This is a genomic window from Actinoallomurus vinaceus (assembly GCF_039542055.1).
GTDB classification, from domain to species: domain Bacteria; phylum Actinomycetota; class Actinomycetes; order Streptosporangiales; family Streptosporangiaceae; genus Actinoallomurus; species Actinoallomurus vinaceus.
In genome coordinates this window covers 169,284-226,702 of sequence record NZ_BAABHK010000012.1, presented here as the reverse complement: position 1 = coordinate 226,702, position 57,419 = coordinate 169,284, and the positions used below count along the sequence as shown (strand labels likewise).

Here is a 57,419-nt window from a genome sequence, read left to right as displayed (position 1 = left end):
ACGTTGGCCAGCCCGAGGTCCTCGTCGGTCAGCTGGGAGGGGTCGGCGACCTCCCGTGCGAGGTCGAAGCCGCGAGCGTCGCGGAGGGGGTTCTCCTCCTCGAAGTCCCACCGCGCCCGCCTGGCCTTCGCCGCCGATGCCGCGAGGTACGCGTTGACGACCTGTGAGGAGGTCACCATCGCGTTGGCCCCTGGCTGACCGGGCACGGAAATGCCGTACTCGGTCTCGATACCCATCACCCGCCGCACGCTCATAGCTCCGAGCCTAGTGCGCGATGGCGGTGGTCCAGCGCGGCGCGGCGGGATCGTGATGCGAAACGCGTCGTGAGAGCGGGGTGGGGGTGCCCGCATGCGGTCATCACGGGCCCGCTGGGGCGGCGGGCGGACCGGGACGGGGAAGGTGTCCGGGGCAGCCGTCGCGGCGGCGTACGGGGGCTGTGGGCGCGCCTGACGCGGCCGGGTGCGGCATTACCCGGCAGACTCCGCCGAAGCGCTGCCGGACGCGGTCTCGTGCGCGAGGCGGCCCGGCTGCGGCCATAGGAGTCCGGCGCGGCGCTGTCCGCGGCCGTACGGGTGCCGGAAATGCCGCGTGGCGGCCGGAACGGGTGTTCCGGCCGCCACGGGGTGGTGCTGGGTCAGAGGTACTGCCCGGTGTTCGCGACGGTGTCGATCGAACGCCCGGCCTCCGTGCCCTGCTTTCCGGAGACGAGGGTGCGGATGTACACGATCCGCTCGCCCTTCTTCCCGGAGATGCGGGCCCAGTCGTCGGGGTTGGTGGTGTTGGGCAGGTCCTCGTTCTCGCTGAACTCGTCGACGCAGGCGGCGAGAAGGTGGGTGACTCTCAGGCCCTTCTGCCCGCTGTCGAGGAAGTCCTTGATGGCCATCTTCTTGGCCCGGTCGACGATGTTCTGGATCATCGCTCCGGAGTTGAAGTCCTTGAAGTACAGGACCTCCTTGTCACCGTTTGCGTAGGTGACCTCCAGGAAGCGGTTCTCCTCGGTCTCGCTGTACATCCGCTCGACGACCCGCTGGATCATCGCGTCGACGGTGGCGTCGATCGAGCTGCCGTGCTCCTTGAGGTCGTCGGGGTGGAACGGCAGGCCCGGAAGGATGTACTTGGAGAAGATGTCCTTGGCCGCTTCGGCGTCCGGACGCTCGATCTTGATCTTCACGTCGAGGCGGCCGGGCCGGAGGATCGCCGGGTCGATCATGTCCTCCCGGTTGGAGGCACCGATGACGATGACGTTCTCCAGGCCCTCGACGCCGTCGATCTCCGACAACAGCTGAGGGACGATGGTGTTCTCGACGTCGGATGAGACACCGGATCCGCGGGTGCGGAAGATGGAGTCCATCTCGTCGAAGAACACGATCACGGGGGTACCCGCGGAGGCCTTCTCGCGGGCCCGCTGGAACACGAGGCGGATGTGCCGCTCGGTCTCGCCGACGTACTTGTTGAGCAGCTCGGGGCCCTTGATGTTGAGGAAGAAGCTCTTCCCCTCGGCTCCGGTCTTCTCGGCGACCTGCTTGGCGAGGGAGTTGGCGACCGCCTTGGCGATGAGGGTCTTGCCACAGCCGGGCGGGCCGTAGAGCAGGACTCCCTTCGGGGGACGGAGCTGGTGCTCGCGGAACAGGTCGGCGTGGAGGTAGGGCAGCTCGACGGCGTCGCGGATCTGCTCGATCTGCGGCCCGAGCCCGCCGATCTCCTGGTAGGAGATGTCGGGGACCTCTTCGAGGACGAGCTCCTCGACCTCCGCCTTGTGGATCTTCTCGTAGGCGTATCCGGATCGGGTGTCGAGCATGAGCGAGTCGCCGGCGCGCAGGGCTACTCCGCGCAGGGGCTCGGCCAGCTTGACGACGCGTTCTTCGTCGGCGTGCGCGATCACGAGGGCGCGTTCGCCGTCTTCGAAGGCCTCCTTCAGCATGACGACCTCGCCCTGCGTCTCGAACTCGAGCGCGGCGACGACATTGAGCGCCTCGTTGAGCATGACCTCCTGGCCACGCTGCAACTCGTCGACCTCAATGCCCGGACTGACGTTCACCCGCAGCTTGCGGCCACCGGTGAAGATGTCGACCGTGCCGTCCTCGCGCGCGGCGAGGAAGGTCCCGAAGGCCGACGGTGGCTGCGCGAGCCGGTCGACCTCCTCCTTCAGAGCGATGATCTGCTCTCGGGCTTCCTTGAGAGTCGCCACGAGACGTTCGTTCTGGCCCGTTACGGCGGCCAGACTTGCCTGCGCCTCGTGAAGGCGCTCTTCGAGTACACGAACTTGTCGGGGGGACTCCGCGAGCTTGCGGCGCAGCACGGAGATCTCCTCCTCCAGGAAGGAGACCTGCGTCTGGAGGTCGCGGACCTCCTTTTCGTGCTGCGCCTTACGCGCCCCGGCATCGTCACGAGCGGCCACGCTCGTCACCTCCTCAGGCAGAGACGACGACCTACCTGAAACCCTACCTATCCCGAGCGCCTCCGTAACCTGGCCGGTGGGTACTCGTGTCGTGACGTGGGAACCATGTTCTGGATGAAGTGGCAGGTCTGTGGGGTGGAGGACCTGCGGTGGAAGCCCCCGGTCTCGGACAAAAAGATCGCTTCGCGGGCCGAACGGCGCAAGTCCTCGCGTTCGGACAGGGCCGTTCGGGGTGGAGAGATTCTCGTCACTCTCCGGACAGATCGGGTTCGGTGGAGGGTTCCCGGGGCGTCGTCTCGGTTTCGGCATGGGCGCCCTTGGCGGGGCGCCGGCGGCGCGCCGGGGGGCGTACGCCGTCGGCGAGGCGCCGCGCGGTGGCGAGGAATCCGGTGTGGCCGACCATGCGGTGGTCGGGGCGTACGGCGAGGCCTTCGACGTGCCAGGAGCGGACGAGGGTCTCGAAGGCGTACGGCTCGGCGAAGGTGCCGTGCTCGCGGAGTGCCTCGACGACGCGGGACAACTGGGTGGTGGTGGCGACGTAGGCGCAGACCATGCCGCCGGGGACGAGGGCCTTGGCGACGGCGTCGAGGCATTCCCAGGGGGCGAGCATGTCGAGGACGACGCGGTCGACGTCGGTGTCGGCGAGGACGTCCTCGAGGGAGCCGACGGTGAGGGTCCAGGCGGGGTGCGGGGCGCCGAAGTAGCCCTCGACGTTGGCGCGGGCGATCTCGGCGAAGTCCGCGCGGCGCTCGTAGGAGGAGACGTGGCCGTGTTCGCCGACGGCGCGCAGGAGCCAGCAGGTGAGGGCGCCGGAGCCGACGCCGGCCTCGACGACGCGGGCGCCGGGGAAGATGTCGGCGGCGGCGAGGATCTGGGCGGCGTCCTTGGGGTAGACGACGGCGGCGCCCCGCGGCATGCGCAGCGTGTGGTCCGAGAGGAGGGGGCGGAAGGCGAGGTACTCGGTGCCGCCGGAGGAGCGGAAGACGCTGCCTTCGGGGCTGCCGATGATCTCGTCGTGCGGGATGGAGCCCTTGTGGCTGTGGTAGAGCTTGCCGGGCTGGAGGGTGATGGTGTTGATGCGGCCCTTGGGGTCGGTGAGCTGAACCCGGTCGCCGGGACGGAACGGCCCGTGCGGGACCTTGGGCATGCGGGAACCGGCGGTGGAGGGTTCGGTCATGTTCTAAGGCTACGGCTTCGCGACGGTACGGCTGACGTCCTCGGTGGCGAGCACGCCGTACATCTCCCCGGTGGGTTCGACGAGGAGGTATTCGGTGGCGGGGGCGCGCTGGATCGCGGCGAGGAGGTCCTCGCCGGCGATGTCGGCGGGGAGGATGAGCCCGGGGTCGAGGGTGCGGGTGAGGGTGGCGGCGTCGACCCAGGGGCGGCGGTGCTCGGGGGTGGCGTTGACGGCGCTCTCATTGACGATGCCGATCGGGGCGCCGTCCGGTTCGATGACGACGATGGCGCCGGCGCGGGCCTCGCGGGCGCGGCGGATGGCCTCGGCGAGGGGCGTGTCCTGGGGGACGCGGACGGCGCGGCGGGCGAGGGTGCGGGCGTTGAGGAGGGGGATGCGCTCGCGCAGCTCGGCGACGCGGATGGCCTCGCCGGCGCCCATCCAGATGAAGGAGGCGACGAGGGCGCCCCACAGCACGGTGAGCCAGTGGTTGCCGCCGGTGACGGACATGGCGGCGCTGAAGGCGAGGACGGCGATGGCGACGCCCCGGCCGATCCAGCCGGCCGTGACGGTGGCGGTGCGCTGCCGTCCGGTGATCTTCCACACGCCGGCGCGGACGATGCGGCCTCCGTCGAGGGGCAGCCCGGGCAGGAGGTTGAAGACGCCGACGATGAGGTTGGCGACGGTGAGCGCCTCGAGGAGCAGCTCGCCGACCGGGGGCAGGGTGACGAGGTGGAGGACGGCGAAGCCGCCGGCGCCGAGGGCGAGGGACAGGACCGGGCCGGCGGCCGCGACGGCGAACTCGCGGCCGGGGGTGCGGGGCTCGCGTTCGATCTCGGAGACGCCGCCGAGGATGTGCAGGGTGATGGCGCGCACGGGGAGGCCGAATCCGCGGGCGACGACGGAGTGGCTGAGCTCGTGCACGAGCACGGACGCGTACAGCAGCACGGCGTAGGTGAAGGCGACGAGGAAGCTCTCCGGCCGGTTGACGATGCGCAGCGCGGTGGGCTCGAACATCACCGTGATGATGATCGCGACGATGAACCAGGTCGGCGAGACGTACACCGGGATGCCGAACGGCCGCCCCATGAGGATTCCCGGGCGTGTGGGGCGTTCGCCGTCGCGGGGGGTGCTGTCTGCCACGTTCGGAATGCTACGCGGCGGGTCGTCAAGGCGGCCTAAGGGCGCGAGGCGCGGTTGCGGCGATTCTGTCGCAGGTCTCCCCTAGGGTTGCGGGCATGACGGCCATCGAGACCGGCGCGGCCCGTTCGGGCGGCGACGCCAGCGTGATCGGCACGTTGTCCCCGTCGCGGGCGGGCGATTTCATGACGTGCCCGTTGCTGTACCGCTTCCGGGTGATCGACCGGATCCCCGAGCGGCCGAGTCCGGCGGCCGTGCGCGGCACGCTCGTGCACGCGGTGCTCGAGCGGCTGTACGACATCCCGGCGGCGGAGCGGACGCCGGCGGCGGCGCTGGAGCTGCTGGGGCCGGAGTGGGATCGGCTGCTGGCCGAGGAGCCGGAGCTGGCGACGCTCTTCGACGGCACGGACGACGGTGCGGACGACGAGGCGGCCCGCGCGGAGTGGCTGGCGGAGGCGCGGGCGATGGTCGAGCGCTATTTCGCGCTGGAGGATCCGCGGCGGCTGGAGCCGGCGAGCCGCGAGCTGTACGTGGAGACGGTGCTGGATTCGGGGCTGCAGCTGCGGGGCTACATCGACCGGCTCGACGTCGCTCCGACCGGTGAGGTGCGGGTCGTCGACTACAAGACGGGCCGGGCGCCGAGCGCGGACTTCGAGGCGCGGGCGCTGTTCCAGATGAAGTTCTACGCGCTGGTGCTGTGGCGGCTGCGGGGCACGGTGCCGCGGCTGTTGCAGCTGATGTATCTCGGCAACGGCGAGGTCCTGCGCTACTCCCCGGACGAGGCCGACCTGCGGGCGACCGAGCGGAAGGTCGACGCGCTGTGGCAGGCGATCCGGCGGGCGATGGACTCCGGTGAGTGGCGGCCGCGCAAGAGCCGGCTGTGCGACTGGTGCGACCATCAGCAGCGCTGCCCGTCGTTCGGGGGCGAGCCGCCGCCGCTGCCGGCCGGGGCCGCCGGAGCGGCCGCGCTGCGGGACGAGGTGTCCCCGCGGGATCCGCGCGACGACGTGTGAGGGCGCGGCGGCGCCGGAAAATCGGGTGACCGGGCAGCCGGTGACCGGCATGATCGGGCGGTATGAGCCGGAACGAGACACTGCGATCGCTCAGCCGGCCTGCTCCGGACGTGTACATCTCCGCCGACGTCGAGGCGGACGGTCCGATCCCCGGCCCGTACTCGATGATCAGTTTCGGGCTGGCGGTGGCGGCGACGTACGACGGCAGGACGTTGGCGCGCCGGGATCCGGAGGCCACGACGTTCTACGCCGAGTTGCGGCCGATCAGTGACGAGTACGACGCGGATGCGCTGGCCGTCAGCGGGCTGGACCGCGATCGTCTGCTGCGGGAGGGCCGTGATCCGGCGGAGGCGATGACGGCGGCGGCCGGATGGGTGCGGTCGGTCGCCGATGCGGAGGGCGGCAAGCCGGTGTTCGTGGCCTATCCGCTCGGCTTCGACTGGATGTTCCTCTACTGGTACTTCGTGAGGTTCTCCGCGACGGGGTCGCCGTTCGGGCACTCGCGTTTCCTGGACCTCAAGACGCTGTACGCCGCCAGGTCCGGGGAGACGGTGGCCCGGTCGGTCAAGGGGAGGATGCCGCGTCATCTGCTGTCCCGGCGGCCGCACACGCACAACGCGCTCGACGACGCGGTGGAGCAGGCCGAGCTGTTGCAGAATCTGATGGCCTGGAAGGGCCCGGAGGACGGGTGACCTCATCCCGCAGGAGGAGGCGGGATCCGCGCGCAGGAGGGGGCCACATCCGGCCACACGCCCTAACGTGTGGGTGTGTCCGAGCTCATCCGTGGTCGCCGCGCGTGGTTGGAGGCGCATCCGATCATGGCGGATGCGCTGATGTCCGTTCTACTGGCGGCGACCTTCCTGGCCGCGGTCGTGCTTCAGGGAGACGGCGGCGCGTCGGGGAAGCGGCCGGACGTCTTCAGCCTCCTGCTGAGCACCATGGCCCTGCTGACCCTCACGGTGCGGCGGCGGATCCCGGTCGTGGTGCTGGGGCTCGCGACGGGCGTGTGCGTGGTGCTGTCGGCGACGGGGTACGACATCTCGGCGCCCGCGGTGGCCCTGCTGATCGCCACGTACACGGTCGCGGCGCATCGCGGGCTGGCGACGAGCCTTCCGGCCGGTACGGCGACGCTGGCGGCGCTGATCGCGATGCTGGTCTCGATGGGCGCCGGCTTCTGGCCGACGGTGACCAACTCGATCCTGTTCATCGGCATCTGGTGGCTGGGGCGGAGCCTGCGGCTGCGCCGTGCGTACCTCGACGAGTTGGAGGCACGGGCGCGGCGTCTGGAGCGGGCGCGGGAGGCCGACGCGCGGGCGGCGCGCACGGAGGAGCGTTCGCGCATCGCGCGGGAACTGCACGACGTGGTGGCCCACCACGTCAGCGTGATGACCGTGCAGGCGGGTGCGGCGCGGCGGATCCTCGAACGGGATCCGGACGCCGTGCGGGACGCGCTGACGACGATCGAGCAGATGGGGCGTACGGCGCTGGGCGAGATGCGGCGGCTGGTGGGGGTGCTGCGGACGGAGGCCGAGCCGGTGCGCGGGGAGCTGTCGCCGCAACCGGGGGTGAGCGACGTCGGCGAGCTGGTGGATCACCTGCGGGAGACGGGGCTGCAGGTGCAGCTGTGGATCGAGGGGGAGAGCCGGTCGCTGTCGCCGGGCGTCGACCTCGCGGCGTTCCGGCTGATCCAGGAGGCGCTGACCAATACGCTGAAGCACGCGGGCCCGCAGGCGCGCGCGTGGGTGCGCATTCACTTCACCGACCGCCACCTGACGGTGGAGGTCGAGGACGACGGCCGGGGGCTGGCGGCCGGACTCGGGCAGTCCAACGGCAGCCGTGGGCATGGGCTGGTGGGCATGCGCGAACGTGTCGCCCTTTATGGTGGCGATCTGCGGATCGGGCCGCGTTCCGGCGGTGGTTTCGAGGTCCGCGCCCGTTTCCCGTTGGAGGTCTAGGTGACGATCAGGGTGCTCCTCGTCGACGATCAGCCGCTGCTGCGCACCGGCTTCCGGCTCATCCTCGAGGGGGAGCCGGATATCGCGGTGGTGGGCGAGGCCGGTGACGGCGCGCAGGCGGTGGAGCTCACCCGGACGCTCCTGCCGGAGGTGGTCCTGATGGACATCCGGATGCCGGGCGTCGACGGGATCGAGGCGACGCGGCGGATCGTCCGGGAGGGTGCGGCGACGCACGATCCGCGGGTGCTGATCCTGACGACGTTCGACCTGGACGAGTACGTCGTCGAGGCGGTACGGGCGGGGGCCAGCGGGTTCCTGCTCAAGGACGCGCCGCCGGAGGATCTGGTGACCGCGATCCGGATCGTGGCGGCCGGTGACGCGATCGTCGCGCCGAGCGTGACGCGGCGGCTGCTGGACAAGTTCGCGACGCGGCTGCCGGCGGTGCGGGAGACGGCGCCACCGCGGGGGCTGCGGATGCTCACCGAGCGGGAGCTGGAGGTGCTGCGGCACGTCGCCCGGGGACTGTCGAACGCGGAGATCGCGGCGGAGCTGGTGGTCAGCGAGACGACGGTGAAGACCCACGTGGGCAACCTCCTCGCCAAGCTCGGGCTGCGGGACCGTGTGCAGGCCGTCGTGTTCGCCTACGAGACGGGTCTCACCCAGCCGGGTCAGGGCTGAGCTCCTCCGAGCGGGTCTCCTCCTGCGGGAGGAGACCGCCGCACCGCTCCGTCTGGGGGTGGAAACATGCTCCGTTCGCTGGGCCGACGAAACCATTCGCGCCGCGCCCTAGTCTCATCTGCGACACCCCCCGACATGCGAGCAGGGAGCCTTTCCCGTGACCGATTTCCCCTCCCCCGTGACCGGCGGTCCGCCCGGTCCCGCCGTCGCCGCGCCGGCCGCGCGCGCCGAGCGGATCACCAAGGAGTACGGCCGGGGTGACGCGAAGGTCGTCGCGCTGAACGAAGTGTCGGTGGATCTGCCCGCAGGCCGGTTCACCGCGATCATGGGGCCGTCCGGCTCGGGAAAGTCGACCCTCATGCACTGCATGGCGGGCCTGGACTCGGTGAACGCCGGGCGGGTGGTCATCGGCGACGTCGACCTGACCCGGCTGGACGACAAGCGCCTGACGCGGCTGCGGCGGGACCGGATCGGGTTCATCTTCCAGGCGTTCAACCTGGTGCCGACGCTGACGGCGCTGGAGAACATCACGCTGCCGCTGGACATCGCCGGCCGTAAGCCGGACCAGGCGTGGCTGGACACCATCATCGACACGATCGGGCTGCGTGACCGGCTGAAGCACCGGCCGAGCGAGCTGTCCGGCGGCCAGCAGCAGCGGGTGGCGTGCGCCCGTGCCCTGGTCGGCCGCCCGGAGATCATCTTCGCGGACGAGCCGACCGGCAACCTGGACTCCCGTTCGGGCGCGGAGGTCCTGTCGTTCCTGCGCAACGCGGTGCGGGAGATGGGCCAGACGGTCGTCATGGTGACGCACGACCCGGTGGCGGCGGCCTATTCGGACCTGGTGCTGTTCCTCGCTGACGGGCGCCTCGTCGACCAGATGGCGGATCCGACGGCGGAGAAGGTCCTGGAGCGCATGAAGGGCTTCGAGCTGCCGGGGGTCGGCTCCCGGTGATACTCAAGGTCACCGTGCGCAACCTGGTCGCGCACAAGCTTCGCCTGGCGCTGACGGCGTTCGCGGTCGTGCTCGGGGTGGCGTTCGTCGCCGGGACCCTGGTGTTCACCGACACGATGAGCCGCCAGTTCGACCAGCTGTTCTCCAAGACGGGCAAGGGCGTCGCGGTGCAGGTCCGGCCGAAGAAGGTCGTCGACGGCGGGGACGGCCAGAACGGCGCCGAGGCGCCGACGCTCCCCGCATCCCTGGCCGCGACCGTCGCCAAGGTGCCGGGCGTGGGACGGGTGCACGGCTCGGTGAACGGCTTCGCCGCCGTGGTCGGCAAGAACGGCAAGGTGGTCGGCGGATCCGGGGCGCCGCAGCTGGGCACCGACTGGGACCCGGACAACAGGGACTTCCCGATGAAGGCGGGGCGCGGCCCGACCGGGCCGGGCGAGGTCGCCATCGACGCCAAGGCGGCCGCCAAGGCCGGCCTGAAGGTCGGGGATCAGACCCGCGTCATCATCCAGGGACCGCCGCAGACGGTCACGGTCGTCGGGATCGTCGACTCCGGCAACCTCATGGGCGCCACGGTCACGGCGTTCGACCAGCGCACCGCGCAGCGGCTGCTGCTGAAGCCGGGACGGTTCAGCGACATCACCGTGACCGCGCAGGGCGGCGTCTCCGAGACGGCGCTGCGCGACCGGATCCAGCGGGTGCTGCCGTCGCCGGACTACGAGGCGATCACCGGCACGAAGATGCGCGACGAGAACAAGAGCGAAGTCGGGCGCATCTTGTCGTTCATCCGGACGTTCCTGCTGGTGTTCGCGGTGATCTCGATCTTCGTCGGCGCGTTCATCATCTTCAACACCTTCTCGATGCTGGTGGCCCAGCGCTCCCGCGAGCTGGCGCTGCTGCGCGCGGTGGGCGCCTCGCGCCGGCAGGTCACCCGCGCGGTGCTCGGCGAGGCGATCGGCGTCGGATTCGTCGGCTCGACGATCGGCCTGGCCGCCGGCGTGGGCCTCGCGCTGCTGCTGCGGCAGCTGTTCAACGCGATCGGCGCCGAGTTCGGGGGCGGGCTGACCTTCACGTACAAGCCGGTGCTCTGGTCGTACGCGGTCGGCATGGTGGTCACGGTCGTGGCGGCCTACTTCCCCGCCCGGCGGGCGGCGAAGATCCCGCCGGTCGCCGCGATGCGCGACGACGTCGCCATGCCCCAGCGGTCGCTGCGGATCCGCGTGCTGGTCGGGTCGCTGGTGACCGTGGCCGGCGCGGTGCTGGCCGGGCTCGGGCTCGGCGGGTCGGGGCTGGCGCTGCTGGGCGTGGGCCTGGGGCTGGTCTTCCTCGGCGTGGCGATGCTCGCGCCGGTGATCGCGCGTCCGGTCGTGAAGGTGATCGGCTCGGTCTACCCGCGGGTGTTCCGCACTCCGGGCCGCCTGGCGAGGCAGAACGCCCTGCGCAACCCACGCCGTACGGCGGCGACCGCGTCGGCGTTGATGATCGGGCTGGCGCTGGTCAGCGGGATCAACGTGATGAGCGCGTCGGCGAAGGCGTCGATCTCCCGGCAGGTCGACAAGAGCTTCGCCGCCGACTACTTCGTCTCCGCGACGGCGCGGGCGTTCAGCCCGGCGGAGCCCGCGCAGGCGGTACGGTCCGTGCCCGGGGTCGAGCTGGTCACGGCGCTGTACGCGGGCCGGTTCGCGGCGGGGAAGAAGGCCGAGTCGTTCCTGGCCACCGACCGCCCCGAGGACCTGAAGCGGGCGGCCCGGCTGTCGCTGGTGTCCGGCTCGGCGGAGCTCGGCGACGACGGTCTGCTGGTGGACGAGCCGACCGCCACCTCCGACCATCTTCAGGTGGGGTCGACGATCCCCGCCCGTTTCCCCGACGGTAAGACCGCCTCGGTGCGGGTCGCCGGCGTGTACGCCAAGAACCCGCTCCTGGGTTCGCGGGTGCTGGCGCTGCCGGCCTACCTGGCGCACACGGACCGCCCGACCGGCAACGGCCTGATGATCAAGACGGCGAAGGCCGACGCCGCCACGAAGAAGGGCATCGAGCGGGCGCTGAGCGCCTTCCCCGACCTGCAGGTGCAGGATCAGTCGGACGTGAAGAAGAGCGTCCAGAAGAGCGTCGACCAGTTCGTGACGCTGCTGACGGTGCTGCTGGCGCTGTCGATCATCATCGCCGGGCTCGGGATCATCAACACCCTGGCGCTGTCGGTGATCGAGCGGACGCGGGAGATCGGGCTGCTGCGGGCCATCGGCACCAGCCGCCGGCAGACCCGCCGGATGATCCGTCTGGAGTCGGTTCTGATCGCGCTGTTCGGCGCGGTGCTCGGCATCGGCATCGGGGTGGTCTTCGGGGTCGGCGTGCAGCGGGCGGTCAGCGATCAGGGTGTGAACGTCCTGAGCGTGCCGGTCTCCACTCTCGTCGGCTACGTGGTGCTGGCGGCGGTCATCGGCGTCCTCGCGGCGCTCTGGCCGGCCTGGCGGGCCTCCCGCATGGACGTGCTGAGGGCGATCGCCTTCGAGTAGCGGTCCACGAGCGGGTCCCGGCCGGTCCTCCGGCCGGGACCCGCCGTGTTCGCGGGGCGTTCAGTAGACGGACGGCACCACGGTGTACGGCCCGCTGGCCTTCTCGGCGAACGTGCGCGCGACGTTCGACGTCTCACGGCCGATCGGGCAGCGCGTGGACCCAATGAGGTTCCTCATCGACGGCCGGCCGCTGGACCTCGCCAGGTCCTACCGCGTCGCCGGGCTCGGGTACACGCTCATCGGCGCGGACGGCTACGCCGCCCTGGCCTCCTTCACCGACCCGTACCGCAACGGGCGTGACCATGAGGAGTTCATCGCCTACCTGCGCGAGAAGGTGACGGTCGGCCCGTCGGGCCAGGATCGGGTCACTCTGGTCCGCTGACCCGGCGCGGAGCTGCGGTCAGCGGCGGGTGACGCCCAGGGCCGCGTAGTCGTACATGCCGTAGGCCGGATGCACGTAGGCGTTGGTGAGGGTCGCGGGGCGGTAGAGCAGGCTCTCGTCGTCGATGAGGGGCACGAACGCCGCGGACTCCATCACCGCGCGGTCCGCGTCGCCCCACAACCGTGCCCGCCGCGCCGCGTCGGTGGTCCGGGCCCCCTCGTCGAGCAGCCGGTCGACGGCCGGGTCCCGCAGCTCGGCGAGGTCGGGATTGTTGACCTTCGCGGCCGGGCCGGTGATGGGGCGCAGGAACCCGTACCCGGTGGGGCGGTCGGCCGCCCAGGCGTCGATGAGGACGCCCAGGCCCTGCCGGTGGACGTAGGCGGGCGAGCCGGCCCTGCTCCCCCACTGGAACGCCGACAGGGTCGTGACCTGGGCGTTGATCCCGATGTCGGCGAGGGAGCGGCGGAGCGCCTGGGCGGCGGCGACGTCGCCCGGCCGGTCGCCTCGCACGGCGATGCCGGTGGTGAAGCCGGTCGGCCGGCCGCAGGCCCGCAGTTCCCGCCGGGCCGCGGTCAGGTCGTGCGGATAGGGGTTCGCCGGTCGGTGGCCGGTGACCGTGGGCGGCAGCATGGTCGTGGCCGGTGTGCCGGTGGCCGGGCCGCCGTAGGCGCGCTGGATCGCGGAGCGGTCGACGGCGTACTGCACCGCGCGGCGGCAGTGGACGTCGCCGAACGGCGGGACGCCGGTCGAGAGCGCGGCGTAGTGCAGGAGTCCCGTCGGCGGCGCGTCGGCGTTCGCGGCCCTCGCGGGGCTGCCGAGGATCGTGGCGCGGGTCTTGGGCTGGACGCCCGCGCCGGCCAGGTCGGCGTCGAGGTCGCCGGCCAGCAGCCGGGCGTCGAGGTCGGCGGCGGCGACCCTCTCGGTCACCTCGATACGGTCGGGCAGGGCCGCGCGGTTCGGGTCGTCGCGCCAGTGCGGGTTGCGCACGAGCGTGAAACCCGTGCCGACGTCGTGCCGCGCGAAACGGTACGGCCCGGTCGACAGCGGGTGCCTCTCGTAGTCGAGCCGGGTGTCCTTCGCCGGGGGCACGGGCGCGGTCTGCGGGCTCGCCGCGAGGTGGTCGAAGTCGGTGTCGGGCTTCTTCAGGTGGAACACGACCGTACGGTCGTCCGGGGTGGTGACACCGGTGAAGTGGTCCAGGTCGCGGTCGAGGTAGGGCCCCCAGTAGGTGCCGGTGAGCGCCTCGCGCAGGTCGCGGGGCCCGTGGGTGAGCTGGGCGGTGTAGCCGCTGCGGGCGACGGCGTACTTGACGTCGCGGGCCCGGACGGGGGTGCCGTCCTCGTACGTGAGCCCGCGGCGAAGCCGGTACGTCCAGGTCCGGCCGCCGTCGCCCGGCCGCCCCAGGCTCTCGGCCAGGTCCGGGACGAGGCGCAGGCCCGCCGCTCTGGGCGCCGGCGCGTAGGTGACGAGGGAGCGCGCGTACAGGCGGGCGAGGTCCGCCTCGTAGGCCAGGCCGATGTCGCCGGGGTCGAGGGAGACCGGGGCGTCGGTGACGGCGAGGCGCAGGGTGCCGCCGCGGGCCGTCGACGGGCGCACGACCCGGGACGACGCCTGGTCGTACGACGTGCCGGGACGCGCCGTGGTCCGCCCGCCGCCGCAGGCGGCGGCGCCGAGCACGAGGAGGACGGCGCAGGCCGCGAGTCTGCCTCTCACGGGTAAATCATTGCAACGAGTGCATGTTTGCACCAAGCGCATGCCATGAGAGCTTCGCCACCTTGGCGCCCTGGAGGCGACCGGGCACCCCGTACCGCCGCCTGACGACCGCGCGCCGCGTACGCCCACCTGACGTCCGGGCGCCGTGTGCCGGTGCCCAACAGCCCGGCGACGTGCCGGTGCCTGACGGCCGGGCGCGGAAACGCCCGCCCCCGCGCCGTCGGCGGCGCGGGGGCGGGCGTGCGTTCCGCTGGTCGCCCTATTCGGCGAGGCCGGCCTCCTCGGCCGCCTTGGTGACCATCGCGCCCGCGCCCTCCGGGGCGTTCTCCGGGAAGTGGCAGGCGACGCGATGCCCGGGAATGACCTCGACCAGCGGCGGCTCGACCTTGCCGCAGATCTCCTGGGCCTTCCAGCAACGGGTGTGGAACCGGCAGGCCGGCGGCGGGTTGAGCGGGCTGGGGACGTCGCCCTGCAGGCGTACGCGATCACGGCCCTTGCGCTTGGTCGGGTCGGGGACCGGGACCGCCGACAGCAGCGCGACGGTGTAGGGGTGCATCGGGCTCTCGTACAGGCCCTTGCCGTCGGACAGCTCGACCATCTTGCCGAGGTACATCACGCCGACCCGGTCGGAGATGTGGCGCACCACCGACAGGTCGTGGGCGATGACGACGTAGGTGAGGTTGAACTCCTCCTGCAGGTCCTCCAGGAGGTTGACCACCTGCGCCTGGATCGACACGTCGAGCGCGGAGACCGGTTCGTCCGCGACGATGAGCTTGGGCCGCAGCGCGAGGGTACGGGCGATGCCGATGCGCTGCCGCTGGCCGCCGGAGAACTCGTGCGGGTAGCGGTTGTAGTGCTCGGGGTTGAGCCCGACGACCTCGAGGAGGTCCTGGACGGCCCGCTTGACGCCGTTCTCGGTCTCGATGCCCTGCAGCCGGTACGGCGCGCCGATGATCGAGCCGACGGTCTTGCGGGGGTTCAGCGAGGAGTACGGGTCCTGGAAGATCATCTGCAGGTCGCGCCGCAGCGGCCGCATCTTCCCCTGGGAGACGTGGGTGATGTCCTGGCCCTCGAAGATGATCTGGCCGTCCGACGGCTCCAGCAGACGGGTGATCATCCGGCCGGTGGTGGTCTTGCCGCAGCCGGACTCCCCCACCAGGCCGAACGTCTCGCCCGGGCGCACCGTGAAGTCGATACCGTCGACCGCCTTGACCGCGCCCACCTGGCGCTTGACCACCGCGCCGCGGGTCACCGGGAAGTGCTTGCGCAGCCCACGGACCTCCAGCAGCGCGTCGCCGTCGTCGGCCGGCCGCTGCTCCGCCACGACCTCGCTGTCGGGTGTAGTCACTGTGTCTCCAGTTCACTCCGGCCCTCGGGCCGGTGCCGTACGTCGACCGCCGGCGCCGCGCGGCCGCCGCCCAGGGTCCTGTCGCTCAAAGCCTCGGCCGGATCTCGTCGTTCCAGATGCGCCGCCGGTCCTCCTTGGCGAGGTGGCAGGCGACCCGGTGGCCCGGTGCGATCTCGCGCAGCTCCGGCCGCTCGGTCTCGCTGCGGCCGTCGTTGAGCTCAGCGTAGGCGCAGCGGGGGCTGAACGCGCAGCCGGCCGGGACGTTGATGAGGCTGGGCGGGGAGCCCTTGATGGGCAGCAGGCGCTCGGACCGGTCACGGTCCAGGCGCGGCATCGAGCCGAGCAGGCCCCAGGTGTAGGGGTGCTCGGGCCGGTGGAAGATGTCCTCGGCCGAGCCGTACTCCACGCACCGGCCGCCGTACATCACGAGGATGTCGTCGGACAGCTCGGCGACCACGCCCAGGTCATGGGTGATCATGATGACGGCGGAGTCGAACTCCTCCTGCAGGTCGCGGATCAGGTCGAGGATCTGCGCCTGCACCGTCACGTCGAGCGCCGTGGTGGGCTCGTCGGCGATCAGCAGCTCGGGGTCGCAGGCGAGCGCCATGGCGATCATCGCGCGCTGCCGCATGCCGCCGGAGAACTGGTGCGGGTAGTCGTCGACCCGCCGATCCGGCTGCGGGATGCCGACCCGGCCCAGCATGTCGATCGCGTGCTTGCGCGCGACCTCCTTGCTGACGTCGTTGTGGATCCGGTACGCCTCGATGATCTGTGCGCCGACGGAGTAGAGCGGGTGCATCGACGACAGCGGGTCCTGGAAGATCATCGCCATCTTCCGGCCGCGCATGCGGCGGACCTGCTCCGGGGTGGAGCCGACGACGTCCTGGCCGTCCAGCCAGATCTCGCCGGAGACCTTGGCGTTGCGGCGGTTGTGCAGGCCGAGCAGGCCGAGGCTGGTGACGCTCTTGCCCGAGCCGGACTCCCCGACGATGCCGAGCGTGCGCCCGCGTTCGAGGGAGAACGACAGCCCGTCGACGGACTTGACCAGCCCGTCGTCGGTCGGGAAGTGGATGCGCAGGTCCCGGACCTCCAGGAAGGCCCGCGGCCCCCGGACGTCCGTCGGCTCGGCGGTCAGGTCCTGGGTCACGACAGCCTCACCCTCGGGTCGATCACCGCGTACAGGATGTCCACGATGAGGTTGGCCAGCACGATGAAGAACGCGCCGAGCATGACCACGCCGAGCACACGCGGAAGGTCGTTGTTGTTGATCGATTCGATCGCGAACTTGCCCAGCCCCGGTAGGGAGAAGGTGCTCTCGGTGAGCACCGCGCCGCCGAGCAGGATGCCCAGGTCCAGACCGAAGACCGTGAGCACCGGGGTGAGCGTGGCCCGCAGCGCATGTCGGACGATCACGGTGCGTTCGGGCAGGCCCTTGGCCCGGGCCGTCCGGATGTAGTCCTCGCCCATGGTCTCCAGCATGCCCGCACGGGTGAGCCGGGCGTACAGCGCCGCCTGGAGGAAGGCGAGGGTGACCCACGGCAGGACGAGGGCCGACGCCCACTGGATCGGGTTCTGGGTGAATCCGACGTAGGTGCCGGCGTTCGGGAACCAGCCGAGCTTGTCGCGGAAGATCGCCAGCGACAGCAGGCCGGTGAAGAAGATGGGCAGGGAGACGCCGGCCAGCGCCAGGCCCATCGAGAGGCGGTCGACGGCCGAGCCCCGCTTCAGCGCGGACACCACACCCGTCGTGACGCCGAACAGCAGCCAGATGATCGCCGCGCCGGCCGCGAGCCAGAGGGTGACCGGGGCCCGGTCGAGCAGGTCCGGCCAGACCGGGGTCTGGTTGATGAAGGAGTAGCCGAAGCACGGCGGCCCGCAGTAGACCTTCGAGGGTCCGAAGTCGTAGTGCGCGCCGACGACGATGCCCTTGACGAAGTTCCAGTACTGGATCGCCAGCGGCTTGTTCAGCCCGAGCCGTACCTCGACCTCGTGGATCGCCTGCGGACCGGCGCTCTTGCCGACGTACCGGGAGGCGAGGTCCGCGGTGCTGGCCCCGGTCAGCCTCGGTACGAGGAAGAAGATCGCGAACGTCACCATGCTCACGATGACGAGCAATGCGATGGCGGCGATCAGACGCCGGATGAGGAATGTGACCACAGTGCCCGGCCACGGTGGCCGGCGGGCGTCTCGCCCGCCGACCACCGGCGGCCTTCACCTGCCTTCTAGGAAGAGAGGAGTTACTTCACGCCCATCTGGACGAAGTCGTACTCGCCGTTCAGGCCCTGGTTGATGAACGCGTTCTTGACGTTCGCCGGCCGGTACATCAGGCCCTTGACGTTCAGGAACGGCACGATGTAGGCGTCGTCCATGACCTTGGCGTCGATCTGGGCCCACAGGTCGTTCCGGGCGGTCGTGTCGGCGGTGACCACGGCCTTGTCGAGCGTCTTGTCGACCTCAGGGTCCTTGACGCCGAGGTTGGTGTTACCGGCCTCGCGGATGACACGGCTGTCGACGATCTGGGACAGGTAGCCGAAGCCCTCCGGCCAGTCCGCCGCCCACGCCATCATCATCAGGCCGAGGCCGTTCTTCTTCACGTATTCCGGCTTACCGGCGTACAGCTTGAAGTAGTCGCCCTGCGGGAACTTCTTGATCTCGGCCTGGATGCCGACCTTGGCGAGGCTCTGCTGCAGCGCGAGCGCGGCGTTGACCTCCTTGGTCCGCTCGGTGCGGGCGCTGATCACGGTCTTGAAGCCGTTGGGCTGGCCGCAGGCGGCGAGCTCCTGCTTGGCCTTGGCGATGTCGCCGTGGTTGTCCGCGCCGGACGGGTAGGGGTTCATGTCCTTGCTGCCCGCCAGCACCGGCATGATGAGGTGCGTGGCGATGTCGCCGCCCGACAGCGGGCCGCCGAACGCGGTCTGCATGGCCTGCTTGTCGGCCGCGTACTCGATCGCCTTGCGGCAGTGGACGTTGTCGAACGGCTTGACGTCACCGGAGACCGCGACATACCAGAGGCGGGCCGTCGGGGCGGCGTCAGCGTTCTTCTTCAGCTGCGGCTGCGACTGGATCTTGGCCGCGGCCGCCGCCTGCACGCCCGTGCTCTGCACGTCGCTCTGCAGGGAGCCGTTGATGAGGCGGTTGTCGACGTCGTCGGCGTTGATGCCGAGCTGGACCTCGACCCGGTCGGGCAGCTGCTTGCGGTTCGGGTCGGTGCTGGGGTCCCAGTTGGTGTTGCGGACCAGCGTGATCGACTTGCCCGGCGTGTAGTTCTCGAACTTGTACGGGCCGGTGGCGACGACGTGCTGCTTGTAGTTCGCGCCCGTGTCCTTGGCCGGCGGCACCGGCATCGTGGACGGCTGCATCGCGAAGTAGTCGAACGCGCCGAACGGCTTCTTCAGGTGGAAGATGATCGTCGAGTCGTCCGGCGTCTCGACGGCCTTCAGGCCCAGCTTGCCGGGGGTCTTGTCGTTGTAGGGCGAGGTGTAGCCCTGCAGGTCGAGGTAGTCGTTGAAGTACGTCGGCCCGTTCGGGAACGTCTTCTTGTCCAGCGTCCGCTCGACGTCGTACTTGATGTCCTGCGCCTTGACGGGCGTGCCGTCCTCGTACTTGATGCCCGGCTTGAGCTTGTAGGTCCAGGTCTTCAGGTCGGCGCTGTGCTGGCCCGGGCCCTGCGCGAGGTCGGGGGTCAGCTGGAGGCCGTCCTTGCCCGGCACGGACTTGAACATCATCAGCGTCCGTCCGTAGAACCGCGCGAAGTTCCACGAGAACGCGTAGTAGGTGTCCGCGGGGTCGACGTTGTCCCAGTCACCCGCGTTGGCCAGGTGCAGCGTGCCCCCGGTCTTGGTCGACGGGTTCACGGCCCGGGTAAGGCCGGCGTTGAACGAGCCGTCACCGCTGCTGCTCCCGCCCGAACCACCGCTCCCGCCGCCGCAGGCGGCCAGGGTGAGGGTCGCCGCGAGCCCCGTCGCGACGAGAGGGATTGATCTCCTCATTTGGCTACGTTCCTCCTTGTGGGATTCTTCCTGGCGAAAGCACGTGGTTCAGCGGGCACGCGGGTCCAGAGCGTCGCGGAGGCCGTCGCCGAACAGGTTGAACGCGAGCACCGTCACGAAGATCGCGACGCCCGGCACGATCATGAACCAGGGGTCGACCGAGTAGATCGGGACCGCCTGGGAGAGCATGCCGCCCCACGTCGGGGTCGGCTCGTTGACGCCGACACCGAGGTAGGACAGTGCCGCCTCGAACAGGATGTTCGTCGGGATCAGCAGGGTGGAGTACACCAGGATCGGGCCGACGAGGTTCGGCAGCAGCTCGCGGAACAGGATGTACGGGGCGCGCGCTCCCATCGCCCGCGCGGCGTCGACGAACTCCCGCTCGCGTAGCGACAGCGTCTGGCCGCGGATGATCCGGCCGATGTACGCCCAGTTGAAGAAGCCGATGATGAAGATCAGCAGACCGACGCGCAGGCCGTTGCCGGACAGCCCGAAGACCTTGCCCTGCACGACGCCGGCGAGCGCGATGGCGAACAGCAGGATCGGGAAGGCGAGGAAGACGTCCATCGCGCGGGCGATCACCGTGTCGACCCAGCCGCCGAAGTATCCGGCGATCATGCCGAGGACGGTGCCGATCACCACGGACAGGAGCGTCGCGAGGAAGGCGATGAGCAGCGAGATGCGGGCGCCGTACACGATGCGGCTGAAGATGTCCCGGCCGTTGGTCGGCTCGATGCCGAGCGGGAACTTCGCGCTGATCCCCGAGTGCCACGGGCCGTGCAGCGGGCGCTGGAGGTTCGGGTCGATGAGGTCCTGGTGGAACTGGCTCGGCGGGTGCCCGAACCAGGAGGTCAGCACCGGGGCGAAGATCGCCATGAGGATCAGCAGGACCACCACGACGCCGCCGGTCATCGCGAGCTTGTCGCGCCGCAGCCGCATGAGCGCGATCTGACCGAGCGAGCGCCCCTCGATCTTGCGCGCGCCGCCGAGGACGGCATCGGGTCTTGCCTCGAGCTCCGACCCGGTGACCTCGATCGGTGCGGTCACGACAGGTACCTCCCACGTTCGCACGCTTGGTTCATCCAAGGACCATCCCGAAGTCCCCCTGAGGACTCCGGCCATTTCGGTCCATCGGAGAGGGAACCTATCCTCTCCAGGATGACTCTCACGCCCGTGAGCAGCCTGGCGCTAGTACCCGTGTCTCGATTGTGATCTCGTCGTCATCAAGGGCAGATGTGATCTCGGAAGGCGTGAACCGCCGGACGCGGAGCGTTACTCTCTTTTCATATCTTCGCAGGTCATCAGCTGATACCGCGGTTCTTCAAAATCTTTTCGATCTCCGCGAGGTCCGGGTCGACGGCCGATCCCGGAGTCGTCCGGCGGCTCTCGAGCTCGCTCTTCGCCGCACCCTTGGGCGCGCTCTTGGGCTCCTTGGGAGCGCTCTTGCGACGGGGCTCGTCCTCGGCCGGTGAGCCACTGCGCAGCATGACGCCCGAGACGACGTAGAGGAGCGCGCCGAGCCCGAACAGGGCCACTCCGGCCCACTTGACCGGACTGAACGCCAGATCGGCCAGGAACTTGGTCAGGCCGGTGAGGTAGGCGCCCATCGGCACCATGGACCAGGCGGCACCCCGCATGCCCGAGGCGGCCCCGCGCCTGCGGTAGGCCCCCCAGCTGCCCAGCAGGCCCAGCACCGTGGCCGCCAGGCTGATCGTGAACAGAAGGACATCGCTCATTGCCGCACCTCACCGCAGCGGGGCGGCCCTTCCGGCGCGGACGGACGCCCGCCGGCCCGGCCGGGCCTCACCCCGACCCCTTGTCGTGACCTCTCCATCGTGACACGTCATGACGCGTTCGGCACTCCTCCTCCGGGACCGTTCCGGGTACTCCCCTGGCATGACCCCGGACACGCCCTGAGGCGACCGGTCAGATCAGGGCCCGGAGGCGGTCCAGGTCGATCTCGCGCAGGGACGTCACGACGGTACGGCGCGGCGCCGCGTCGATCGGCACCACGCTGGGCACCGCGACGACGTGGCAGCCGGCGGCCGCGCCGCTGGTCGCTCCGTTGAGCGAGTCCTCCAGGGCGACGCAGCGGCGCGGGTCGACGTCCAGGAGGCGGGTCGCCGCGAGGTACGGCTCGGGATGGGGCTTCGTGCGGCTCACCTCGTCGCCGGCGACCGTCACGGTGAAGCTGTCGCGTCCCAGGCCGTCGAGGGCGTGCTCCATCAGCGCTCGGTGGGTGGAGGACACTAGGGCGGACGGCAGGCCGGCGGCGCGGACCTCGTCGAGCAGGTCGCGGGCACCGGGCATCAGCGGGACGTCGGCGCGCAGCCGTTCGGCCATCGCGTCGAGCAGCCTGCGGCCGACCTCTTCGGGGGTGGCGGGAATACCGGTCAGCTCCAGCATGTAGGCGACCGTGCGGTCGAGCGAGCCGCCGACCAGGAACTCCTGGTGCTCCGGCCCCCACGACCCGCCGAGCCAGGCCATCACCTCGGCCTCGGCCTCCAGCCAGAGCCGCTCGGAGTCGAGCAGCAACCCGTCCATGTCGAACAGGACCGCCTGCAGCACCCGCACCATCTCCTTCATCCCCCGCGGAAATGGGGCAACGAAGGGTACCCGCGGCGGGCGGCGCACCGGGAAACGGGACGGTGGGGCTCAGGTGGACGTCAGGTGTTGAAGTACTTCGCCTCCGGGTGGTGCACGATGATCGCGTCGGTGGACTGCTCGGGGACGAGCTGGAACTCCTCCGACAGCGTCACGCCGACGCGGTCGGGCCGCAGCAACTCGACGATCTTCGCGCGGTCCTCGAGGTCCGGGCAGGCGCCGTAGCCGAGGGAGAACCGCGCGCCCCGGTAGCCGAGCTTGAAGAACTCCTCGATGTCGCCGGGGTCCTCGCCGCCGAATCCCAGCTCCGAGCGGACGCGGGTGTGCCAGTACTCGGCGAGCGCCTCGGCGAGCTGCACCGACAGGCCGTGCAGCTCGAGGTAGTCGCGGTAGGCGTTCTTCTCGAACAGCTCCTGGGTGGCCTTGCTGATCCTCGAGCCGACCGTCACGAGCTGGAAGCCGATCACGTCGGTCGCCCCGGACTCGCGGGACCGGAAGAAGTCCGCGAGGCACAGGTGCCGATCGCGTCGCTGCCGGGGGAAGGTGAACCGGGTGCGCTCGGTCCCGTCGGTGTTCAGTACGACCACGTCGTCGCCCTCGCTGACGCACGGGAAGTAGCCGTACACGACGCCGGCCTCGACGAGCCCCTCGGTCTGGATGCGGTCCAGCCACATCCGCAGCCGGGGCCGCCCCTCGGTCTCCACGAGCTCCTCGTACGAGGGGCCGTCGCCGCCGCGCGATCCTCGCAGGCCCCACTGGCCCATGAAGGTGGCGCGCTCGTCGAGGAAGGCGGCGTAGTCGGCCATCGGGACGCCCTTGACGACCCGGTCGCCCCAGAACGGGGGCTCGGGGACCTTGTTGTCGGTGGCCACGTCGGAGCGCTTCGGCATGTCCTCCGGCTCGGTGACCTTGAGCTTCGCGCCGCCGCCGGCGACGCGGCGCCGGCGCAGCGGCGGCAGCGCCGCGCCCTCCTCACCGCGCTTGACCGCCATGACCGCGTCCATGAGACGCAGCCCCTCGAAGGCGTCGCGGGCGTAGCGGACCTCGCCGTCGAACAGCTCGGCGAGGTCCTGCTCGACGTAGGCGCGGGTGAGCGCCGCGCCGCCCAGCAGCACGGGCCAGCGGTCGCCGAGCCCCCGGGAGTTCAGCTCCTCGAGGTTCTCCTTCATGATCACCGTGGACTTGACCAGGAGACCGGACATGCCGATCACGTCGGCGCGGTTCTCCTTGGCCGCGTCGAGGATCGCCGACATCGGCTGCTTGATGCCGAGGTTGATCACCTCGTAGCCGTTGTTGGACAGGATGATGTCGACGAGGTTCTTGCCGATGTCGTGGACGTCGCCCTTGACGGTGGCCAGCACGATGCGGCCCTTGCCGCCCTCGTCGGTCTTCTCCATGTACGGCTCGAGGTAGGCCACCGCGGTCTTCATCACCTCGGCGGACTGCAGCACGAACGGCAGCTGCATCTCGCCGGAGCCGAACAGCTCGCCCACGGTCTTCATGCCGTCGAGCAGCACGTCGTTGACGATCTCCAGGGCCGGGCGCTGGGCCAGGGCCTCGTCCAGGTCGGCGTTCAGGCCGTCGAGCTCACCGTCGATGATGCGCCGCTTCAGCCGCTCCCACAGCGGCAGGCCGGCGAGCTCGGCCGCCCGGTCGGCGCGCATGGCCGCCGCGTCGACGCCCTCGAACAGCTCCAGGAACCGCTGCAGCGGGTCGTAGCCGTCCCGGCGCCGGTCGTAGACGAGATCGAGCGCCACCTGACGCTGCTCGTCGGGGATCCGCGCCATCGGGAGGATCTTGGAGGCGTGCACGATCGCGGAGTCGAGGCCCGCGTTGACGCACTCGTTGAGGAAGACGGAGTTGAGGACGATGCGGGCGGCCGGGTTGAGGCCGAAGGAGACGTTGGACAGGCCGAGCGTGGTCTGGACGCTCGGATGGCGGTGCTTGATCTCACGGATCGCGTCGATCGTCTCGACGGCGTCGCGCCGCGACTCCTCCTGACCGGTGCCGATCGTGAACGTCAGGCAGTCGATGATGATGTCCTCGGGCCGCATGCCCCACGTGCCGGTCAGGTCCGCGATCAGCCGGTCGGCGACGCGGGCCTTCCACTCCGCCGTACGGGCCTGGCCCTCCTCGTCGATCGTCAGGGCGATGACGGCGGCGCCGTGCTCCTTGACGACCGGCATGAGCCGGGCGGTGCGGGACTCCGGGCCGTCGCCGTCCTCGTAGTTGACCGAGTTGATGACGGCGCGGCCGCCGAGCATCTCCAGCCCGGCCTGGATGACCGGCGGCTCCGTCGAGTCGAGCACGATCGGCAGGGTGGAGGCGGTGGCGAACCGGAACCCCAGCTCCTTCATGTCGGCGACGCCGTCGCGGCCGACGTAGTCCACGCACAGGTCGAGCAGGTGGGCGCCGTCACGGGCCTGGTCGCGGGCGATCTTGACGCAGTCGTCCCAGCGGCCCTCCAGCATCGCCTCCCGGAACGCCTTGGAGCCGTTGGCGTTGGTGCGCTCCCCGATCGCCAGGTAGGAGGTGTCCTGCCGGAACGGCACGTGCTGGTAGAGCGAGGCGGCGCCGGCCTCCGGCCGCGGCCTGCGGGTGGTCACCTCCCGCCCCCGGACCCTCTCCACGACGCGGCGCAGGTGCTCGGGGGTGGTGCCGCAGCAGCCGCCGACCAGCGACAGGCCGAACTCGCGGGTGAAGGTGTCGTGCGCGTCGGCCAGTTCCTCCGGCGTCAGCGGGTAGAACGCGCCGTCGGAGGTCAGCTCCGGCAGCCCGGCGTTGGGCATGCAGGACAGCGCGGTGCCGCCGTGCCGGGCGAGGTAGCGCAGGTGCTCGCTCATCTCGGCCGGGCCGGTCGCGCAGTTGAGGCCGATGACGTCGAGCTCGAGCGGCTCCAGGGCGGTCAGCGCCGCGCCGATCTCCGAGCCGAGCAGCATCGCGCCGTTCTGCTCGATGGTGACCTGCCCGATGAGGACCGTACCGGTGCCGGCCTCGGCGATCGCCCGCTTGGCGCCGATGATGGCCGCCTTCGCCTGCAGCAGGTCCTGGCAGGTCTCGACGATGAGGGCGTGCGCGCCGCCCGCGATCAGGCCGGCGGCGTTGCGCTCGTACGCGTCGCGCAGCTCGGCGAAGGACACGTGGCCGAGCGTCGGCAGCTTCGTGCCCGGGCCCATCGAGCCCAGGACCCAGCGCGGCCGGTCCGGCGTCGACAGCTCCGCGGCGACCTCGCAGGCGATCCTCGCCCCCGCCTCCGACAGCTCCTCGATCCGCTCGGTGATGCCGTACTCGCCGAGGTTGCCGAGGTTGGCGCCGAAGGTGTTGGTCTCGACGCAGTCGACGCCGGCGGCGAAGTACTCGGCGTGGACCCGGCGCACGATGTCCGGGCGGGTCGCGTTGAGGATCTCGTTGCAGCCCTCATGGCCCTCGAAGTCGTCGAGGGTGGGGCCCGCCGCCTGGAGCATCGTCCCCATGCCGCCGTCGGCCACGACGACTCGGTCACGGAGGGCCTGGCGAAGGGTCTCTGGCGTCGCGCTCATGGGCCCCTAGCCTATCGGCGGCCCACCCGAGCCCCGATCGTGCGCGCCTCGAGCCGCCGCACGGCCGAACGTGATCGACGTCTCCGCCCGCGTGCGTTCCGTAACCGTTACGGTCGAGGCGCGTTGTGACTTAGAGATCAGATCTGGGAGGGCCCGTGGGTTCGTACAGCACCGTCCTCGTCGGCACCGACGGTTCCACATCCTCGTTCCGGGCGGTCGAGGCCGCGGCGCGGATCGCGGCCGACGCCGGTGCGACGCTGGTCCTCGCCTGCGCCTACCAGCCGATGCCCGCCCGCGAGCGTCAGCACGCCGCCGACCGGCTCGGCGACCTCGCCTACAAGGTCGAGGGCTCCACGCCCGCCGACGACGCGCTGCGCGCCGCCCGCGAGCGGGCCGTCGCCGCCGGCGCCCGCGACATCGACGAGGTCGCGGTCGAGGGCGACGCCGTCGACACCCTGGTGGAACTGGCCGTCGACCGCCGCGCCGACCTCGTCGTGGTCGGCAATCGCGGGCTGAACAGCCTCGCGGGCCGGATACTGGGCTCCGTGCCGGCGAACCTGTCCCATCGCGCCCCCTGTGACGTCCTCATCGTCCGCACCACCGACGGCCGGTGACGGCCTCCGTGAAACCTGACGTGATCTCAAGGGGACGCCAGGGCGCGTACAGGACATAGGCTGGACATGTCGTTTATCGGACGTCGATGGGGAGGCAGCGCGTGGTCGAGCTCGACGATGTGCCGGAGCTCGTCGAGCCGGTGGTGATCGCCGCCTTCGAGGGGTGGAACGACGCCGGCGAAGCGGCGAGCGGTGTGATCCGCCACCTGGAGGAGAGCTGGGGTGCCACCCCGCTGGCGGCGCTCGACCCGGACGACTACTACGACTTCCAGGTGACGCGGCCCACCGTCGAGATGGTCGACGGGCAGACCCGGCGCATCAGCTGGCCGACGACCCGCCTGTCACTGGCCAAGCTGCCGGGCTCCGACCGTGACGTGGTGCTGATCCATGGCATCGAGCCGAACATGCGCTGGCGGGCGTTCTGCCGGGACCTGGTCGGCATCATGCTGGAGCTGGGTGCCCAGACCGTCGTGCTGCTCGGCGCGCTGCTGGCCGACGCCCCGCACACCCGTCCCGTGCCGGTGACCGCGGCCTCCTCCGACGACGGCCTGGCCAAGCGGATGCGGCTCGAGCCGGCCCGGTACGAGGGGCCGACGGGCATCCTGGGCGTGCTCCAGGACGCCTGCGCGAACGCCGACCTGGAGACGGTCTCCCTGTGGGCCGCGGTACCGCACTACGTGGCGCAGCCGCCGTCCCCGAAGGCGACGCTGGCGCTGCTGCGGTGGGTCGAGGACGTCCTCGACGTCTCGGTGTCCCTCGGCGAGCTGCCCGAGCAGGCGCGGGCCTGGGAGAACGGCGTCAACGAGCTGGCCGAGCAGGACACGGAGGTCGCGGAGTACGTCCGCGCCCTGGAGGAGCAGAAGGACGCCACCGAGCTTCCGGAGGCCAGCGGCGACGCGATCGCCCGGGAGTTCGAGCGCTACCTGCGCCGCCGCGGCGACTCCGAATAAGCGAACCCCCGCCGGGGGTCCGAAACAGGCGAAGAGCCCGCCGGGGCTGCGAACGGCCCCGGCGAGGCACCGGGTCGGTGAGGCACCTGGGCGGGGCTTCCGCACCGCCGGTGCGTCTTACGGGGCGCCGGCCGATGTGCCTTGTGGGGCGCCAGGTCGGTGAACGGTCCGGCGAGGCCTCCTGACCGGTGGAGAGCCTTGGGGCGCGCCAAGTCGGTGAACGGTCCGGCGAGGCTCCGGCCACCGCAGAGCCCGGCGCGACGGCGAGTGACCCCGGCGAGGCGCGTGCCTCGCCGGGGGACCGTCACAGTTCGATGCCGAGGAGCGCGTCGATGGCGGTGCGGACCAGCCCGGGCACGGCGGTGTCCGCCTCCCGATCCTCGTCGGTGACACCGAGGGCGTGGTCGGCCCAGCGGTCGACGGCGAGGAGCGCCGCGGGGGCGTCGAGGTCGTCGGCGAGGTGCCGCCGGATCCGGCCCACGACGTCGCCCGCCGGGGGCGCCGCCGGCAGCAGGACCGCCTCCCGCCAGCGGGCCAGGCGTGCCTGGGCGCGGGTCAGGTCGTCCGCGGTCCACTCCCAGTCGGACCGGTAGTGGTGGTCGAGCAGCGCGAGCCGGATCGCCATCGGGTCTGTGCCGTCGGCGCGCAGGCGGGACACGAAGACCAGGTTGCCGCGCGACTTGGACATCTTCTCGCCGTCCAGGCCGACCATGCCCGCGTGGACGTACGCCTTGGCGTGCGGGTGCTCCCCCGTGGCGACCTCGGCGTGGGAGGCGCCCATCTCGTGGTGGGGGAAGACGAGGTCCGAGCCGCCGCCCTCGATGTCGAAGGCCATGCCGAGGTTGTGTATGGAGATCGCCGAGCACTCGACGTGCCAGCCGGGCCGGCCCCGCCCGAACGGGGAGTCCCAGGCCGGCTCTCCGGGGCGTTCGGCCTGCCACAGGAGGGCGTCCAGGGGGTCCTTCTTGCCCTTGCGGGCGGGATCGCCGCCGCGCTCGGCGAACAGCGGCAGCATCTCCTTCGGCGACAGGCCGCTCACCGATCCGAACGACGGGTCGGCGGAGATCGGGAAGTACAGGTCGCCGTCCAGCTCGTACGTCGCGCCCTTGGACCGGAGCAGCTCGATGAACTCGACGATCAACGGGATCGACTCGACGGCGCCGACGTACTCACGGGGAGGGAGCACGCGCAGGGCGGTCATGTCGTCGCGGAACAGCGCGATCTCCCGCTCGGCCAGCACCCGCCAGTCCTCCCCCGTCTGCCCGGCGCGCTCGAGCAGGGGGTCGTCGACGTCGGTGGTGTTCTGCACGTAGTGGACGTCGTGCCCGGCGTCGCGCCACACGCGGTTGACCAGGTCGAACGCGAGGTAGGTCGCGGCGTGACCCAGATGGGTCGCGTCGTAGGGCGTGATGCCGCAGACGTACATCCGCGCGGTCGGGCCGGGATCGGTGGGGCGTACGGCGCCGGCGGCCGAGTCGTAGACGCTCAGCCGGACGTCGCCGGGGGCGGGAAGGCCGTGTTCGGCCAGGCTGGGGACCTTGGGGGCGGGCCACGATCGCATACCCTGCAGCCTAACCGCAGCGGCCGGGCGGGCCGTCGAGCAGGTTCGGCCCACGGACGATCATTCAGATACCCGGACACGGTTCCAACACACGGGCAAAGGGTAAAGAGTCGCCCATGTGGCGTGGAATAACTGCTGGTCCATCGGCGATGTGGAAGTCTGGATGCGCCTGTCCCCTCCCCCTAGTCTGAGCCCACGCTGTGTCGAAACACCGTAGGAAACGTCGTCGCCCGCCGCTGGCGGGCCTTTCCGTGTGGGCGGGAACGCTCGCGCTGGCGCTCGGGCTCGCGTACGTGACCATCAACGTGGGCCTGCACCACGGCTCGGCCGACACCCGCCCGAAGGACCTCGACACCCCGTCCCCGGCGCGCCCCGGGCTGACGCTGATCAAGGTCACCGACCCGGCCGACCACAAGACGTACGGCGTGTACGTGTGGCGTCCCGACGTGCCGGAGACGCGCAAACTGCCCGTCCTGTACTTCCTGCACGGCGTGCCCAGCGACCCCAAGACCCTGATCGAGGACGAGGGGCTCGGCCGGCAGGTCGCGGCGTACGTCGCCCACGGGGGCACGCCGTTCGTGCTGGCGGTGCCGGACGGCAACGGCAGCCACCACGACGACACCGAGTGGGCGAACGCCGTCGACGGGTCCGACCGGGTCGAGGACCGGGTGCTCGATGAGGTGATCCCCGCCGTCGAGGGCCGGCACCGCCGCGACGCCGCGCACCGCGCCATCGCCGGCTTCTCCATGGGCGGGTACGGCTCGATGAACCTCGCGCTGCGGCACCCCGACGTGTTCGGCGCGGTGGCCTCGATCTCCGGCTACTTCCACGTCGACGACCCGTCGCACATGTTCGCCGACAAGGACGACGTCATCGCCGCGAACCGGCCGGACCAGAACCTCGCCGCCGCGCGGCGGCTCAGGATCTTCCTGGCCGCGGCCGAGAGCGACGACAACGACGTCATCAAGGGCGAGCCGCAGCGGTTCAAGAAGCTGCTCGACGCGGCGGGGGTGCCGGCCGTGCTCGACGTACGCGCCGGCAGCCATGACTGGGACTACGTGCGCAGCGTTCTCCCAGACGCCTTCGGATTCCTCGCCCAGGGCTGGACGAAGGCCGGAGCGCCGGGCCCCGTGAGCGACTCACCCACTCCCACCGACTCACCCACTCCCACGGGCTCACCGCAGTAGCCCGCCGTCCGTCCTCGCGCCCGCCTTGGCGGCCGCGCTCCGTCCCTCGTCCGGCGACCGGCGCCGGAACGCCAGGCCTACAGGGACGGGCCAGGGGATGGCGGGCCTACAGGGGCGGCCAGGGGATGGCGGGCCAGTCCTCCGGTGGGTAGGGGTGGATCCGGTGTTTGAGCATGAGCTCGATGCGGCCGTGGATCGCCTCGATCTCCTCGCCGGTCAGCAGCGCGGACAGCCGGCGGGCGAAGCCGCCCCGGGTGAAGGTGCGGCGTACTCGCTGCAGGGCGTCGACGGCCTCGGAGGTGAGGGGCTTGCCCCGCCACTGCCACAGCACGGTGCGGAGCTTGTACTCGGCGGAGAAGCACACCCCGTGGTCGCAGCCGTAGACGTGGCCGCCCTGGATCGGCAGGAGGTGGCCGATCTTCCGGTCGGCGTTGTTGACCACGGCGTCGAAGACGGCCATGCGGCGCACGGCCGGGTCGTCGCCGCGCGACAGCGCCAGCAGGTCGACCTCGGTGTCGTGCTCGATCCACAGCTGCACCATGCCGGGCCCGAAGGGGCCGTCGCGGTGCACGGTCGGCGGCACGACCTGCCAGCCCATCTCCTCGGAGACCAGGTAGGCGGCGACCTCGCGGCCCGCCAGGGTGCCGTCGGGGAAGTCCCACAGCGGGCGCTCGCCGGACACGGGTTTGTAGACGCAGTTGGCCCGCATGCCGTCATAGGTGATCGAGCAGTACAGCGTCGCGTTGCTGGCCGCGACGAGTCGCCCTTCGATGGTGATGTCGCCGTGCTGCAGAAGGCGGAGGGCGGCCTCGGTGTCGGCGGGCGTCAGTGCGCCGTCACCGCCGACGCCGGACCTGGAGGGCTGACTCATGGCTCTAAGTGTCCAGGGGATCGAGGTCTCAGCCAAGATGGCCGTTCTGCCGAGGGCACACGTGGCCCTGGGCGTCGAGCGGGAGCCCGCACAGCGGGCACGGCGGCCGTCCCGCCGCGACGATCTTCAGGGCCCGCTGCGCGAACGCGCGGGCCTGGGCGGCTGTGATGCGCACCCGCAGCACGGCGACGACAGGGTCCTCGCTGCCGATGTCGGCCTCGTCGTCCTCGCGCTCGGTCATCTCCTGGGCCTCGATGACGACGCGCTGATCCTCCGGGTCCCAGGCGAGGGCCATGGTCCCGACCCGGAACTCCTCTTCGATCGGCTGCTCGAGGGGCTCGTCGTCCTGCAGCTCGACGGGCGCGACCGCGGGCACCATCGGGGCGCCCCCGCCCTGGCGCAGGACCTCGTCCAGGAGCTCCTCGAGGCGTTCGGCCAGCAACGTCACCTGGAACTTCTCCAGTCCCACGCTGGTGACGCGGCGTCCGTCCCGCGCCTGGAGAAAGAAGGCGCGGTCGCCCGGCTGGCCGACGGTGCCCGCCACGAACCTGTCGGGCATGTCGTATGCGATGACCGGCATGAGGATGACCCTACGCTCCGCCGCCGACCGCCGCGTCACTGTCCCGCCCCGACTTCGCAAGAAGATCGTCGACTCGGCCGCCGACGTCGTTCAGGCGGACGAGGAACGGGCGCAGCTCGGTGTAGCGGATGACGGTGAGAGCCGCCGGATCGGCCTGGATGCGCTGGAACTGGTCCAGGTGGAGACCGAGCGCGTCGGCCACGATCGCCTTGATGATGTCGCCGTGGCTGCAGACGAGGTACGTGGCCTCCGGGGCGAGCCGGTCGTTCCACTCCCGGACCGCGGACACGGCCCGGTGCTGCGCCTCGGCGAGGGACTCCCCGCCCGGGAACCGGGCGGCGCTCGGGTGCGCCTGGACGACCTTCCAGAGGTCTTCCTTGGCCAGTTCCTCGAGCCGGCGGCCGGTCCACTCGCCGTACCGGACCTCGCCGAACCGCTCGTCGGTCTGGACGCCCAGGCCGTCACGGCCGGCCAGGATCGCCTGCGCGGTCTCCTGGCAGCGCTCCAGCGGACTGGAGACGATCATGTCCAGGGACACCGGCGCGAGCCGCGCCGCGAGCTCGGCGACCTGCCGCCGGCCGCGCTCGTCCAGGTGCACCCCCGGCGTCCAGCCCGCGAGCACCGGCCCGGTCATCTCGGTCAGCCCATGGCGTACCAACAGAAGTGTGGCCACCCGGTGAACTCTAGTCGCAGTCCGAACGGCGCTTGCCGCGCGTTTCGCTGGGTAGGCAGTGTTGGACGATTTGTTAACCCCCGATGCGCGACAATGTGTTGCCATGATCATGGATTGCGCCATTTACCGGAAGGGCGAGCGAGAGAGCGTCGACGGCGACCTCAGCGACGCCCTCGACATCGCCCGCGAGAACGGCGACGCCTTCATGTGGATCGGCCTGCACGAGCCGACCCGCGAGGAGTTCGACCTGGTCGCCGGCGAGCTGCAGTTGCACCCCCTCGCGATCGAGGACGCCGTCAACGCCCACCAGCGCCCCAAGCTCGAACGCTACGGCGACACGCTGTTCGTCGTCATCAAGACGCTGCGCTACATCGACGAGACCTCCGACATCGAGGTCGGCGAGATCATGCTGTTCATCGGCGCGGACTTTGTGATCACGGTGCGGCACGGGCAGGGCAGCCCGCTCAAGGAGGTGCGCCGACGGCTGGAGGCCGACCCGGACCTGATGGGCCACGGGCCCGGCGCCGTCCTCTACACGGTCCTCGACGAGGTCGTCGACCGGTACGAGGCGATCGCGCACGAGGTCGAGACCGACATCATCGAGCTGGAGCGCGAGGTCTTCTCGCCGGAACGCATCACGGTGACCGAGAAGATCTACGACCTCAAGCGCGAGGTGCTGGAGTTCCGCGGCGCGGAGGACCCGCTCATCCCGGTCCTGCAGGACATCGTCAAGCGCCGGATCCAGCTCCCGGACGGCACGCTCGAGTACTTCCGCGACGTCCTCGACCACCTGCTGCGCGTCGACGAGCGGGTCGACTCCCATAGCGAGCTGCTGACGAACGTGCTGAACGCGCACCTGGCCCAGGTCGGCATGCAGCAGAACGAGGACATGCGCAAGATCTCCGCCTGGGCGGCGATCCTGGCGGTGCCCACGATGGTGACCGGCGTGTACGGGATGAACTTCGAGCACATGCCGGAGCTGAAGCAGTGGTGGGGCTATCCGGGGGCGCTGCTGCTGATCCTGACGATCTGCGTGGGGCTCTACCGCTGGTTCCGCAAGAGCGGCTGGCTCTGACCCGGCCTCACCTCGCGGTGATCGCTCCGGCGGCGAGCAGGCCGATCAGCACGCCGCCGAGCGCCACGCGGTAGTAGGTGAACACCAGCGTCGAGTGGCGGACCAGGAACTTCAGCAGCCAGGCGATCGAGGCGTACCCGACCACGAACGACACGACGGTGGCGACGGCCGTGCCGGTGACCGGCAGGCCGCCCTCGCTCACCTTGCGCAGTTCGAACAGGCCGGACAGGACCACCGCCGGGATGGACAGCAGGAAGGAGTAGCGCGCCGCGGCCTCGCGCGTGTACCCGAGGAAGAGGCCGCCGGTGATGGTGGAGCCCGACCGCGAGGACCCCGGGATCAGCGCGAGGCACTGGAAGCCGCCGATGATCAGCCCGTCCCGCATGTTCAGGTCGCCGACCTCGAGCTTCTGCCGGCCCGCCCACTCGGCGATCATCATCACCAGGCCCATGACGATGAGCGAGCCCGCGTTGATCCACAGGTTGCGGGCCGGGCCCTCGATCAGGTGGTTGAACGCCAGGCCGGCGACCGAGACGGGGATCGTGCCGAGCCCGACGTACCACCCCATCCGCGCGTCGAGGTGGCCCCGCAGCTCCTTGTCGGTGAGGCTGCGGAACCACGTGCCGATGATGCGCACGATGTCCCGCCAGAAGAAGAGAAGGACCGCGAGCATCGTGCCGAGCTGGATGACCGCCGTGAACGCCGCGCCCGGGTCCTTCCAGCCGAGCAGCCGCGGCACGATCAGAAGATGTGCGGAGCTGGAGATCGGCAGGAACTCGGTGAGGCCCTGCACGATGCCCAACACGGTCGCTTGCACGAAGTTCACGGGTCCGGAGTCTCCTTAACACCCGGCCGGCAGGCGCGGGATCGCCGAATGACGATGGCAGCCTAGTGCCGCGACGGCCCCGGCTCGTCCCATGGGTGGGCGTGTCCCGAGTGCGGACGAAGCTCCTGACTGCCGATACGCTCCGCAGGCATGGAACAGCGTCACCTCGGCCGGAGCGGCCTGGCCGTTTCCCGCTTCGGCCTCGGAACGATGACGTGGGGCGGAGACACCGAGGTCGAGGACGCCGCCGCCCAGCTCGCCGCCTTCGTCGAGGCGGGCGGCACCCTGGTCGACACCGCGGACGTCTACTGCGGCGGCGAGAGCGAGCTCGTGCTCGGCGCGCTCATCGGCCAGGTCGTCGCCCGTGACGACCTGGTGATCGCCACGAAGGCCGTGCTCACCGAGGACGGCACGCGCGACGCCTCCCGGCGTCACCTGCTGCGCGCTCTGGACGCCTCCCTGGAGCGGCTGGGCGTCGACCATGTGGACCTCTGGCAGCTGCACGCGTACGACGCGCGTACCCCGCTCGAGGAGACGCTGTCCGCCCTCGACGACGCCGTCGCCTCCGGCCGCGCGCGCTACACCGGCGTGTCGCACTTCGCCGCGTGGGAGCTCGCCCGCGCCGCGACCTGGCAGAAGGCCTGGCCGGGCCGTACGCCCATCGTCTCCACGCAGGTGGAGTACTCCCTGCTGCGGCGCGACATCGAGGACGACGTGCTGCCCGCGGCGGCCGAGCTCGGCGTCGGCGTGCTGCCCTGCTCGCCGCTCGGCCGCGGAGTGCTCACCGGCAAGTACCGCACCGGCATCCCGGCCGATTCCCGGGCGGCGACCCCGCACTACGCCGAGTTCGTGCAGCCTTACCTCAGCGAGCGGGGCGCGCAGATCGTCGAGTCGGTGTCCACGGCCGCCGAGGGGCTGGGCGTGTCGCCGCTGGCCGTCGCGCTGAGCTGGGTGCGCGACCGGCCCGGCGTGGCCGCCCCGATCGTCGGGGCGCGCACGGCGACCCAGCTGGCCGCGATCCTCAAGGCCGAGGAGGTCACCCTGCCGGCCGAGATCCGCGACGCACTCGACGACGTCTCATCCGAGTGACGCCCTGCCCGGCAGGTACGCCGGCGTCCGGTCGTCCACCAGGTCCCCTCCCCTCCTCCCCATGTGGATCGTCCGGACCCATCGTGGCGGGCGACGGCACTAAAGTGGGCGAGCGATGACTGAGACCTTCTCCGGCCCTCTCTCCGAGGTGACCGAGCTCTTCGCGGCGAACGACGTCCCTGCCCGGCTCGCGCCCGAGGCGCTGGCCCGCCTCGGCGAAGCCGCCGCCCAGACCCTGCGCGACGACCCGTGGCGACTGCTGGAGATCCCCGGCGTCCGGCCCGAGCAGGCTGACTTCTTCGCCCGCCGGCTCCTCGGCTCGGAGGCCGGGCCGCACGATCCGCGCCGCGCGGCGGCGCTCGCCGCGCACCTGCTGCTGCGGGCCGCGGGCGACGGCCACACGGTCACCGCCGCGAAGGCGGTCCTGTCGGCCCTGGAGGCGTTCGACCCGGGCGACGCCGTTGAGGCGCTGCGCGCGTCCATCGCCGCCGGGGAGATCGCGGCGGTGATGGACGAGGCGTCCGAGAACGAGCTGCTCGGCCTGGCCCGCCTCACCACCGCGGAGGAGACGGTCGCCGAGGGCCTGGCGCGGCTCACCGCCACGGCCGACCCGCTGCCCGCCGCCGACGGCGTTCCGGCGGCGGTCTGCGAGAGCGGCGTCAGCGTGCTCGCGGGAGCGCCGGAGGCCGTGGAGGAGGTCCTGCGGCGGCTGCGCGACGTTCCCGGCGTGATCGTCACCGCCTCGACGGACCGGGCCGCGCAGGCGCTCGGCGGAGCCCGGTCCCTGCACCTGCTGCTCGAGCCGGGGCCGGGCGGATACTCCCGCGGGGAGGACCGTCCGCTCGAGGCCGACCTCGTGGTCGTGGCCGAGGCCGACACCCTCGGCGTCGAGCGCGCGGCCGCGCTCGTCGAGGCGTGCATGGACGGCACGCATCTGGTGCTCGCCGGCGACCCGGCGGCGCCGTCGCCGTCCGGCGCGGGCCGCGTCCTCGCCGACGTCATCGCCTCCGGCACGGTGCCGGTGACGGAGCTGCCCGCCGCGCCGCAGGACGTGATCGGCCGGCTCACGGCGGCGACCCGGGAGGGGACCCTCGCCCCGGTGGAGTCCCCGGACCGTGAGGTCGTCATCGTCCCGGCGGCCGAGGCCCGTGAGGCGGCGCACCGCGCGGTCCAGCTCGTCACGGACTCGATCCCCCGCGCGCTGGGCATCCCGGCCGAGGAGATCCTCGCGGTGACGCCCGTGCGCCGCGGGGAGGCGGGCGCCGACGCGCTCAACCGGGCGCTGAAGGACCGGCTCAACCCCGGGCCGGGCCCGTACGACGCCGGTGACCGGGTCGTCGCCGTCACGGACCTGCCGGGCGCCGCGGCGGGCGAGTTCGGCTCGGTGATCGGCACGGACCCTGGCCGGGGCATGCTGGAGGTCGCGTTCCCGTCCGGCAAGGCGACGGTCCCCGCGTCGGCGGTGCGGCACGGCTGGGCGGTGACCGTCCTCCGTGCCCAGGGCACACGCTGGCCGGCCGTCGTGGCCGTGCTGCCCGGGGAGGCGGGCGGCGCGCTGTCCCGGCCGCTGACGGTGGGCGCGTTCAGCCGGGCGCGGCGGCATCTGTCGGTGGTGCACGCCGCCGGCCCGGAGCTGGCCCGCGCGGTGCGCGATCGCGCCGAACCGCCCCGCCGCACCCGCCTCGCAGCGCTGCTGCGGGAGAACATGGCCGACCTTTGACCCCTGTCGTTTCCCGCGTTTCCGTGTAACGCTCGTCTCGTTAGACCGGTTGTCAGTAACAACGGGAGACGATTCAGGGAGCGACATGGCCTCAAGGCGAGACTGGCGGCGCGTCGGCGCCGCGTCGGCGACGGTGTCCGCCGGCGCGGTGGTGTTCTTCACGGCCGGCGCCGGCCCGGCGTCGGCGGGAGGTCGGTCGGGGCAGGCCGGGAGGTCGGTCGGGGTCGGTTGGTCGGGGCAGGTCGGTCGGGAGCGAAGCGACTCGCGCACCACGGTCCGTACTGCGGGCGAGTGCAAGCTCGGTCCCCTCCTCTGCAGCGTCCTGGGCGGCGGCACGGGTACGCCGGCGTCGCCGCCGAAGTCGGGCGGAGGCGGATCCACCAAGCCGAAGCCGAAGCCGAAGCCGAGGTCCACGCCGAAGACCAGGCCGTCCTCCGGTCACTCCGGGTCCGGTTCGGGTGGCGGGTCGCACTCGGGATCGGGCGGCGGGTCGGGATCCGGCTCGGTGGATCAGCCGGTCGCTCCCCCGGCGGCGGGCACGACCGGGTCCGCGCCACAGGTGGCCGCGCCGCAGCAGCAGGGCCCCGCGCTGCCCGACATCACCTCCCAGAACCCGCTCGTGTACCCGCAGGACTCGCCGGTCCGGCAGGAGCAGCCGGCGCGTCTGGTGGCCGCCAGCGCCCCCGAGGGCGAGTCCGTTCCGCCGCTGCTCGTGGCGACCGCCTCCGGGCTGATCGGCGCGGTCACGGCGCTGAACCTCAGCGTGCTGAACCGCCGCCTGCGCCGGCCGCGCTCCCGCTGACGCGTGCGCTCGGCCGTGGCCGGAGAGCCCCACCGTCGTCCCCGCCCAGGTGGTCGCCCGCGCCCGTCGACTCCGCATCGCCATCTCAGGGAGTGTCCGGTGGATCTCAGCCCGGCTGCGCGGCGTCCAGAGCGCGCCTCGACGCCGCTCACTACGAACAAGACACCGGACACCCCCGAGCCCGGCCTCGCCCCGCCCGGCTCACGCCCACGGTGAGGGCCGTTGACCGACTGGGCGGAACACGCGCCTGAGGAACTCGGCGTCGACCCGGCGGGGCTGTCCCGGGCCCTTGAACTCGTCGGCGCGCGCGGCGGCGCCGCGCAGCTGTGCGTGCTACGTGAGGGGCGGGTGCTCCTCGACCGCGCGATCGGCTGCCGCCCGGACGCGCTGTTCTGCCTGTTCTCGGCCGGGAAGCCGGTCACGGCGCTGCTGGTCCACCTGCTGGCCCAGCGGGGCGCCCTGGCGCTCGACGAGCGGGTCGCGGCGTACTGGCCGGAGTTCGGCCGGCGCGGCAAGGGGGGCGTCACGGTGCGGCAGGTCCTCCAGCACCGGTCCGGCGTTCCGGTGGCCCGCGGAGTGGCCGGCGACGCGCTGGCCATGCGGCACTGGGAGCGGGCCGTGGGCGAGGTCGAGCGGGCCCGTCCGCGATGGCCGCCCGGTCAGGTCCCCGCGTACCACATCCTCACGTACGGCGTGATCCTCGGCGAGCTGGTCCAGCGGGTCACCGGTACGCCGGTGCGCGCCCTGCTCCAGGAGGCGTTCCTGGATCCGCTCGGCCTGACCGACATCCACCTGGGACTCCCCCGCCGGCTGTGGTCCCGGCACGTTCCGGTCCGCTCCGCCGGAGTGGCCGGGTGGACGACGGCGATGCTGTTCAACCGGCGTTCGACGCGCGAGGCGGTCATCCCCTCCGCAGCGGTGTCCGCGACCGCGCGCGATCTGGCGCGCTTCTACCAGGCGCTCCTGGACGGCGGCTCGCTGGACGGCGCACGGATCCTCCAGCCCGCGACGGTCGAGGAGGCGACCCGGCCCTCCAGCGACGGCGAGGTCGACCGCTTCCTCGGCGTGCCGATCCGGTGGTCACACGGTTTCCAGTTGGGCGGCCCGGTCCCGGGAAGCGACCTGAGCCGGCCGATGGGCCGGCTCAGCAGCCCCCGGGCGTTCGGCCACAACGGCAGCAACTGCTGCATCGCCTGGGCCGACCCGTCGCGGCGCCTGGTCTTCGCCTACCTGACCGACCTGCTGCCGTCCGGCCCGCACGGCGCCCGCCACGTGAGCGAGGTCGCCGACGCCGTCCTGGCGGGCTGCGGCTGACCGCCGTACAAGCCCCGTGTCGCCCGTGCTCGATCTCCGCGGTCAGGCGGCCAGGGCGGCAATGATCTTGTCGGTGAGGCGTTCGAGGCGGTCCGGGTCGGCGGGCGCCTGGCGGATGGCGGTGCCCCAGTAAAGGGGGCCCGCGATGAAGTCGAGGCCGAGTTCGAGGTCGGCGTCCGCGGGCAGTTCCCCGCGCTCGACCGCCCGGCGCAGGATGTCGCCGACCTTCCGGCGGCGGCCCTCGCTGATCTCGTCGCGCAGCGTGGCGGCGATGTTCGGGTGGTACGCGCCGGCGGCCAGCAGGTCGGGCAGGATCCGTGAGACCAGGGGGTGGCGCAGCATCTCGTCGGTGGCGGTCAGGTAGGCGCGGACGTCGCCGCGCAGCGTCCCGGTGTCGGGGGTGTCGGCGGCCGTGACCGAGACCTGGACGATCAGGTCGATGGTCATCGCCTCCTTGGACGGCCAGCGCCGGTAGATGGCGGCCTTGCCCGAGCCGGCGCGCCGGGCGACGGCCTCCACACGTTCGCGACCGCCGCCGCGTTGCTGGACACCCCGGTCGAGGCCGTCACGATCCCGTACGAGGACACGACGCTGCCCGGCTACCTGTTCCTGGTCGACGACTCAGGGACGCCGCGTCCCACCGTGGTGTTCACCAGCGGCTTCGACTCCATCCTGGAGGAGGCGTACTTCGCCGTCGCCGCCGCGGCGCTGCGCCGCGGCTACAACTGCCTGGCCTACGACGGCCCCGGGCAGGGCGCCGCGCTACGCGACCAGCGCCTGTTCTTCCGCCCCGGCTGGGAGGCCGTGCTCACCCCGGTCATCGACTACGCCCTGACCCGTCCGGAGATCGACCCGGGCCGCATCGCTCTGCACGGCTACAGCCTCGGCGGCTTCCTGGTCGCCCGCGCGGCCGCCTACGAGCACCGGGCCGCCGCGCTGGTCCTGGACGACGGCCTGTACAGCTACTTCGACTCCTCCACCCGGATGGTCCCGCCGTCGCTGCTCCAGTGGGTGCTGGAGGGCCGGGACGAGCAGGTGGAGCAGGCGCTCTCGGCGGCGATGCCCCACAACACCGCGCTGCGCTGGGCCCTGCGCAACGGAAAGTGGACCTTCGGCGCCGACTCGTTCCCCGACTACGTGCGCCGGTCCCGCGCGTACACGCTGGAGGGGATCGCCCACCAGATCACCACTCCGGCGCTGATCTTCGACCCGGACAACGACTTCGCCTTCAAGGGCGAGCCTCTGCGGCTGCACCAGGCCCTCACCGGCCCGAGCACCATCGTCCCTCTCGCCGAGTCCGAGGGGCTCGGCGAGCACTGCAGCTACGGCGGGCGCGCCACGATGCACCGGTACATGTTCGACTGGCTCGACGAGAACACCGCCGGCGGACACGGTCTGGCGGACGACCGCTGACGGACGGTCCGCCGACCAGAAGCGGCGCTGACAGACGGTCCGCCGCCCGGGGACGACGCTGACAGATGGTCCGCCGCCGAGGGCCGTCCGCGCGGGGCGTGGACGGCCCCTCGCGGCGGTCCGTACGATCGAGGCCGGGTCAGCCGCCGACGGCGTGGACGCCGCCGTCGACGTGGACGATCTCGCCCGTCGTCGCGGGGAACCAGTCGGACAGCAGCGCCACGCAGGCCTTGGCGGTCGGCTCCGGGTCGGCGACGTCCCAGCCCAGCGGGGCCTTCTCCGGCCAGACGTTCGTGAACTCCTCGAAGCCCGGGATGCTCTTGGCCGCCATCGTCTTGAGCGGACCGGCGGCCACGAGGTTGACGCGCACGCCGTCGGGGCCGAGGTACTTGGCGAGGTAGCGGGCGGTGGACTCCAGGCCGGCCTTGGCCACGCCCATCCAGTCGTAGACCGGCCAGGCCTGCGTGGCGTTGTCGAAGTCCAGGCCCACGACCGAGCCGCCGTTCTTCATCAGGGGCAGGCAGGCGGCCGTGAGGGACTTCAGCGAGTAGGTCGAGATCTGCACCGCGGTGGCGACGTCGTCCCACGGCGTGTTCATGAAGTTGCCGCCCATCGCGCTCTGCGGCGCGAACCCGATGGAGTGCACGACCCCGTCGAGCCCGTCGACGTGCTCGGCGACCTTCCCGGCGAGGCCGTCGAGGTGCTCGGTGCTGGTGACGTCCAGCTCGAGCACCGGCGGGGTCTCCGGGAGCCGCTTGGCGATGCGCTCGACGAGCGACATGCGGCCGAATCCGGTCACGACGACGCTCGCGCCCTCCTGCTGGGCCAGTCGTGCCACGTGGAAGCCGATGGAGGCGTCGGTGAGGACGCCGGTGACGAGAATCCGCTTGCCGTCGAGAATGCCCATTCAGTGTCCCATTTCCAGATATCGGCCGCCGTGCGCTGCGGCCCGGTGCTCGCTGTCGGAATGCGCCGGCCGCCGCTCCCCGGGGAGCCGGTCGGCCGACCGCGGGTGCCCCGCGGCGCGCCGAAGGTCAGTGGCCCATGCCGAGACCGCCGTCGACGGGGATGACCGCGCCGGTGATGTAGGCGGCGTCCTCGCCGGACAGGAAGCGGACGGCCTTGGCGATCTCGGCGGGCCGGGCGACGCGGCCCAGCGGGATCTGCTTCTTGATCTCGGCCTGGCGGTCCTCCCCCAGCGCCGCCGTCATGTCGGTGTCCACGAATCCGGGCGCGACGACGTTGACCGTGATGTTGCGGGAGCCGAGCTCGCGGGCGAGCGACCGGGCGAAGCCGACCAGCCCGGCCTTCGAGGCGGCGTAGTTGGCCTGGCCACCGGAGCCGAGCAGCCCGACGACGGAGGAGACGAGGATGATCCGGCCGTTCCGCTTGCGCATCATGCCGCGCACCGCGCGCTTGGCGACCCGGTAGGCGCCGGTGAGGTTGGTGTCGAGGACGGAGGTGAACTCCTCTTCGCTCATCAGCGCGAGCAGGTTGTCCTTGGTGATGCCGGCATTGGCCACCAGCACCTCGACCGGGCCCTGCTCGGCCTCGACCTTGCCGAACGCCGCGTCGACGTCCTCGGCGCTCGTGATGTCACAGCGCACGCCGAACAAGCCCTCGGGGGGCTCTCCGGAGCGGTAGGTCACGGCGACGGCGTCCCCGGCGTTCTTCAGCTCGTGGGCGATGGCCAGCCCGATTCCGCGATTGCCTCCGGTCACGAGGACGGAGCGACTCATTCGACAAACCTCCAGTTCGGTCCGTGGCGAGCCTATTGCGCTACCGATAGGTAACACGAGGACGGCACCGCCAAGGAGAACCGGCCGGTCTTTGTAGGACGCGATAGGTTGCATGCGTGCGAGAGATCGATCCAGAGTTCACCGCCCTACCGTCGCGCGCCCTGGCCGACGCGGCACTGTCCAGAGCGCGCGACCTCGGCGCCGAGCACGTCGACTTCCGCCTCGAACGCATCCGCCATCAGACGCTGCGGCTGTCCGACGGCAACCTCGAGACGGCCCTCGACGCCGACGACGTCGGCTTCGCCGTCCGCGTGATCCTGGACGGCACGTGGGGGTTCGCCGCGGGCATCGACCTGACCACCGACGCCGCCGCCCGGGTGGCCGAGCAGGCGGTCGAGGTGGCCAAGGTGGCCAAGGCCATCAACCGCGAGCGCATCGAGCTGGCCACCGAGCCGGCCCACGGCGAGCGGGTGTGGATCTCCTCCTACGAGGTCGACCCCTTCGACGTGGCGGTGCGGGACAAGATCGCTCTGCTGGCCGACTGGAGCGCCCGGCTGCTGCGCGACGACCGGGTCGCGCACGCCGACGCGTCGCTCCTGCAGGTCAAGGAGAACAAGTTCTACGCCGACACGGCGGGCACCGTGACCACCCAGCAGCGGGTGCGGCTGCACCCGGCGCTGAACGCCGTGGGCATCCGCGACGGGGCGTTCGACACGATGCGCACGCTCGCCCCGCCGGTGGGCCAGGGCTATGAGTTCCTCACCGGCAGCACGTGGGACTGGGACGACGAGCTGGCCCGCATCCCGGAGCTGCTCGCCGAGAAGCTCGCGGCGCCCTCGGTCGAGGCCGGGACGTACGACCTCGTCATCGACCCGTCGAACCTCTGGCTGACCATCCACGAGTCGATCGGTCACGCGACCGAGCTCGACCGCGCGCTCGGGTACGAGGCCGCGTACGCCGGCACCTCCTTCGCGACGCCCGACAAGCTCGGCAGCCTGCAGTACGGCTCGAAGGTCATGAACATCACCGGTGACCGCACCGCCGAGCACGGCCTGGCCACCATCGGCTACGACGACGAGGGCGTCGAGACCCAGCGGTGGGACATCGTCCGCGACGGCCTGTTCGTGGGCTACCAGCTGGACCGGCGGATCGCACACCTGACCGGGGCGGAGCGCTCCAACGGCTGCGCGTTCGCCGACTCGCCGTCGAGCATGCCGCTGCAGCGGATGGCGAACGTCTCCCTGCAGCCGGCGCCGGACGGCCCCTCCACCGAGGAGCTCATCGCCGGGGTCGACCGCGGCATCTACGTCGTCGGCGACAAGAGCTGGTCGATCGACATGCAGCGCTACAACTTCCAGTTCACCGGCCAGCGGTTCTACAAGATCGAGAACGGCCGGCTCGCGGGCCAGCTGCGGGACGCCGCCTACCAGGCGACGACCACCGACTTCTGGAACTCGATGGAGGCCGTCGGCGGGCCGCAGACCTACGTCCTCGGCGGCGCGTTCAACTGCGGCAAGGGCCAGCCCGGCCAGGTCGCGCCGGTCAGCCACGGCGCGCCCTCGGCGCTGTTCCGCGGCGTCAACATCCTCAACGCGGTGAAGGAGGCGGGCAAGTGACCACCCCGCAGGAGACGGTCGAGCGGGCGCTGGCGCTGTCCCGCGCGGACGACTGCGTCGTCATCGCCGAGGAGTCCAGCGGCACCAACCTGCGCTGGGCGGGCAACACGCTGACGACCAACGGCGTCGCCCGGTCCCGGCGGCTCACCGTCATCGCGATCAAGAACAAGGCCGACGGCGTCTCGACCGGGGTCATGTCCCGTACGGGCGTGACCGAGGACCAGATCGAGGACCTCGTCCGCGCGGCCGAGCGCGCGGCGGCCGACAACGCCCCGGCCGAGGACGCCACGTCGCTGGTCGACGCGTCCGAGGCCGGCCCGTCCGGCCGCTGGGAGGAGCCGCCCGCCGAGACGTCCATCGGCGTCTTCGAGGGCTTCGCGCCGGCGCTCGGCGAGGCGTTCGCCGCCGCCGACGCGAACGCGCGCCGGCTCTACGGCTTCGCCGAGCACACGATGAACAGCACCTTCCTCGGCACGTCGTCCGGGCTGCGGCTCCGGTCCGACGAGCCGACCGGGAAGGTCGAGCTGAACGCCAAGTCCGCCGACCTGTCCCGGTCCGCGTGGAACGGCGTGGGCACGCGTGACTTCCGCGACGTCGACGTCGCCGGGATGGCCGACGAGCTCGCCCGGCGGCTCGAGTGGGGCAAGCGGCGGATCGACCTGCCCGCCGGCCGCTACGAGACGCTGCTGCCGCCGAGCGCGGTCGCCGACCTGATGGTCTACCTGTACTGGTCGGCTGGGGCCCGCGACGCCCACGACGGCCGTACGGTGTTCAGCAAGCCCGGCGGGGGCACGCGGGTCGGCGAGAGCCTGTCCGAGACGCCCATCCGGCTGTACAGCGACCCGGCAGCGCCCGGCCTCGAGTGCACGCCGTTCGTCGTCGCGCACGCGTCCAGCCGCGACTCGTCGGCGTTCGACAACGGCGTCGTGCTTCGGCCCGTCGACTGGATCTCCGATGGCCGGCTCTCCGCGCTGCTGCAGTCCCGCCACTCGGCGCGGCTGACCGGCCTGCCCTTCACGCCCGCGGTCGACAACCTGCTGATGGAGGTGCCGGGCAGCACGGCCACGCTGGACGAGATGATCGCCGGCACCCGGCGCGGGCTGCTCCTGACCTGCCTGTGGTACATCCGCGAGGTCGACCCGCAGTCGCTCCTGCTCACCGGGCTGACCCGCGACGGGGTGTACCTCGTCGAGGACGGCGAGGTCGTCGGCGAGGTCAACAACTTCCGGTTCAACGAGAGCCCGGTCGGGATGCTGCAGCGCGTCGCGGAGGCCGGCGCGACGGGGCGGACGCTCGCGCGCGAGTGGTCGGACTACTTCACCCGGACGGCCATGCCGCCGCTGCGGATCCAGGACTTCAACATGTCGACGGTCAGCAAGGCCAGCTGACCGGCCGTCCCGGCCGCCTCCGCCCGGGGGTGGCCGGGACACCGCACTCGCGCTCAGGAGTCCTCGAGGCGGAAGCCCACCTTCAGGCCGACCTGGTAGTGCGCCACCTCACCGTCGACGATCTGGCCGCGCACCTCGATCACCTCGAACCAGTCCAGGTGGCGCAGCGTCTGCCCGGCCCTCCTGAGGCCGTTGCGGATCGCGGCGTCCACGCTCTCCGGCGAGGTGCCCACGATCTCCGTTACCCGGTACGTCCGATCCGTCATGGCGTTCCTCCCGCGGGACGATGGACGGCTTTGATCACTTCTTCCCGCCGACGGTGCGCCCCATGCGGTGATGTGGGGCAGGCTGGCCGCTGTGTTCTCCAACGAAGCGGACCACCGGCGGCTCGTCGAGCGGGCGCGGCAGGCCCTGGCGCCCGACGTCTTCGACTTCTACGCCGGCGGCGCCGGTGACGAGACGACCCTCGCCGCCAATGAGACGGCCTGGCGCGGCGTACGGCTGCGGCCGCGGGTCCTGCGCGACGTCTCGAGGATCGACTCGCGGGTCCGCGTCCTCGGCCGGGAGCTGCCCGCACCGGTCGGCGTGGCCCCGGTCGGCTATCAGACGCTCGCCCATCCGGAGGGCGAGGTGGCGATGGCGCTCGGCGCACGGCGGGCGGGCGCGCTGCTGACGGTCTCGTCCCGCAGTTCCCGGCGGATCGAGGAGATCGCCGCCGAGGCGGACCCGTGGTGGTTCCAGGCGTACGTCCTGCGCGACCGCGGCCTGACGCGGGAGCTCGTACGGCGTGCCGCCGCGGCCGGGGCGACGGCGATCGTACTGACGGGCGACACGCCGTACCTCGGGCGGCGCCGCCGCGACCGGGATGCCGGGCTGATCCCGGACGAGATGTTCGGCGTGAACCTCGGGCCGGGGTTCGACCGTGCGCTGGCGGAGCAGGCGCCGGACGTGACCTACGCCGACGTCGTGGCGCTGCGGGACGTCTCCGGCCTGCCGGTCGTGGTCAAGGGGGTGCTGCGCGGTGACGACGCGCTGGAGTGCGTCGCGGCGGGCGCGGCGGGCGTGTGGGTGTCCAACCACGGCGGGCGGCAGCTCGACGGCGCGGTCGCGACGGCGGAGGCTCTGCCGGAGGTCGCGGACGCGGTGGGCGACGCCGCCGAGGTGTACGCCGACGGCGGCGTCCGTACGGGCGTGGACGTGCTCCGGGCGCTGGCGCTGGGGGCGCGCATGGTGTTCGTGGGACGGCCGGCGCTGTGGTGCCTGGCCGTGGGCGGCGCGGACGCGGTGACCGCCGGGCTGACGGAGCTGGCCGACGCGCTGACGCGGGCGATGGGGCTGGCGGGGACGGCCACGACGGCGGAGATCACCCGGGGGCTTGCCCGCGCCCACCCGGGGACTACCGTGGAGGAGTGAGGGTCAAACCGCTGGGCCGACGGCACGAGCAGCCGGTGGTCTACACCGTGACGGACGCGCGCAAGCCGCTGTCCGAGGACATCATGTACCGCGAGCGCCGGTATCTGATCATGATGGGCATCCGGGCGCTCTGCTTCCTGCTGAGCATCCTCTTCGCCTTCGCGCTGCCCGGCGGCTGGCGGTGGCTGGCGGTCGTCGCGCTGATCGGATCGGTCGTGCTGCCGTACGTTGCCGTGATCTTTGCCAATGGCGGACGCGAACCTGAGTCTGGTGCCCGATTCGCCCCATATGAGGCAAAGGATGTTGACCGAAAACAGATTTCCGGCCCTCGTGACGAAATCGGCTCGTGACAATGTCTTGACTAACTCAGGGGGGGTTCGGTGTACGATTTGTACCGGCGCTCTGGTCCCCCGTCGGAGCGCCCGTGCCGGTGTTCCGGGCCCCCGTCGGAACACCGATGATCGCGACGCCGGGAGGATTGCCCCCGTATCCTCCCGGCGTCGCCATTTCTCCGGCCGCCCGTCCTGACAATCTGTCGACGTCTAGTCAGGACACCTGATCGCCCGACGCGGCCCCATCCTCACGCTGCAGGAGAGCCGCCCGTGGGCGCATGGACGCCCCTCACGGGTATCGAGAGACCCCCATGAATCGGTCAACGCGCCGCACGGTCCTCGTCGCCGGGGCCGCCAACCTCGTCGTCGCCGCGACGAAGCTGACCGCGGGGTTGATCCGGGGGGTCGGGATGGCGGAGGGCGGTACGGCCGAGCATGAGGACGCCGAGACGGAGCGGCGGCTGTCCCGCCTGCCCTGGACCATGCTCGCCCCAGGCCTGCTTCTCGTCCTCGGCGCCGCCGTGCTCGGACTCGTGACCGGGTCGCCGCACGCGTGTCGCACACGGCGGCGCTCTTCGTCGACCACCGCGGGTACGCGTCGGCGGCCCTGGACGGCGGGCCGTGGCGTGCCGCGTCAGCGCCGCTCGAGCCCTGGACGGCGGCGGGCGTCCTCGGTGGAGCGGCCGGCGTCGTGCTGGCGGCATTGGTCGCCGTCCGCCTGCGCCATCGGGCACCACGGGTCCTGCGCCCGGTGACGTCCCGGCTCCGTGCGGCGCATTCGGGCCATGTCGGTGACTACGCCGCCTGGCCCACGGCCGGGGTGGCGTCCTTCGGCCTGCTCCTGTTCACCGTGTGAGGCGGGCGGGCCGCCCGTTCAGCCCACGTGCCGAATGTCCGTTGAGCCCGCGTGCGGGCCCGTGCTGGAACCATCCGTCCCAGCCCTCGATCGGCGGAACGGCCGCCGTGCCGGCGGACGGCCAGGCGGGCGTCGCCCGCTCGGCGCGTTCGACCTTCCTGCCGAGCTCGCGAAGCGCGTCAGGATCGCAGGCGCCGGCCAGCCGGGGGAAGATGTTCGCCTCCTCGTCCTCGAGGTGCTCATGGGTCGTCCCGGCCAGGCGGCGGAAGACCTCGTCGAACCGCGCTTCGGACGGGTCGAGGCCGTCCAGCTCTTTGATCGTCTGACGGGTCCGGGCATGGGCCGCGATCCTCTCCGCGGCGAGCCGCTCCCCGTCCGGTACGTGCGCGCGAACCGCCGGGTAGAGGTACTCCTCCTCGGCGGCGGCGTGACGCATGAGCTCAGTGATCACTTTTGCCACGACGTAGCGGCGTCGTCTGTCGTCACGAGAGAGCGTGATGACGCGAACGAACATGTCCTCGACTCGACGGTGATCCCGCGTGAGCACGTCGATGACGTCCCGGGACCCACGGTGGGTCGGCACGATGTCCTCCTTGTCCGCCGACCCCGGGCGAGCGACAGCCCCGCCCACGCGGAGTCGGCTGTCTGCTCAACCGTTGCGCCCCGCGTACCCCGCGACCCACGACGCAAACGAATGCCCCTGAATACCGGCAATCAGGGTTGGACGAGGATGACCCGCGTGGCAGGCAACGGCTCGGTGGGGCCGCGCGACGGTCCAGGCAGAACCGGAGATCGGCCAGACTGGGAAGGTGACCGCCTCCGAACCTCTCCAGTGCTCCGCCAAAGGCTGCCGGGCCGACGCCCGATGGGCCCTGCGCTGGAACAACCCGAAGATCCATGATCCCGACCGGCGGAAGATCTGGCTCGCCTGCGACGAGCACAAGGAGCACCTGAGCGCGTTCCTTTCCCGCCGGGGCTTCCTGCGGGACACCGTCCCGGTCGACGAGGTGCACTGAGCACCTCACCGAGTCCGCAGGTGCGAAGCCCTGGAACGCCGCGCATGGCGGCCTGCAATGCGTGTGGCGCCCGGAACGCGCACGCCGCGGACTGGAATGCACGCGGGGCAGACTGGAACATGCGCCCGGCGACCTGAAACCACGCCGGGCGGGCTGGAACATCGGCACGGCGGGCTGGAAGGTAGCGCGGAGCGGACCGGAACGTCCGCACGGCGGCCTGGAAGGTGCACGGAACGGCCTGGAAGGTACGCAGGGCGGGAACACGATCCATGTGAGACCGGGGAAACGCTTCGCGCGATCGGCGCGGGACCGGTGGGACGCGTGGTCCTCCCAGGCCCGGTCGCCTCGTCGGCCGCCCCGGCCGCGATGGTTCGCGCGGCCGGTGGGCACGCCCCGGCCGGGAGTCGTCACGGCGGCGATCGTGCTGCTCGCCCTGGGTTCCGGAGCGGCCGACGCGTTCAGCTTCGCGGCGCTCGGTGCCGTCTTCACCAGCGTGATGACCGGCAACCTCGTGCTGCTCGGCGTCGCCGTCGTCCACGCAGACCCCGGCGCCGCCGTGCGCGCCGCCGTGGCGATCGCGGCGTACGCCGCCGGTGTGCTCGGCGCGGCCTCATGGCTCAGAGACACCGGGCCCGCCGGCTCCGGCCCGTGGCCCGGACGCGTCGTCGGCGCGCTGACCGTCGTGCCGGCGGCACAGGCCGCCGTGCTCGCCGCATGGCTTGCCGCGTCCGCCCGCCCCGCCACTGCCCTGCAGGTCACGCTGATCGCGGTGTCCGCAGCGGCGATGGGCGTGCAGGGCACGGCGGTCAATACGGTCGCGGTGAGCGGGGGCGCCACCACCTATCTCACCGGAACGCTGACCGCGCTCATGACCGAGCTGGCCACGACCGGCTCCCCGCACACCATGCGACGGCGGCTGGCCGTTCTGGCCGCCGCCCTCGTCGGCGCCTCGCTCGAGGCGGTCCTCCTGACCTGGGCTCGCCCCGCGGCACCGGCGCTTCCGCTGGTCGCCGCCCTCATCGTCGTGACGACCGGTGTCCTCCGCCCGACCACACGCTCTCACCGGCGATCGTGACCTCTGACCAGCGGCCGCCGGGCAGCACGACGGGCACGTCACGCCGGAGTCAGCGCCCCTCGGGGGCGGCGGTACGCGGGTGTGGCGCATCGCGAGCTCGGTACAACGCAGCGCCAGCGGCTTCCGCGTCGACGCCTCGCGGGATCAGCGCCCCGCAGCGGCCGTATCGCCGCGCAGCGACCCGCAGACTCCCCAACCGGCGGGTCGCGTGATCAGCACCTCGCGGCTTCACCGGCTCGCGCGGGCGGCGGTACGCAGGGGCGGCGCATCGCAGCGTCAGCGCGTTCCGCGCCGATGCCTCGCGGGATCAGCGCCCCGCAGCGCCCGTATCGCCGCGCAGCGACCCGCAGACTCCCCAACCGGCGAGTCGCGTGATCAGCACCTCGCGGCGTCAGCGGCTTGCGGACCAGCCGGCGGCGAGTGCGGTGACGCGGGCGGCCGCGTCTCGCGCGGGCTCGCCTCGGCCCACGGCCAACCCGAGCAGGTAGGCCGTGAGTGGAGCAGCGGGTCGCGCCACTCCGTGCGCCACGTCGCGCGCGAGGTCGAGGATCAGGTCACGGTCCACCTCGGCGGGGTCGATGCCCAACTCCGCGCATGCCGTGTCGAGCCACTCGTCAAGCACCGTTCTCCTCGATCAGCCGGGCCGCCTCGGCGACGTCGTCCTCCGTGTCACAGTCGTACCACGCGGGCCGGCGGTGTCCGGCCGCCAGCAGGCGAGCGGGCTCGAGCGGTGCCATCAGCCCCCGCAGCGAAGCGCCGGGGTACCCGGCGAGGGCGGCGCGCAATGTGGCGGTCCGCCACACGCCGGCGAGCCACTGCGGCCGGTCCCCGTCATCGACGAAGACGGCCCCGGACCGGCCATGCGCCCGGCGGCGCAGCGCATCGACGTCGTTCGTGGTGAGGAACGGCAGATCGGCGGCGAGGACGGCCACCGATGGCGCCCGGACCTGCGCCAGCCCGGCGCGCAGGGCGGGAACCGGTCCGGATCCCGGCGGATCCTCGCGGACGGTGATCGCACCGGGCAGCTCCGGGCGGTCCGGCCCGACGAGCACGATCCGCTCGGCGTCGGCCACCGCCGCGCCGACGCGGGACACCAGCGACCGGCCGCCGACGAGCATTCCAGGCTTGTCGGCACCCCCGAGTCGCGACGCGGCCCCGCCGGCGAGGATGACGGCATCGTATGGATCGCCCGCCGCCGTGGCCGCTGCTGCCACCGCATCGCCCGCCGTCGTGCGCGCTCTGGCCACCGCATCGCCCGCCGTCATGTGCGCCTCGCAGCCGGATCTCCTGCCGCCACCCGCGCACTCGCCCCCGGATCATCCACCGCCACCCGCACGCCCGCCGTGAGACCGCCGGCCGCCACCGGCACACTCGCCGCCGGATCAAACGCCGTCATGCGCGCACTCGCCCTCGGATCGACCACCGCGACCCGCACCCCCGCCGTAAGGCCACCGGCTGCCACCCGCACACTCGCCGCCGGATCGACCGCCGTCATGGCCGCACTCGCCGCCGGGCCAACCGCCGCCCCCGCACCCCCGCCGCGAGGTCGCCGGCCGCGACCCGCGCGCTCGCCGCCGGATCAGTCGCCGTCATGCGCGCTCTTGCCGCTCTCCCGCTCGTAGGCGCTGAGGTTCTGCTCGAGGGCCTTCATGAGCTCCCAGACCTGGCTCGGCGGGATCCGTACGCGGGACACCACCTGGGCCGGAACGTGGACGTAGGAGGTGTCGCTCTCGGTGTCCTCCACCACTTCGGGCGGGCGTACCGCGGTGGAGAAGTCAATCACGAAGGAGTCCTGGGTACGCCACACAGAAGCGAATCCGGCGTAGACGCCGACCTCGTGGTCTGGTGGCACGGTGATCTCGACCCGGTGTTCGCGCGGCTGCTCCGTCACGTCGTCTTTTTACCCTCCGATCGCGGACATCGGACGTGCGGGCTGGAGGAAACCGATGTCGTCGATGCCATGGCCCGCGCGCTTGGCCGCGACGGCGGCCGTCCAGCGCTCGGCGAGTTCGGTGTCGGACGCGCCGGAGCGCAGGGCGCCTCGCAGGTCCGACTCCTCGCGGGCGAACAGGCAGTTGCGGATCTGGCCGTCCGCGGTGAGCCGGACACGGTCGCACGCCCCGCAGAACGGCCGGGTGACCGACCCGATGACGCCGACTCTGGCCGGCCCGCCGTCGATGAGGAAGATCTCGGCAGGAGCGCTGCCGCGGGCGGCGGCGTCCTCCGGAACCAGCGTGAACTCGGCCGACAACCGGTCAAGGATCTCGTCGGCGGTGACCATGTTCTCCCGCCGCCAGCCGTGCTGGGGGTCGAGAGGCATCTGCTCGATGAACCTCAGCTCATAGCCTCGATCGAGGCAGAAGCGCAGCAACGGCACCGCCTCGTGGTCGTTGACGCCTCGCATGAGCACCGTGTTGACCTTCACCGGTCGCAGCCCGGCGCGCTCGGCGGCGTCGAGCCCGGCGAGCACGTCCGGCAGCCGGTCCCGGTGCGCGAGCCGGACGAACGTGTCACCGTCGAGGGTGTCGAGGGAGACGTTCACCCGGTCGAGGCCCGCGTCGTGCAGGGGCTCGGCGAGCCGGGCCAGGCCGATGCCGTTGGTGGTCAGCGACACGTGCGGGCGCGGACGCAGCGCGGTGGTGCGCGCCACGATGTCCACCAGCCCCCTGCGGAGCAGCGGCTCGCCTCCGGTGTAGCGGACCTCGGTGATCCCGAGGCGCTCGACACCGACAGCGACCAGGCGGATCACCTCGTCGTCGGTGAGGAGCTCCGGTTTGGGCAGCCATTCGAGGCCTTCCGGGGGCATGCAGTACGTGCAACGCAGGTTGCAGCGGTCGGTGAGGGACACGCGAAGATCGGTCGCCACCCGGCCGAAGCCGTCCACCAGCAAGGACGAACCCCCTCTATCGATTCGGACACTTCAGCCTATGTCGTCGGGCCGACAATCCGCGCTACCGACGACCCTCGCCGCACCTGCCGAGTCGAATTCAACGATCTTTCAGGATTTCTCCAGAAAGCAGGGAACGGCCCCGCGAAGTTAGATGATCATGGTGGTCGGACGGGGTGCCCCGTCCCTCCCGCGCCGAGCGGGAGCCGCCTCCTACGGAGAGTGAGAGTCACCCAGGTGAAGCTCAACACCACCCTGGCGGTAGCCGGAATCGCAGGCGCCATCGCCGCGGCCGGTCTCGCGTCGCCCGCGCAGGCCACCGCGTCCAAGCCCGCCAAGCCGCATGACTGCCTGGCCAAGAGGGACCATCTCGCCGTCAGCCTCGGCAAGTCCTGGCCGGCCGGCAACACCCGCGTCGACCAAGCGGTCGTGATCGGCTCGAAGGCCACGGCCAAGGGGAAGATCTGTCTTCTGACCGGCCGGGCGAAGGTGAAGCTGCTCGACAAGAGGGGCCACGTCATCCGCTACGGGTACATCACCGGCGCCCGTGGCCGCGCCGCACAGGTCGGGGCGGGACACGAGGCGGTGTTCCATCTGTTCTTCGGCACGTCGAAGACGCCTCACGTGCGCCCGGCCAAGATCCGGGTGACGCTGCCGAAGGGCGCCGGCACCTACACGGTGAGCTGGGGCAAGGCCCCCGTCCCCACCTCGAAGATCATCAAGGTCGACGGAATCAAGCCGTACCTGGACTGACCCGGTAGGTGAGCACGCCGGAGCCGTCCTCCGGTGAGCAGCCGGAGCGGTCCCCTGGTAAGCAGGCAACCCGCGGGCACGCCGGAGCCGTCCCCACCTTTCCGGTGGGGACGGCTCAACGGCTCCGGGATGGCATGAGGACGCCCGCCGGGCCGCGGCCCGGCGGGCGTTCCCGTCAGCCCTTCACGCAGATCAACTGGCGCAGGTGGGCGACCACCTCCACGAGGTCGGACTGCGCCTCGATCACCGACTCGATGTCCTTGTACGCTCCGGGGATCTCGTCGATCACCCCGGAGTCCTTCCGGCATTCGACGCCCTTGGTCTGCTCGATCAGGTCGTCGACGGTGAACGACCGCTTCGCCTGGTTGCGGCTCATCCTCCGGCCCGCGCCGTGCGACGCGGAGTTGAAGGCCTTCTCGTTGCCCAGCCCGCGCACGATGTACGTGCCGGTCGCCATCGAGCCCGGGATGATGCCCAGGTCCCCGTCGCCCGCGCGGATCGCGCCCTTGCGGGTGACGAGCAGCTCCACGCCGTCGTACACCTCCTCCGCCACGTAGTTGTGGTGGCAGGAGATGACGTCGTCCCAGCGGACCCGCTTGCCGGCGAAGAACCGCGTGACGACGTTCTGGGTGAGGGCCATCATCACGGCGCGGTTGCGCCGCGCGTAGTCCTGCGCCCAGAACAGGTCCCGGCGGTACTCCTCCATCTTCCGGGTGCCGTTGATGAAGACGGCGAGGTCGCGGTCGGGCAGGTCCTGGTTGTGCGGCAGCCGCATCGCGGCCTCGATGTGGTGCTCGGCCAGCTCCTTGCCGATGTTGCGCGACCCGGAGTGCAGCACGATCCACACCGAGCCCTCGTCATCGGCGCAGACCTCCAGGAAGTGGTTGCCCGAGCCGAGCGTGCCGAGCTGCGACGTCGCCTTGCCCCGGCGGGACCGCGCGACCGGCGCCAGCTCGTCGTACCGCTTCCAGAACTCGTACCAGCCGCGTTCCTTCAGCCCGGGTACGGCCGAGGGGTCGATGGGCTCCTTGTGCGCCCCGCGCCCCACCGGCACCGCCTTCTCGATCTTCGCCCGCAGGCGGCTCAGGTCGTCCGGCAGGTCCGCCACGGTGAGGCTGGACTTGACCGCGGTCATCCCGCAGCCGATGTCCACGCCGACCGCGGCCGGCGCCACGGCGTCCCGCATCGCGATCACCGAGCCGACCGTCGCGCCCTTCCCGTAGTGCACGTCGGGCATGACCGCGACGCCGTGCACCCACGGCAGGCTCGAGACGTTGCGCAGCTGGTCGAGCGCGACCTGCTCGACGTCGGCCGGGTCGGTCCACATCCGGATCGGAACGTGGCCGCCCTTCATCGTGTACGGCATCACCATCTCCTCTCCAGATCGTCGGTGAGCCGGGGTCTATGACGCCAGACATGCCCTGCCCGGTTCAACCGAATTAATACCCGGTGACGGATGCGCGGCGCCTGGCGGACGCGGTCCCGGCCACCAAGGCCGCCGAAGGCAGGGGGGTCCCGCAGGCCTCAGGCGAGGGTGCGGCGGCCGTCCTCCGCCCGTACGGTGATGCGACGCCGATCGAGGTACTCCAGGAGGGGCACCGCCACCCGGCGGCTCGTGCCGAGGGCGCGGCGCGCCTCGCTGACCGTGAACGGCTGGGGCAGTCCGGCCAGGACGCGTGCCGCGTCGGCGTCCGCGCCCGGCAACAGGACGATCCCATCGGCGATCTTCAGCAGGGCTCCGGACCGCACGGCCGCGCCGAGCGCCCGCTCCGTGAGCCCGAGCTCGGCCAGCCGGCCGGCCTCCGGAGCGCAGAACGGCTCTTTCTCCAGATCGTCACGCAGCCGCCGTACGGCGTCGGCGACCGGCGGCGGGAGTGCGGTGCCGCCCGGCCCGTGGATCCGGCCGGAGCCGAGACGCAGCGGGGGTTCCACCAGCGCGTCCACCAGGCGGCGGTCGGGCAGCCCGAGCGCGGAACGGGCCGCCTCGACCGGCAGGCCGGGGTTGAGCGGGTCGGCCGCCGCGTGCGTGCGCACCTCCTCCGCCAGGCGGTGCCGGAGCGCGGCCCAGTGCCCAGGGTCGGCGAGCCAGTCGGCGGCGACGGGATCCGCGCCCGGCGAGACGCCCATCGCCCGGAGGTCGTGTTCGCGGATCAGCCCGTACCGGCGGAGGAGGGCCGCGGCGTCCGGGGTGCCGGACGCGAGCTCCTGGGCGCGCGCCGCGGCCGCCCCGCGCCGCCGCAGCGCCGGCGGCCGTACGTCCAGCACGGTGACCCCGGCGACGCGGCGGGCGCCCGGGTCGCGCAGCAACGCCCGGTCGCCGATGTGCAGGGGCAGCGGCCGGGTCAGGGTGAGCCGTGCGGTGTCGTCGCCCAGGGGCCGCAGGCGTACGGCGACGGCGGCGGAGCCGATGTGCAGGACCGGCTCGCGGGGCAGCGTCCGGGCCGCCGCGCCGTGGAGGCGCACGTCGACGAGGTCGGTGACCGTCCACTCGTCGCTCGTCAGCGCCATGCCGCGGGCCACCTTGTCGCGGTCGACGCCGCGCAGGTTGATCGCCACACGGGCGACGGCGGAGACGGTCTGGGCGGTCTCCTTGAGCGTCTGCAGGGCCCGGACCCGTACCGGACGGCCGTCGAGACGGAGCTCGGCGCCGACCTGGATCGTGCCGGCGGGGAGGGTGCCGGTGACCACCGTGCCGCTGCCCTTGATCGTGAACGCGCGGTCGACCCAGACCCGGACGGGCGCTGTGACATCGGGCGGGGGAAGCCCGGCGACCAGCCGGTCGAGGGCGTCGCGCAGGGCGGGCAGGCCCGTGCCGGTGGCGCCGCTCACGGTCACCGCCTCGACCCGGCCCAGGCCGGTGCGGGCGATCTCCGCGGCCGCCTGGTCGCGGGCGGCGCCGGCCTCGGCGAGGTCCGCGCGGGTGACCACGAGGAGGCCGTGGCGGACCCCGAGGGCGTCGATCGCCGCCAGATGCTCGGCGGACTGCGGCATCCAGCCCTCGTCGGCGGCGACCACGATCATCACCGCGGGCACGGGCCCGACGCCGGCGAGCATGGTGGTGACGAAGCGTTCGTGGCCGGGGACGTCCACGAACGCGATGCGCTCTCCCGACGGCAACGTCGTCCAGGCGTACCCGAGGCCGATGGTCATGCCCCGGCGGCGCTCCTCGGCCCAGCGGTCCGGCTCCATCCCGGTCAGCGCCCGGACCAGCGTGGACTTGCCGTGATCGACGTGCCCGGCGGTGGCGATCACATGCACGGGCGCTCCTCCCCCGCCGCGACCGCCCGCTCGATCCGCCGGGCCAGCTCGGCGTCGGCGAGGTCGGCGGGGACGGTCCGCAGGTCGAGGAGCAGCCGGCCCGACTCGATCCGGCCGATGATCCCGGCGCGGCGCAGCGGCTCGGTGTACGAGGCGGGGAGGCTGACGGCCGCGCTGGGCAGTTCGACGCCGGGCGCTCCGCCTCCGCCGACCCGGGCGGCCGACTCGACGGCGAGGGCGTCGTGTTCGGTGAGCTCCTTGGCGAGGCGCTCGGCCCGCTGCCGCAGGAGGCGGACGTCGGCGTGCAGGGCGTGTGCGGTGGGCGTCCGTGGTCCGCGCACGGTCGCCTCCAGCGCGGCGAGCGTGAGCTTGTCGACGCGCAGGGCGCGGGCCAGCGGGTGCCGCCGCAGGCGTTCGATCAAGTCGGCCCGGCCGAGCAGCAGGCCGGCCTGCGGGCCGCCCAGCAGTTTGTCGCCGCTGGCCGTGACGAGGGCGGCGCCGTCCCGCAGCACCGTGGCGGCGTCGGGTTCCTCGGGCAGGGACGGTTCGGCGGCGAGCAGGCCGGAGCCGATGTCGACGACGACCGGAACGCCCAGCCCGGCCAGTTCGCGCACCGACGCCTGCGCCGTGAAACCCTCGATCCGGAAGTTGGAGGGATGGACCTTCAGGAGGAAGCCGGTGTCGGGGCCGAGCGCGGCCGCGTAGTCGGCGGCGGTCGTGCGGTTCGTGGTGCCGACCTCGCGCAGCCGGGCGCCGGTGGAGACGAGCAGGTCGGGGAGGCGGAAACCGTCCCCGATCTCCACCATCTCGCCGCGGCTGATCACGATCTCCCGGCCCTGCGCGAGGGCCGTGGCGGCCAGCACGAGGGCGGCCGCGTTGTTGTTCACGACGTGCACCGCCTCCGCCGCCGGGCAGGCCTCGGCCAGGGCCTCGAGGGTGCCGCGGCCGCGCCGGTCGCGGCGGCCGGTGGCCAGGTCGTACTCGACGTCGGTGCAGCCGGCGGCGGCGAGCACCGC

Annotated in this window: 55 protein-coding genes (2 of these 55 cut by a window edge); 24 read left to right on the top strand and 31 right to left on the bottom strand. The window is 71.8% G+C overall.

Annotated elements, in window-relative coordinates; translation table 11 throughout:
- The 4 genes from dop to ABEA24_RS35605 form a co-directional block, all read right to left on the bottom strand.
- A protein-coding gene (gene dop / locus ABEA24_RS35620) for a depupylase/deamidase Dop (protein ID WP_345436664.1) crosses the window boundary here: on the bottom strand, positions 1-254 show its beginning. 1,261 nt of this gene lie to the left of the window's left edge; only the first 254 of its 1,515 coding nucleotides appear in the window; its start codon is at positions 252-254; its stop codon lies beyond the left edge, outside the window.
- 380 nt (positions 255-634) lie between these two features.
- The gene (gene arc / locus ABEA24_RS35615; RefSeq protein ID WP_345436662.1) at positions 635-2,407 is read right to left on the bottom strand and encodes a proteasome ATPase; all 1,773 of its coding nucleotides are present in this window, start codon (positions 2,405-2,407) and stop codon (positions 635-637) included.
- A 238-nt stretch (positions 2,408-2,645) separates the two neighbouring features.
- Positions 2,646-3,575, bottom strand: a complete 930-nt coding sequence (locus tag ABEA24_RS35610) for a tRNA (adenine-N1)-methyltransferase (RefSeq protein ID WP_345436660.1) — start codon at positions 3,573-3,575, stop codon at positions 2,646-2,648.
- 9 nt (positions 3,576-3,584) lie between these two features.
- On the bottom strand, positions 3,585-4,715 hold the full coding sequence (locus ABEA24_RS35605; RefSeq protein ID WP_345436658.1) for a site-2 protease family protein: 1,131 nt from the start codon (positions 4,713-4,715) through the stop codon (positions 3,585-3,587).
- 95 nt (positions 4,716-4,810) lie between these two features.
- On the opposite strand from ABEA24_RS35605, the gene ABEA24_RS35600 reads away from it, so the two are divergent.
- From ABEA24_RS35600 to ABEA24_RS35570, 7 genes are all read left to right on the top strand, one after another.
- Positions 4,811-5,725, top strand: coding sequence for a RecB family exonuclease (locus ABEA24_RS35600; RefSeq protein WP_345436656.1), 915 nt, complete (start codon positions 4,811-4,813; stop codon positions 5,723-5,725).
- Between the two features lie 62 nt (positions 5,726-5,787).
- Positions 5,788-6,417, top strand: coding sequence for a 3'-5' exonuclease (locus tag ABEA24_RS35595; RefSeq protein ID WP_345436654.1), 630 nt, complete (start codon positions 5,788-5,790; stop codon positions 6,415-6,417).
- Between the two features lie 75 nt (positions 6,418-6,492).
- The gene (locus tag ABEA24_RS35590) at positions 6,493-7,680 is read left to right on the top strand and encodes a sensor histidine kinase (RefSeq protein WP_345436652.1); all 1,188 of its coding nucleotides are present in this window, start codon (positions 6,493-6,495) and stop codon (positions 7,678-7,680) included.
- Positions 7,681-8,358 (top strand): response regulator, encoded by a 678-nt coding sequence (locus tag ABEA24_RS35585; RefSeq protein ID WP_252783550.1) that lies wholly within the window; start codon positions 7,681-7,683, stop codon positions 8,356-8,358. It abuts the gene before it with no gap.
- A 157-nt stretch (positions 8,359-8,515) separates the two neighbouring features.
- A complete protein-coding gene (locus tag ABEA24_RS35580) occupies positions 8,516-9,310 on the top strand; it encodes an ABC transporter ATP-binding protein (RefSeq protein ID WP_425551276.1) in 795 nt (264 codons plus the stop codon).
- On the top strand, positions 9,307-11,820 hold the full coding sequence (locus tag ABEA24_RS35575) for an ABC transporter permease (protein ID WP_345436649.1): 2,514 nt from the start codon (positions 9,307-9,309) through the stop codon (positions 11,818-11,820). Before ABEA24_RS35580 ends, ABEA24_RS35575 begins: the two co-directional genes overlap by 4 nt.
- Before the next feature lie 82 nt (positions 11,821-11,902).
- The gene (locus ABEA24_RS35570) at positions 11,903-12,202 is read left to right on the top strand and encodes a 5'-nucleotidase C-terminal domain-containing protein (RefSeq protein WP_345436647.1); all 300 of its coding nucleotides are present in this window, start codon (positions 11,903-11,905) and stop codon (positions 12,200-12,202) included.
- 18 nt (positions 12,203-12,220) lie between these two features.
- On the opposite strand, the gene ABEA24_RS35565 is transcribed toward ABEA24_RS35570, so the two are convergent.
- From ABEA24_RS35565 to metH, 9 genes are all read right to left on the bottom strand, one after another.
- Positions 12,221-13,915, bottom strand: a complete 1,695-nt coding sequence (locus tag ABEA24_RS35565; RefSeq protein ID WP_345436645.1) for an ABC transporter substrate-binding protein — start codon at positions 13,913-13,915, stop codon at positions 12,221-12,223.
- Between the two features lie 259 nt (positions 13,916-14,174).
- Positions 14,175-15,263 (bottom strand): ABC transporter ATP-binding protein, encoded by a 1,089-nt coding sequence (locus tag ABEA24_RS35560; protein ID WP_345436643.1) that lies wholly within the window; start codon positions 15,261-15,263, stop codon positions 14,175-14,177.
- A gap of 85 nt (positions 15,264-15,348) precedes the next feature.
- Entirely contained in the window at positions 15,349-16,410 is a 1,062-nt protein-coding gene (locus tag ABEA24_RS35555; protein ID WP_345436640.1) for an ABC transporter ATP-binding protein, read from the bottom strand.
- Entirely contained in the window at positions 16,407-17,420 is a 1,014-nt protein-coding gene (locus ABEA24_RS35550; protein ID WP_345436638.1) for an ABC transporter permease, read from the bottom strand. The genes ABEA24_RS35555 and ABEA24_RS35550 overlap by 4 nt, the downstream gene beginning before the upstream one ends.
- An 80-nt stretch (positions 17,421-17,500) precedes the next feature.
- Positions 17,501-19,252 (bottom strand): ABC transporter substrate-binding protein, encoded by a 1,752-nt coding sequence (locus ABEA24_RS35545; RefSeq protein WP_345436635.1) that lies wholly within the window; start codon positions 19,250-19,252, stop codon positions 17,501-17,503.
- A gap of 48 nt (positions 19,253-19,300) precedes the next feature.
- Positions 19,301-20,299 (bottom strand): ABC transporter permease, encoded by a 999-nt coding sequence (locus ABEA24_RS35540; RefSeq protein ID WP_345436633.1) that lies wholly within the window; start codon positions 20,297-20,299, stop codon positions 19,301-19,303.
- 254 nt (positions 20,300-20,553) lie between these two features.
- The gene (locus ABEA24_RS35535) at positions 20,554-20,988 is read right to left on the bottom strand and encodes a hypothetical protein (RefSeq protein ID WP_345436631.1); all 435 of its coding nucleotides are present in this window, start codon (positions 20,986-20,988) and stop codon (positions 20,554-20,556) included.
- A gap of 190 nt (positions 20,989-21,178) precedes the next feature.
- Entirely contained in the window at positions 21,179-21,838 is a 660-nt protein-coding gene (locus ABEA24_RS35530; RefSeq protein WP_345436629.1) for an HAD family hydrolase, read from the bottom strand.
- 80 nt (positions 21,839-21,918) lie between these two features.
- Complete coding sequence (gene metH / locus ABEA24_RS35525) at positions 21,919-25,395, bottom strand: methionine synthase (RefSeq protein WP_345436627.1); 3,477 nt, start codon at positions 25,393-25,395, stop codon at positions 21,919-21,921.
- Between the two features lie 155 nt (positions 25,396-25,550).
- Here metH and ABEA24_RS35520 point away from each other — a divergent pair, with 155 nt between their 5' ends.
- Positions 25,551-26,009, top strand: coding sequence for a universal stress protein (locus ABEA24_RS35520; protein WP_345436625.1), 459 nt, complete (start codon positions 25,551-25,553; stop codon positions 26,007-26,009).
- 101 nt (positions 26,010-26,110) lie between these two features.
- Positions 26,111-26,959, top strand: coding sequence for a PAC2 family protein (locus ABEA24_RS35515; protein ID WP_345436623.1), 849 nt, complete (start codon positions 26,111-26,113; stop codon positions 26,957-26,959).
- A gap of 304 nt (positions 26,960-27,263) precedes the next feature.
- Here ABEA24_RS35515 and mshC read toward each other — a convergent pair whose 3' ends face one another.
- The gene (gene mshC, locus ABEA24_RS35510; protein ID WP_345436621.1) at positions 27,264-28,520 is read right to left on the bottom strand and encodes a cysteine--1-D-myo-inosityl 2-amino-2-deoxy-alpha-D-glucopyranoside ligase; all 1,257 of its coding nucleotides are present in this window, start codon (positions 28,518-28,520) and stop codon (positions 27,264-27,266) included.
- A gap of 251 nt (positions 28,521-28,771) precedes the next feature.
- Here mshC and ABEA24_RS35505 point away from each other — a divergent pair, with 251 nt between their 5' ends.
- A complete protein-coding gene (locus ABEA24_RS35505) occupies positions 28,772-29,707 on the top strand; it encodes an alpha/beta hydrolase (protein ID WP_345436619.1) in 936 nt (311 codons plus the stop codon).
- A 106-nt stretch (positions 29,708-29,813) separates the two neighbouring features.
- Here ABEA24_RS35505 and ABEA24_RS35500 read toward each other — a convergent pair whose 3' ends face one another.
- From ABEA24_RS35500 to ABEA24_RS35490, 3 genes are read right to left on the bottom strand one after another with little or no spacing between them, the layout of a single operon-like run.
- Positions 29,814-30,578, bottom strand: coding sequence for an SCO1664 family protein (locus ABEA24_RS35500; RefSeq protein ID WP_345436617.1), 765 nt, complete (start codon positions 30,576-30,578; stop codon positions 29,814-29,816).
- 28 nt (positions 30,579-30,606) lie between these two features.
- Positions 30,607-31,158: a DUF3090 domain-containing protein gene (locus ABEA24_RS35495; protein WP_345436615.1), complete on the bottom strand. Its 552-nt coding sequence runs from the start codon at positions 31,156-31,158 to the stop codon at positions 30,607-30,609.
- A gap of 10 nt (positions 31,159-31,168) precedes the next feature.
- The gene (locus ABEA24_RS35490; RefSeq protein ID WP_345436612.1) at positions 31,169-31,831 is read right to left on the bottom strand and encodes a histidine phosphatase family protein; all 663 of its coding nucleotides are present in this window, start codon (positions 31,829-31,831) and stop codon (positions 31,169-31,171) included.
- 103 nt (positions 31,832-31,934) lie between these two features.
- Between ABEA24_RS35490 and corA the strand changes: the two genes are divergently transcribed.
- Positions 31,935-32,906, top strand: a complete 972-nt coding sequence (gene corA, locus ABEA24_RS35485) for a magnesium/cobalt transporter CorA (RefSeq protein WP_345436610.1) — start codon at positions 31,935-31,937, stop codon at positions 32,904-32,906.
- A gap of 7 nt (positions 32,907-32,913) precedes the next feature.
- Here corA and ABEA24_RS35480 read toward each other — a convergent pair whose 3' ends face one another.
- Positions 32,914-33,732: an undecaprenyl-diphosphate phosphatase gene (locus ABEA24_RS35480; protein ID WP_345436608.1), complete on the bottom strand. Its 819-nt coding sequence runs from the start codon at positions 33,730-33,732 to the stop codon at positions 32,914-32,916.
- A gap of 150 nt (positions 33,733-33,882) precedes the next feature.
- Between ABEA24_RS35480 and ABEA24_RS35475 the strand changes: the two genes are divergently transcribed.
- The 4 genes from ABEA24_RS35475 to ABEA24_RS35460 all read left to right on the top strand — a co-directional run bounded on the left by ABEA24_RS35475 (position 33,883) and on the right by ABEA24_RS35460 (position 38,657).
- Positions 33,883-34,821, top strand: coding sequence for an aldo/keto reductase (locus ABEA24_RS35475; protein ID WP_345436606.1), 939 nt, complete (start codon positions 33,883-33,885; stop codon positions 34,819-34,821).
- A gap of 115 nt (positions 34,822-34,936) precedes the next feature.
- Positions 34,937-36,541: a helix-hairpin-helix domain-containing protein gene (locus ABEA24_RS35470; RefSeq protein ID WP_345436604.1), complete on the top strand. Its 1,605-nt coding sequence runs from the start codon at positions 34,937-34,939 to the stop codon at positions 36,539-36,541.
- Between the two features lie 85 nt (positions 36,542-36,626).
- Positions 36,627-37,343, top strand: a complete 717-nt coding sequence (locus ABEA24_RS35465; protein ID WP_345436602.1) for a hypothetical protein — start codon at positions 36,627-36,629, stop codon at positions 37,341-37,343.
- A gap of 222 nt (positions 37,344-37,565) precedes the next feature.
- Positions 37,566-38,657: a serine hydrolase domain-containing protein gene (locus ABEA24_RS35460; RefSeq protein ID WP_345436599.1), complete on the top strand. Its 1,092-nt coding sequence runs from the start codon at positions 37,566-37,568 to the stop codon at positions 38,655-38,657.
- A 42-nt stretch (positions 38,658-38,699) separates the two neighbouring features.
- Here ABEA24_RS35460 and ABEA24_RS35455 read toward each other — a convergent pair whose 3' ends face one another.
- Positions 38,700-39,176, bottom strand: a complete 477-nt coding sequence (locus ABEA24_RS35455; protein WP_345436597.1) for a TetR/AcrR family transcriptional regulator — start codon at positions 39,174-39,176, stop codon at positions 38,700-38,702.
- On the opposite strand from ABEA24_RS35455, the gene ABEA24_RS35450 reads away from it, so the two are divergent.
- Positions 39,081-40,070: an alpha/beta hydrolase family protein gene (locus ABEA24_RS35450; protein WP_486303930.1), complete on the top strand. Its 990-nt coding sequence runs from the start codon at positions 39,081-39,083 to the stop codon at positions 40,068-40,070. The genes ABEA24_RS35455 and ABEA24_RS35450 overlap by 96 nt on opposite strands.
- Before the next feature lie 139 nt (positions 40,071-40,209).
- Here ABEA24_RS35450 and fabI read toward each other — a convergent pair whose 3' ends face one another.
- Both fabI and ABEA24_RS35440 read right to left on the bottom strand, forming a co-directional pair.
- The gene (gene fabI / locus ABEA24_RS35445) at positions 40,210-40,977 is read right to left on the bottom strand and encodes an enoyl-ACP reductase FabI (protein WP_345436593.1); all 768 of its coding nucleotides are present in this window, start codon (positions 40,975-40,977) and stop codon (positions 40,210-40,212) included.
- Positions 40,978-41,104: 127 nt separating this feature from the next.
- The gene (locus tag ABEA24_RS35440; RefSeq protein ID WP_345436591.1) at positions 41,105-41,809 is read right to left on the bottom strand and encodes a beta-ketoacyl-ACP reductase; all 705 of its coding nucleotides are present in this window, start codon (positions 41,807-41,809) and stop codon (positions 41,105-41,107) included.
- A gap of 116 nt (positions 41,810-41,925) precedes the next feature.
- Here ABEA24_RS35440 and ABEA24_RS35435 point away from each other — a divergent pair, with 116 nt between their 5' ends.
- The gene (locus tag ABEA24_RS35435; RefSeq protein ID WP_345436589.1) at positions 41,926-43,425 is read left to right on the top strand and encodes a TldD/PmbA family protein; all 1,500 of its coding nucleotides are present in this window, start codon (positions 41,926-41,928) and stop codon (positions 43,423-43,425) included.
- Positions 43,422-44,813, top strand: a complete 1,392-nt coding sequence (locus tag ABEA24_RS35430; protein WP_345436587.1) for a metallopeptidase TldD-related protein — start codon at positions 43,422-43,424, stop codon at positions 44,811-44,813. Before ABEA24_RS35435 ends, ABEA24_RS35430 begins: the two co-directional genes overlap by 4 nt.
- A gap of 53 nt (positions 44,814-44,866) precedes the next feature.
- On the opposite strand, the gene ABEA24_RS35425 is transcribed toward ABEA24_RS35430, so the two are convergent.
- Entirely contained in the window at positions 44,867-45,079 is a 213-nt protein-coding gene (locus ABEA24_RS35425; RefSeq protein ID WP_345436586.1) for a dodecin, read from the bottom strand.
- Between the two features lie 91 nt (positions 45,080-45,170).
- On the opposite strand from ABEA24_RS35425, the gene ABEA24_RS35420 reads away from it, so the two are divergent.
- Both ABEA24_RS35420 and ABEA24_RS35415 read left to right on the top strand, forming a co-directional pair.
- A complete protein-coding gene (locus tag ABEA24_RS35420) occupies positions 45,171-46,226 on the top strand; it encodes an alpha-hydroxy acid oxidase (protein WP_345436584.1) in 1,056 nt (351 codons plus the stop codon).
- Positions 46,223-46,576 (top strand): DUF3099 domain-containing protein, encoded by a 354-nt coding sequence (locus ABEA24_RS35415; RefSeq protein WP_345436582.1) that lies wholly within the window; start codon positions 46,223-46,225, stop codon positions 46,574-46,576. The genes ABEA24_RS35420 and ABEA24_RS35415 overlap by 4 nt, the downstream gene beginning before the upstream one ends.
- 302 nt (positions 46,577-46,878) lie before the next feature.
- Here ABEA24_RS35415 and ABEA24_RS35410 read toward each other — a convergent pair whose 3' ends face one another.
- Positions 46,879-47,109, bottom strand: a complete 231-nt coding sequence (locus tag ABEA24_RS35410) for a hypothetical protein (protein ID WP_345436580.1) — start codon at positions 47,107-47,109, stop codon at positions 46,879-46,881.
- A gap of 2 nt (positions 47,110-47,111) precedes the next feature.
- Here ABEA24_RS35410 and ABEA24_RS35405 point away from each other — a divergent pair, with 2 nt between their 5' ends.
- A complete protein-coding gene (locus ABEA24_RS35405) occupies positions 47,112-47,414 on the top strand; it encodes a hypothetical protein (protein ID WP_345436578.1) in 303 nt (100 codons plus the stop codon).
- On the opposite strand, the gene ABEA24_RS35400 is transcribed toward ABEA24_RS35405, so the two are convergent.
- Complete coding sequence (locus ABEA24_RS35400) at positions 47,404-47,997, bottom strand: hemerythrin domain-containing protein (RefSeq protein ID WP_345436577.1); 594 nt, start codon at positions 47,995-47,997, stop codon at positions 47,404-47,406. The genes ABEA24_RS35405 and ABEA24_RS35400 overlap by 11 nt on opposite strands.
- 226 nt (positions 47,998-48,223) lie before the next feature.
- Here ABEA24_RS35400 and ABEA24_RS35395 point away from each other — a divergent pair, with 226 nt between their 5' ends.
- Complete coding sequence (locus ABEA24_RS35395; protein ID WP_345436575.1) at positions 48,224-48,430, top strand: hypothetical protein; 207 nt, start codon at positions 48,224-48,226, stop codon at positions 48,428-48,430.
- A gap of 382 nt (positions 48,431-48,812) precedes the next feature.
- On the top strand, positions 48,813-49,505 hold the full coding sequence (locus tag ABEA24_RS35390) for a DUF1275 family protein (RefSeq protein WP_345436573.1): 693 nt from the start codon (positions 48,813-48,815) through the stop codon (positions 49,503-49,505).
- 391 nt (positions 49,506-49,896) lie between these two features.
- Here the strand turns inward: ABEA24_RS35390 and ABEA24_RS35385 are convergent, their stop codons facing one another.
- The 4 genes from ABEA24_RS35385 to moaA all read right to left on the bottom strand — a co-directional run bounded on the left by ABEA24_RS35385 (position 49,897) and on the right by moaA (position 52,395).
- Positions 49,897-50,127, bottom strand: a complete 231-nt coding sequence (locus ABEA24_RS35385) for a DUF6457 domain-containing protein (protein ID WP_345436571.1) — start codon at positions 50,125-50,127, stop codon at positions 49,897-49,899.
- Entirely contained in the window at positions 50,120-50,770 is a 651-nt protein-coding gene (mobA, locus tag ABEA24_RS35380) for a molybdenum cofactor guanylyltransferase (RefSeq protein ID WP_345436569.1), read from the bottom strand. Before mobA ends, ABEA24_RS35385 begins: the two co-directional genes overlap by 8 nt.
- Positions 50,771-51,084: 314 nt before the next feature.
- Positions 51,085-51,396 (bottom strand): DUF3467 domain-containing protein, encoded by a 312-nt coding sequence (locus ABEA24_RS35375; protein ID WP_345436567.1) that lies wholly within the window; start codon positions 51,394-51,396, stop codon positions 51,085-51,087.
- Between the two features lie 9 nt (positions 51,397-51,405).
- Complete coding sequence (gene moaA / locus ABEA24_RS35370; RefSeq protein ID WP_345436565.1) at positions 51,406-52,395, bottom strand: GTP 3',8-cyclase MoaA; 990 nt, start codon at positions 52,393-52,395, stop codon at positions 51,406-51,408.
- A gap of 219 nt (positions 52,396-52,614) precedes the next feature.
- Between moaA and ABEA24_RS35365 the strand changes: the two genes are divergently transcribed.
- A complete protein-coding gene (locus tag ABEA24_RS35365) occupies positions 52,615-53,145 on the top strand; it encodes a hypothetical protein (protein WP_345436563.1) in 531 nt (176 codons plus the stop codon).
- Positions 53,146-53,320: 175 nt separating this feature from the next.
- Here the strand turns inward: ABEA24_RS35365 and ABEA24_RS35360 are convergent, their stop codons facing one another.
- The 3 genes from ABEA24_RS35360 to selA form a co-directional block, all read right to left on the bottom strand.
- Positions 53,321-54,511 (bottom strand): RtcB family protein, encoded by a 1,191-nt coding sequence (locus ABEA24_RS35360; RefSeq protein WP_345436560.1) that lies wholly within the window; start codon positions 54,509-54,511, stop codon positions 53,321-53,323.
- Between the two features lie 158 nt (positions 54,512-54,669).
- On the bottom strand, positions 54,670-56,403 hold the full coding sequence (gene selB, locus ABEA24_RS35355) for a selenocysteine-specific translation elongation factor (protein ID WP_345436557.1): 1,734 nt from the start codon (positions 56,401-56,403) through the stop codon (positions 54,670-54,672).
- Positions 56,394-57,419 carry the 3' portion of an L-seryl-tRNA(Sec) selenium transferase gene (selA, locus tag ABEA24_RS35350; protein WP_345436555.1) on the bottom strand. Its footprint extends 279 nt past the window's final position, so 1,026 of the gene's 1,305 nt are visible here — the last part of the coding sequence; its start codon lies beyond the right edge, outside the window — the gene reads right to left on this strand; it ends in the stop codon at positions 56,394-56,396. The genes selB and selA overlap by 10 nt, the downstream gene beginning before the upstream one ends.

What these genes read in the sequence shown, in the direction of transcription:
- ABEA24_RS35530 (WP_345436629.1), bottom strand. Translation starts at nt 21,838, where the DNA reads ATGAAGGAGATGGTGCGGGTGCTGCAGGCGGTCCTGTTCGACATGGAC.
- ABEA24_RS35475 (WP_345436606.1), top strand. Translation starts at nt 33,883, where the DNA reads ATGGAACAGCGTCACCTCGGCCGGAGCGGCCTGGCCGTTTCCCGCTTC.
- corA (WP_345436610.1), top strand. Translation starts at nt 31,935, where the DNA reads ATGATCATGGATTGCGCCATTTACCGGAAGGGCGAGCGAGAGAGCGTC.
- ABEA24_RS35535 (WP_345436631.1), bottom strand. Translation starts at nt 20,988, where the DNA reads ATGAGCGATGTCCTTCTGTTCACGATCAGCCTGGCGGCCACGGTGCTG.
- mshC (WP_345436621.1), bottom strand. Translation starts at nt 28,520, where the DNA reads ATGCGATCGTGGCCCGCCCCCAAGGTCCCCAGCCTGGCCGAACACGGC.
- ABEA24_RS35500 (WP_345436617.1), bottom strand. Translation starts at nt 30,578, where the DNA reads ATGAGTCAGCCCTCCAGGTCCGGCGTCGGCGGTGACGGCGCACTGACG.
- ABEA24_RS35610 (WP_345436660.1), bottom strand. Translation starts at nt 3,575, where the DNA reads ATGACCGAACCCTCCACCGCCGGTTCCCGCATGCCCAAGGTCCCGCAC.
- ABEA24_RS35360 (WP_345436560.1), bottom strand. Translation starts at nt 54,511, where the DNA reads ATGCCGTACACGATGAAGGGCGGCCACGTTCCGATCCGGATGTGGACC.
- ABEA24_RS35425 (WP_345436586.1), bottom strand. Translation starts at nt 45,079, where the DNA reads ATGACGGATCGGACGTACCGGGTAACGGAGATCGTGGGCACCTCGCCG.
- mobA (WP_345436569.1), bottom strand. Translation starts at nt 50,770, where the DNA reads ATGACGGCGGGCGATGCGGTGGCCAGAGCGCGCACGACGGCGGGCGAT.
- ABEA24_RS35595 (WP_345436654.1), top strand. Translation starts at nt 5,788, where the DNA reads ATGAGCCGGAACGAGACACTGCGATCGCTCAGCCGGCCTGCTCCGGAC.
- ABEA24_RS35470 (WP_345436604.1), top strand. Translation starts at nt 34,937, where the DNA reads ATGACTGAGACCTTCTCCGGCCCTCTCTCCGAGGTGACCGAGCTCTTC.
- ABEA24_RS35600 (WP_345436656.1), top strand. Translation starts at nt 4,811, where the DNA reads ATGACGGCCATCGAGACCGGCGCGGCCCGTTCGGGCGGCGACGCCAGC.
- ABEA24_RS35440 (WP_345436591.1), bottom strand. Translation starts at nt 41,809, where the DNA reads ATGAGTCGCTCCGTCCTCGTGACCGGAGGCAATCGCGGAATCGGGCTG.
- fabI (WP_345436593.1), bottom strand. Translation starts at nt 40,977, where the DNA reads ATGGGCATTCTCGACGGCAAGCGGATTCTCGTCACCGGCGTCCTCACC.
- metH (WP_345436627.1), bottom strand. Translation starts at nt 25,395, where the DNA reads ATGAGCGCGACGCCAGAGACCCTTCGCCAGGCCCTCCGTGACCGAGTC.
- ABEA24_RS35465 (WP_345436602.1), top strand. Translation starts at nt 36,627, where the DNA reads ATGGCCTCAAGGCGAGACTGGCGGCGCGTCGGCGCCGCGTCGGCGACG.
- ABEA24_RS35495 (WP_345436615.1), bottom strand. Translation starts at nt 31,158, where the DNA reads ATGCCGGTCATCGCATACGACATGCCCGACAGGTTCGTGGCGGGCACC.
- ABEA24_RS35545 (WP_345436635.1), bottom strand. Translation starts at nt 19,252, where the DNA reads ATGAGGAGATCAATCCCTCTCGTCGCGACGGGGCTCGCGGCGACCCTC.